The organism is Citrobacter sp. LUTT5, assembly GCF_009905315.1.
Lineage (GTDB): Bacteria > Pseudomonadota > Gammaproteobacteria > Enterobacterales > Enterobacteriaceae > Citrobacter > Citrobacter freundii.
In genome coordinates this window covers 4,419,765-4,477,435 of record NZ_CP047606.1, presented here as the reverse complement: position 1 = coordinate 4,477,435, position 57,671 = coordinate 4,419,765, and the positions used below count along the sequence as shown (strand labels likewise).

Annotated in this window: 51 protein-coding genes and 1 pseudogene (2 of these 52 cut by a window edge); 29 read left to right on the top strand and 23 right to left on the bottom strand. The window is 52.9% G+C overall.

Translation table 11 applies throughout. The features are described from left to right. On the bottom strand, positions 1 to 16 hold the start of the coding sequence (locus GUC46_RS21350; RefSeq protein ID WP_003839523.1) for an SDR family oxidoreductase. Its footprint begins 833 nt before the window's first position; 16 of the gene's 849 nt are visible here — the first part of the coding sequence; it begins with the start codon at positions 14 to 16; its stop codon lies off the left edge, out of view. A 90-nt stretch (positions 17 to 106) separates the two neighbouring features. On the opposite strand from GUC46_RS21350, the gene GUC46_RS21345 reads away from it, so the two are divergent. After that, on the top strand, positions 107 to 487 hold the full coding sequence (locus GUC46_RS21345) for a helix-turn-helix domain-containing protein (RefSeq protein ID WP_003839526.1): 381 nt from the start codon (positions 107 to 109) through the stop codon (positions 485 to 487). 97 nt (positions 488 to 584) lie between these two features. Here the strand turns inward: GUC46_RS21345 and cpdB are convergent, their stop codons facing one another. Next, on the bottom strand, positions 585 to 2,528 hold the full coding sequence (gene cpdB, locus GUC46_RS21340) for a 2',3'-cyclic-nucleotide 2'-phosphodiesterase (RefSeq protein WP_160180711.1): 1,944 nt from the start codon (positions 2,526 to 2,528) through the stop codon (positions 585 to 587). Between the two features lie 188 nt (positions 2,529 to 2,716). Between cpdB and cysQ the strand changes: the two genes are divergently transcribed. Continuing rightward, positions 2,717 to 3,457, top strand: coding sequence for a 3'(2'),5'-bisphosphate nucleotidase CysQ (cysQ, locus tag GUC46_RS21335; RefSeq protein WP_008786026.1), 741 nt, complete (start codon positions 2,717 to 2,719; stop codon positions 3,455 to 3,457). Here the strand turns inward: cysQ and GUC46_RS21330 are convergent. Then, positions 3,447 to 4,004, bottom strand: a complete 558-nt coding sequence (locus tag GUC46_RS21330; protein ID WP_003025707.1) for a YtfJ family protein — start codon at positions 4,002 to 4,004, stop codon at positions 3,447 to 3,449. The genes cysQ and GUC46_RS21330 overlap by 11 nt on opposite strands. Positions 4,005 to 4,332: 328 nt before the next feature. On the opposite strand from GUC46_RS21330, the gene GUC46_RS21325 reads away from it, so the two are divergent. After that, positions 4,333 to 4,539, top strand: a complete 207-nt coding sequence (locus GUC46_RS21325; RefSeq protein WP_003025710.1) for a DUF1107 domain-containing protein — start codon at positions 4,333 to 4,335, stop codon at positions 4,537 to 4,539. Positions 4,540 to 4,605: 66 nt separating this feature from the next. On the opposite strand, the gene GUC46_RS21320 is transcribed toward GUC46_RS21325, so the two are convergent. The 7 genes from GUC46_RS21320 to GUC46_RS21290 form a co-directional block, all read right to left on the bottom strand. Beyond that, on the bottom strand, positions 4,606 to 5,946 hold the full coding sequence (locus GUC46_RS21320; protein ID WP_160180709.1) for a hemolysin family protein: 1,341 nt from the start codon (positions 5,944 to 5,946) through the stop codon (positions 4,606 to 4,608). A 280-nt stretch (positions 5,947 to 6,226) separates the two neighbouring features. Then, complete coding sequence (locus tag GUC46_RS21315) at positions 6,227 to 7,297, bottom strand: 1,4-beta-xylanase (protein ID WP_049002366.1); 1,071 nt, start codon at positions 7,295 to 7,297, stop codon at positions 6,227 to 6,229. Between the two features lie 10 nt (positions 7,298 to 7,307). Then, positions 7,308 to 8,852 carry an MFS transporter gene (locus GUC46_RS21310; protein ID WP_003839533.1) on the bottom strand — a complete coding sequence of 515 codons (1,545 nt, stop codon included), beginning with the start codon at positions 8,850 to 8,852 and terminating at the stop codon, positions 7,308 to 7,310. A gap of 81 nt (positions 8,853 to 8,933) precedes the next feature. Then, on the bottom strand, positions 8,934 to 9,956 hold the full coding sequence (locus GUC46_RS21305) for a Gfo/Idh/MocA family protein (protein ID WP_003839535.1): 1,023 nt from the start codon (positions 9,954 to 9,956) through the stop codon (positions 8,934 to 8,936). A gap of 11 nt (positions 9,957 to 9,967) precedes the next feature. Then, the gene (locus tag GUC46_RS21300) at positions 9,968 to 11,035 is read right to left on the bottom strand and encodes a Gfo/Idh/MocA family protein (RefSeq protein WP_160180707.1); all 1,068 of its coding nucleotides are present in this window, start codon (positions 11,033 to 11,035) and stop codon (positions 9,968 to 9,970) included. After that, complete coding sequence (locus tag GUC46_RS21295) at positions 11,032 to 12,216, bottom strand: Gfo/Idh/MocA family protein (RefSeq protein ID WP_048234090.1); 1,185 nt, start codon at positions 12,214 to 12,216, stop codon at positions 11,032 to 11,034. The genes GUC46_RS21300 and GUC46_RS21295 overlap by 4 nt, the downstream gene beginning before the upstream one ends. 16 nt (positions 12,217 to 12,232) lie before the next feature. Next, positions 12,233 to 13,387, bottom strand: coding sequence for a Gfo/Idh/MocA family protein (locus tag GUC46_RS21290; protein ID WP_138828128.1), 1,155 nt, complete (start codon positions 13,385 to 13,387; stop codon positions 12,233 to 12,235). A 190-nt stretch (positions 13,388 to 13,577) separates the two neighbouring features. On the opposite strand from GUC46_RS21290, the gene GUC46_RS21285 reads away from it, so the two are divergent. Then, on the top strand, positions 13,578 to 14,633 hold the full coding sequence (locus GUC46_RS21285) for a LacI family DNA-binding transcriptional regulator (protein ID WP_049015044.1): 1,056 nt from the start codon (positions 13,578 to 13,580) through the stop codon (positions 14,631 to 14,633). A 7-nt stretch (positions 14,634 to 14,640) separates the two neighbouring features. Here the strand turns inward: GUC46_RS21285 and msrA are convergent, their stop codons facing one another. Then, positions 14,641 to 15,279 (bottom strand): peptide-methionine (S)-S-oxide reductase MsrA, encoded by a 639-nt coding sequence (msrA, locus tag GUC46_RS21280; protein WP_016149464.1) that lies wholly within the window; start codon positions 15,277 to 15,279, stop codon positions 14,641 to 14,643. A gap of 211 nt (positions 15,280 to 15,490) precedes the next feature. On the opposite strand from msrA, the gene tamA reads away from it, so the two are divergent. From tamA to GUC46_RS21255, 5 genes are all read left to right on the top strand, one after another. Then, positions 15,491 to 17,224, top strand: coding sequence for an autotransporter assembly complex protein TamA (gene tamA, locus GUC46_RS21275; RefSeq protein WP_003025718.1), 1,734 nt, complete (start codon positions 15,491 to 15,493; stop codon positions 17,222 to 17,224). Next, on the top strand, positions 17,221 to 20,997 hold the full coding sequence (gene tamB, locus GUC46_RS21270; RefSeq protein ID WP_016149465.1) for an autotransporter assembly complex protein TamB: 3,777 nt from the start codon (positions 17,221 to 17,223) through the stop codon (positions 20,995 to 20,997). The genes tamA and tamB overlap by 4 nt, the downstream gene beginning before the upstream one ends. 2 nt (positions 20,998 to 20,999) lie before the next feature. Then, entirely contained in the window at positions 21,000 to 21,344 is a 345-nt protein-coding gene (locus GUC46_RS21265; RefSeq protein WP_003025723.1) for a gamma-glutamylcyclotransferase, read from the top strand. Positions 21,345 to 21,794: 450 nt separating this feature from the next. Then, on the top strand, positions 21,795 to 23,006 hold the full coding sequence (tssD, locus tag GUC46_RS21260) for a type VI secretion system tube protein TssD (RefSeq protein ID WP_003839551.1): 1,212 nt from the start codon (positions 21,795 to 21,797) through the stop codon (positions 23,004 to 23,006). Then, positions 23,007 to 23,288 (top strand): hypothetical protein, encoded by a 282-nt coding sequence (locus tag GUC46_RS21255; RefSeq protein ID WP_003839553.1) that lies wholly within the window; start codon positions 23,007 to 23,009, stop codon positions 23,286 to 23,288. It abuts the gene before it with no gap. Positions 23,289 to 23,358: 70 nt separating this feature from the next. On the opposite strand, the gene ppa is transcribed toward GUC46_RS21255, so the two are convergent. After that, positions 23,359 to 23,886, bottom strand: a complete 528-nt coding sequence (gene ppa, locus GUC46_RS21250) for an inorganic diphosphatase (protein WP_003025726.1) — start codon at positions 23,884 to 23,886, stop codon at positions 23,359 to 23,361. 309 nt (positions 23,887 to 24,195) lie between these two features. Here ppa and ytfQ point away from each other — a divergent pair, with 309 nt between their 5' ends. The 5 genes from ytfQ to GUC46_RS21225 all read left to right on the top strand — a co-directional run bounded on the left by ytfQ (position 24,196) and on the right by GUC46_RS21225 (position 29,998). After that, on the top strand, positions 24,196 to 25,152 hold the full coding sequence (gene ytfQ, locus GUC46_RS21245) for a galactofuranose ABC transporter substrate-binding protein YtfQ (RefSeq protein ID WP_003025728.1): 957 nt from the start codon (positions 24,196 to 24,198) through the stop codon (positions 25,150 to 25,152). A 103-nt stretch (positions 25,153 to 25,255) separates the two neighbouring features. After that, entirely contained in the window at positions 25,256 to 26,758 is a 1,503-nt protein-coding gene (gene ytfR, locus GUC46_RS21240) for a galactofuranose ABC transporter, ATP-binding protein YtfR (RefSeq protein WP_160180704.1), read from the top strand. Between the two features lie 13 nt (positions 26,759 to 26,771). Then, positions 26,772 to 27,794 carry a galactofuranose ABC transporter, ATP-binding protein YtfT gene (gene ytfT, locus GUC46_RS21235; RefSeq protein ID WP_008323019.1) on the top strand — a complete coding sequence of 341 codons (1,023 nt, stop codon included), beginning with the start codon at positions 26,772 to 26,774 and terminating at the stop codon, positions 27,792 to 27,794. After that, positions 27,781 to 28,782 (top strand): galactofuranose ABC transporter, permease protein YjfF, encoded by a 1,002-nt coding sequence (gene yjfF, locus GUC46_RS21230; protein ID WP_003025736.1) that lies wholly within the window; start codon positions 27,781 to 27,783, stop codon positions 28,780 to 28,782. The genes ytfT and yjfF overlap by 14 nt, the downstream gene beginning before the upstream one ends. 103 nt (positions 28,783 to 28,885) lie before the next feature. After that, the gene (locus GUC46_RS21225; protein ID WP_088902795.1) at positions 28,886 to 29,998 is read left to right on the top strand and encodes a methyl-accepting chemotaxis protein; all 1,113 of its coding nucleotides are present in this window, start codon (positions 28,886 to 28,888) and stop codon (positions 29,996 to 29,998) included. A 114-nt stretch (positions 29,999 to 30,112) separates the two neighbouring features. On the opposite strand, the gene fbp is transcribed toward GUC46_RS21225, so the two are convergent. Beyond that, positions 30,113 to 31,111 (bottom strand): class 1 fructose-bisphosphatase, encoded by a 999-nt coding sequence (gene fbp / locus GUC46_RS21220; protein WP_003025742.1) that lies wholly within the window; start codon positions 31,109 to 31,111, stop codon positions 30,113 to 30,115. Positions 31,112 to 31,286: 175 nt separating this feature from the next. On the opposite strand from fbp, the gene mpl reads away from it, so the two are divergent. Next, positions 31,287 to 32,666 carry a UDP-N-acetylmuramate:L-alanyl-gamma-D-glutamyl-meso-diaminopimelate ligase gene (gene mpl, locus GUC46_RS21215; protein ID WP_003844936.1) on the top strand — a complete coding sequence of 460 codons (1,380 nt, stop codon included), beginning with the start codon at positions 31,287 to 31,289 and terminating at the stop codon, positions 32,664 to 32,666. A 107-nt stretch (positions 32,667 to 32,773) separates the two neighbouring features. Here mpl and yjgA read toward each other — a convergent pair whose 3' ends face one another. Further along, complete coding sequence (gene yjgA / locus GUC46_RS21210) at positions 32,774 to 33,325, bottom strand: ribosome biogenesis factor YjgA (protein WP_003025750.1); 552 nt, start codon at positions 33,323 to 33,325, stop codon at positions 32,774 to 32,776. Between the two features lie 95 nt (positions 33,326 to 33,420). Here yjgA and pmbA point away from each other — a divergent pair, with 95 nt between their 5' ends. The 13 genes from pmbA to GUC46_RS21145 all read left to right on the top strand — a co-directional run bounded on the left by pmbA (position 33,421) and on the right by GUC46_RS21145 (position 43,537). Further along, positions 33,421 to 34,773, top strand: coding sequence for a metalloprotease PmbA (pmbA, locus tag GUC46_RS21205; protein ID WP_003830385.1), 1,353 nt, complete (start codon positions 33,421 to 33,423; stop codon positions 34,771 to 34,773). A gap of 46 nt (positions 34,774 to 34,819) precedes the next feature. Continuing rightward, positions 34,820 to 35,206, top strand: a complete 387-nt coding sequence (cybC, locus tag GUC46_RS21200) for a cytochrome b562 (protein ID WP_003025756.1) — start codon at positions 34,820 to 34,822, stop codon at positions 35,204 to 35,206. 332 nt (positions 35,207 to 35,538) lie between these two features. Then, positions 35,539 to 35,847 carry a glycine dehydrogenase gene (locus GUC46_RS21195; RefSeq protein WP_003025758.1) on the top strand — a complete coding sequence of 103 codons (309 nt, stop codon included), beginning with the start codon at positions 35,539 to 35,541 and terminating at the stop codon, positions 35,845 to 35,847. A 10-nt stretch (positions 35,848 to 35,857) separates the two neighbouring features. After that, positions 35,858 to 36,220: an SFCGS family glycine-rich protein gene (locus GUC46_RS21190; RefSeq protein ID WP_003830384.1), complete on the top strand. Its 363-nt coding sequence runs from the start codon at positions 35,858 to 35,860 to the stop codon at positions 36,218 to 36,220. Between the two features lie 2 nt (positions 36,221 to 36,222). Beyond that, a complete protein-coding gene (locus GUC46_RS21185; RefSeq protein WP_003025762.1) occupies positions 36,223 to 36,522 on the top strand; it encodes a DUF4312 family protein in 300 nt (99 codons plus the stop codon). Between the two features lie 22 nt (positions 36,523 to 36,544). Further along, positions 36,545 to 37,321 (top strand): DUF4311 domain-containing protein, encoded by a 777-nt coding sequence (locus GUC46_RS21180; protein WP_003025764.1) that lies wholly within the window; start codon positions 36,545 to 36,547, stop codon positions 37,319 to 37,321. 11 nt (positions 37,322 to 37,332) lie between these two features. Next, entirely contained in the window at positions 37,333 to 37,977 is a 645-nt protein-coding gene (locus GUC46_RS21175; RefSeq protein ID WP_003830379.1) for a DUF4310 family protein, read from the top strand. A 58-nt stretch (positions 37,978 to 38,035) separates the two neighbouring features. After that, positions 38,036 to 39,169, top strand: coding sequence for an amidohydrolase/deacetylase family metallohydrolase (locus GUC46_RS21170; RefSeq protein ID WP_049002371.1), 1,134 nt, complete (start codon positions 38,036 to 38,038; stop codon positions 39,167 to 39,169). After that, positions 39,153 to 40,271, top strand: coding sequence for a DgaE family pyridoxal phosphate-dependent ammonia lyase (locus tag GUC46_RS21165; protein ID WP_130715212.1), 1,119 nt, complete (start codon positions 39,153 to 39,155; stop codon positions 40,269 to 40,271). The genes GUC46_RS21170 and GUC46_RS21165 overlap by 17 nt, the downstream gene beginning before the upstream one ends. Then, positions 40,268 to 41,008, top strand: coding sequence for a KDGP aldolase family protein (locus tag GUC46_RS21160; RefSeq protein ID WP_003025772.1), 741 nt, complete (start codon positions 40,268 to 40,270; stop codon positions 41,006 to 41,008). Before GUC46_RS21165 ends, GUC46_RS21160 begins: the two co-directional genes overlap by 4 nt. Positions 41,009 to 41,029: 21 nt before the next feature. Further along, the gene (locus tag GUC46_RS21155) at positions 41,030 to 42,943 is read left to right on the top strand and encodes a BglG family transcription antiterminator (RefSeq protein WP_061548941.1); all 1,914 of its coding nucleotides are present in this window, start codon (positions 41,030 to 41,032) and stop codon (positions 42,941 to 42,943) included. 77 nt (positions 42,944 to 43,020) lie between these two features. Further along, complete coding sequence (locus tag GUC46_RS21150) at positions 43,021 to 43,263, top strand: type II toxin-antitoxin system RelB/DinJ family antitoxin (protein ID WP_061548940.1); 243 nt, start codon at positions 43,021 to 43,023, stop codon at positions 43,261 to 43,263. After that, on the top strand, positions 43,253 to 43,537 hold the full coding sequence (locus GUC46_RS21145; RefSeq protein ID WP_003839578.1) for a type II toxin-antitoxin system RelE/ParE family toxin: 285 nt from the start codon (positions 43,253 to 43,255) through the stop codon (positions 43,535 to 43,537). The genes GUC46_RS21150 and GUC46_RS21145 overlap by 11 nt, the downstream gene beginning before the upstream one ends. Before the next feature lie 3 nt (positions 43,538 to 43,540). On the opposite strand, the gene nrdG is transcribed toward GUC46_RS21145, so the two are convergent. From nrdG to GUC46_RS21115, 6 genes and pseudogenes are all read right to left on the bottom strand, one after another. Next, complete coding sequence (nrdG, locus tag GUC46_RS21140; RefSeq protein WP_032937736.1) at positions 43,541 to 44,005, bottom strand: anaerobic ribonucleoside-triphosphate reductase-activating protein; 465 nt, start codon at positions 44,003 to 44,005, stop codon at positions 43,541 to 43,543. 106 nt (positions 44,006 to 44,111) lie between these two features. Continuing rightward, the gene (nrdD, locus tag GUC46_RS21135) at positions 44,112 to 46,250 is read right to left on the bottom strand and encodes an anaerobic ribonucleoside-triphosphate reductase (RefSeq protein WP_003844922.1); all 2,139 of its coding nucleotides are present in this window, start codon (positions 46,248 to 46,250) and stop codon (positions 44,112 to 44,114) included. A 377-nt stretch (positions 46,251 to 46,627) separates the two neighbouring features. Continuing rightward, complete coding sequence (locus GUC46_RS21130) at positions 46,628 to 47,212, bottom strand: fructose PTS transporter subunit IIA (protein WP_003844920.1); 585 nt, start codon at positions 47,210 to 47,212, stop codon at positions 46,628 to 46,630. 3 nt (positions 47,213 to 47,215) lie between these two features. Then, positions 47,216 to 48,925 carry a sugar phosphorylase gene (locus GUC46_RS21125; protein WP_130715211.1) on the bottom strand — a complete coding sequence of 570 codons (1,710 nt, stop codon included), beginning with the start codon at positions 48,923 to 48,925 and terminating at the stop codon, positions 47,216 to 47,218. Continuing rightward, on the bottom strand, positions 48,922 to 51,531 hold the full coding sequence (locus GUC46_RS21120; protein WP_130715210.1) for a glycoside hydrolase family 38 C-terminal domain-containing protein: 2,610 nt from the start codon (positions 51,529 to 51,531) through the stop codon (positions 48,922 to 48,924). Before GUC46_RS21120 ends, GUC46_RS21125 begins: the two co-directional genes overlap by 4 nt. 1 nt (position 51,532) lies before the next feature. Further along, positions 51,533 to 52,943, bottom strand: a pseudogene (locus GUC46_RS21115) (PTS fructose transporter subunit IIC). Between the two features lie 180 nt (positions 52,944 to 53,123). Here GUC46_RS21115 and GUC46_RS21110 point away from each other — a divergent pair. Continuing rightward, complete coding sequence (locus tag GUC46_RS21110) at positions 53,124 to 53,783, top strand: MurR/RpiR family transcriptional regulator (protein ID WP_003844915.1); 660 nt, start codon at positions 53,124 to 53,126, stop codon at positions 53,781 to 53,783. A gap of 4 nt (positions 53,784 to 53,787) precedes the next feature. On the opposite strand, the gene GUC46_RS21105 is transcribed toward GUC46_RS21110, so the two are convergent. The 3 genes from GUC46_RS21105 to treB form a co-directional block, all read right to left on the bottom strand. Beyond that, a complete protein-coding gene (locus GUC46_RS21105; protein ID WP_003839593.1) occupies positions 53,788 to 54,531 on the bottom strand; it encodes an oligogalacturonate-specific porin KdgM family protein in 744 nt (247 codons plus the stop codon). A 161-nt stretch (positions 54,532 to 54,692) separates the two neighbouring features. Continuing rightward, the gene (gene treC / locus GUC46_RS21100; RefSeq protein ID WP_130715208.1) at positions 54,693 to 56,345 is read right to left on the bottom strand and encodes an alpha,alpha-phosphotrehalase; all 1,653 of its coding nucleotides are present in this window, start codon (positions 56,343 to 56,345) and stop codon (positions 54,693 to 54,695) included. Between the two features lie 49 nt (positions 56,346 to 56,394). Further along, positions 56,395 to 57,671 carry the 3' portion of a PTS trehalose transporter subunit IIBC gene (treB, locus tag GUC46_RS21095; protein WP_049002378.1) on the bottom strand. The gene runs 142 nt beyond the window's last position, so 1,277 of the gene's 1,419 nt are visible here — the last part of the coding sequence; its start codon lies beyond the right edge, outside the window — the gene reads right to left on this strand; its stop codon occupies positions 56,395 to 56,397.

Here is a 57,671-nt window from a genome sequence, read left to right as displayed (position 1 = left end):
CGGTAATCGCGATCATGGGGTGACTCCTTGGTATTGGTCTTGTGTTTAATCACGCTAACACCTAAACTTACTTTTAGTAAGTACGTGCAAAAAGGTTAGTATGAAAATGACAGCTTCGACGCTCTCCCAGCAGTTACGCGATGGCAACTTGTTTGCCGAACAGTGTCCCTCCCGCGAGGTGTTAAAACACGTCACCAGCCGCTGGGGTGTATTGATTCTGGTGGCGCTGCGCGACGGTACGCACCGTTTCAGCGATTTGCGCCGTAAGATGGGCGGGGTCAGTGAAAAGATGCTGGCGCAATCTCTGCAGGCGCTGGAGCAGGACGGGTTTATCAATCGGGTGTCATATCCGGTGGTACCGCCGCACGTGGAATATAGTTTGACGCAGTTGGGTGAGCAGGTGAGCGATAAAGTCGCCGCGCTGGCGGACTGGATAGAACTGAATTTGCCGCAGGTTTTAGCGCAGCGGGAAGAGCGGGCGGCGTAAAGTATTGCCGGATGGCGGCTAACGCCTTATCCGGCCTACAGATTACTTCGACTCGTAGGCCGGATAAGACGCTATTGCGTCGCATCCGGCACGAAAATTACTTACTTAAATCCAGCTGGTAAATGGCGAAACCGATGTCATCGGTCGCGACTTTTTTCAGCGGATACTGGCCTTTCTCTTTAATAAACGCCGCGGCTTTATCAGACGGTGATGTTTCAAAGCGAATATCCAGTGGCGTATCGCTGTGAATTGGCGCCAGACGCCAGTTGTTATCTGCCGCCGGATGAATTTCACCGGCACGCTTCGTCTGTGCACCAATCCACGCGGCCAGCACCGAGCGGTTTTCATCCGGAGAAGCAAACGCGATGTGGTTGTCGCCGGTTCCGGCAAACTTACCGCCGTAGGCGCGGTAGTTGTTGGTCGCGACGAGGAAGGTGGCATTCGGATCGATTGGTTTGCCGTTAAAGGTCAGATTTTTAATACGTTCCGCTTTCGGATTAATGGTCTGACATTCCCCGTCGTAGCGGGCGGGTTGCGATACATCAATCTGATAATTCACGCCATCAATCACGTCGAAATTATAGGTACGGAAGCCGTCCCAGTTAATCAACGACTGTGGTTTGCTGCTGTGGATATCAATCTGATTGAACTGCCCGGCGGAACATTCCAGCCACTCTTTCACCTCTTTACCGCTGGCTTTCACCACCACCAGAGTGTTGGGATAGAGATACAAATCAGCGGCGTTACGGAAGGTTAACTGGCCTTTTTCGACTTCGACAAAGCTTGCCGGATCGTTCTTACGCCCACCGACCTTAAACGGCGCGGCGGCGGAAAGTACCGGTAGTTTTGCCAGATCCGGATCGCCCTGAATAAAGTGTTCCACATAGGCTTTCTGCGCGTTGTTCACCACCTGTACGGTCGGGTCATCCTGTACCAGCGCCAGATAGCTGTACATATTGTCGGCGGATTTACCGATCGGTTTGCTGACAAACTCACGCGTGGCGTCGTGATCGGCTTTCAGGATCTCAACGATTTTTTTGTCTTCTGCTGCCAGTGATTTTTTCGCTGCCGCGTCATAAATCGGACGTGCTTCGGCTTTCGCCTGGGTGACCTGCCATTTACCGCTGTCGTTATTCAGCACTAAATCCACCACCCCCAGATGATCGCCCCACATACCCGGCATTACCGCTGGAACCCCATTCAGCGTACCTTTTGCGATATCTGCACCTTTGATGTTGGCAAAGTCTTTACCAGGGAAAACGGCGTGAGCGTGGCCAAACATAATGGCATCCACGCCTGGGACTTCACTGAGGTAATAAACGGAGTTTTCCGCCATGGTTTGATACGGGTCGGCAGAAAGCCCGGAGTGAGCAACTACCACCACGACATCGGCTCCTTTTTCTCGCATTTCGGGTACGTATTTGCGTGCAGTTTCCGTAATGTCGTTCACCGTCACTTTACCGCTGAGGTTGGCTTTATCCCAGGTCATAATCTGCGGTGGCACAAAACCGATATAGCCAATCTTCAGCGTCTGCTTGTTCCCTTCTTTGTCGACAACCTCAGTGTCTTTGATCAGATAAGGCGTAAATAGCGGCTTTTTGGTCTTAACGTCGATGATATTGGCGTTAACGTAAGGGAACTTTGCCCCTGCCAGCGCGTTGTGCAGATACTCTAGACCGTAGTTGAATTCATGGTTGCCGAGGTTACCCACCGCGTAATCCAGGGTATTCAGCGCCTTATATACCGGGTGAGTTTCGCCCGCTTTCAGCCCCTTGGCCGCCATGTAATCCCCGAGCGGGCTGCCCTGAATCAGATCGCCATTATCAACCAGCACGCTGTTTTTGACTTCTCCACGCGCAGCGTTGATAAGACTTGCCGTACGTACCAGACCGAATTTTTCAGTCGGTGTATCTTTGAAATAATCGAAATCCATCATATTGCTATGCAAATCAGTGGTTTCCATTATACGCAGATCGACGGTCGCGGCATTGACGCTGGCTGCAATCAACGTTGCCAGAAGCGTTGCACTAAACTTAATCATCAGGGGCATCCTTTTAAGATCTAAGCCACAAAAGAAAATGTATATAAATCTTCTTGCTTACAGAACTGTGAATCATGACATGAATATAGCGTTTAAAACCGCAGACGCTATCACAGTTGGCGGATCCCCTGACGATCGGGTATAAGTAAAACAACGAGTTAACACCACTGACAGAAACGAGGTGGAGAATGCTAGAACATGTATGCCAGCTTGCACGGAACGCGGGCGATGCCATTATGCAGGTCTACGATGGAATCAAACCGATGGAGATTACCAGCAAGCAGGATGATTCTCCGGTCACGGCGGCGGATATCGCCGCGCATACGGTGATCCTCGAAGGATTACTGGCTCTGACGCCGGATATTCCGGTTCTGTCTGAAGAGGCGCCTCCTGGCTGGGATGTTCGCCAGCACTGGCAGCGCTACTGGCTGGTGGACCCGCTGGACGGGACCAAAGAGTTCATTAAGCGTAACGGTGAATTTACCGTCAATATTGCGCTGATCGAGAAAGGAAAGCCGGTTCTGGGCGTGGTTTACGCGCCGGTAATGAAAGTGATGTACAGCGCAGCAGAAGGTAAAGCGTGGAAAGAAGAGTGCGGCGTACGTAAACAAATTCAGGTTCGTGACGCGCGTCCGCCGCTGGTGGTCATTAGCCGCTCGCATGCCGATAATGAGTTAAAAGAGTATCTGCAACAGTTGGGCGAGCACCAGACCACGTCGATTGGCTCATCGTTGAAGTTCTGCCTGGTGGCGGAAGGGCACGCACAGCTGTACCCGCGTTTTGGGCCCACTAACGTATGGGACACCGCCGCGGGCCACGCTGTTGCCGCCGCAGCCGGAGCGCACGTTCACGACTGGCAGGGGAAACCTCTGGATTACACCCCACGTGAATCGTTCCTCAACCCCGGCTTCCGCGTTTCTATTTACTGAGCAATTTGTGCAGCAGGGCAATCACCTGCTGCACCTCTTCCTGCGTTAATGCGCCATCTTTTGCCCACTGCACGCGTCCGTCCTTGTCGAGTACGACGATAGCGGAGCTCTCTTCATCCAGTTGCCAGGCTTTACGCGCAATGCCATTGCTGTCGACAATGAATTGCGACCACGGGTAGAGCTTCTTATTGCTCTCCAGACTGCTGCGCACAAACATACCGGAGCCGGGAATGGCGTCATCTGTGTTGACGATTGTGGTGGTCTGGTATTTGTCGTGCGGCAGGTTGGCTGCTTTGATTGCCTCGATCAGTGTCGCATTTTTCTCTTTGGCGGAGGTGCGTCCGGCAATGTGTTGCACAATTCGCACTTTCCCAGGCAACTGCGCGCTATTCCAGCTTTTGTAGCTAAACTTATCGTTATCGAGAATCAGTTCGCCGCGATCGGCGATCCCCACCGGTGGTACGCGTTGGTCAGTCTCAAACTTATGTGCGGAGGCAATCATCGGCAGCAGCAGAAACGACAGCGCCAATAGTTTTCGTAAGGTCATAGGTTTTCCTTCTTTCTTTTATTTTGCAGGTGATCCGACCACTTGGGTCTGGAATTTAATCATATGTGCGATTGATGCTTTTTCCCGCAAGCGCGATGCCAGTTTGCGGACGGGCGCACAAATCCTGCAAAAAATGAAGGCTTATACTGAAGACAGCGAAGCGTTGAAAAGATAATTCTGAATAATTGTAACCTGAAGGTAAATAAACTTATACACGCTGGAAACATCAACGAGATAGTCTATAGTCATAGGGCATTAAAATTTGCGCCTGAGGATTGTCGGACCGATTGTGGTACCGCAAAGGCGTAATGCTCAGCAGGAGACAACAATGAAAATTTTCCAACGATACAACCCGCTGCAGGTGGCGAAGTACGTGAAGATCCTGTTTCGTGGACGGTTATATATCAAGGATGTAGGCGCTTTTGAATTTGATAAGGGTAAGATTCTTATCCCAAAAGTGAAGGACAAGCTGCATTTTTCCGTGATGTCCGAAGTTAACCGTCAGGTCTTGCGTCTGCAAACTGAGATGGCTTGATCAAGTGCTATGCAGTAGTTAAAAAAACGGCTCCTGGACAGGAGCCGTTGATGTTTCTGTAAGGCGTTACGACGCCTTTGCCTCTTCTTTTGCATCTGGCAGTTTTGGTACCAGAACAGTAGGTTTGCTGTCCAGACGCGTCACCAGCAGCTGATCGATCTTGTAGTTATCGATATCCACCACTTCAAATTTGTAGCCAGAATACTTCACCGAGTCGGTGCGTTTCGGGATTTTACGCAGCATGAACATCATAAAGCCGCCGATGGTTTCATAGTTGCCGGACTGCGGGAACTCGTCGATATCCAGCACGCGCATAACGTCATCAATCGGCGTACCGCCATCAACCAACCATGAGTTCTCATCACGCGCCACAATCTGCTCTTCCAGACCCTGGCCAACTAAATCACCCATCAGCGTGGTCATCACGTCGTTGAGCGTGATAATCCCTACCACCAGCGCGTACTCGTTCATGATGACGGCAAAGTCTTCGCCTGCGGTTTTGAAGCTTTCCAGTGCTTCAGAGAGCGTCAGCGTGTCCGGGACGATCAGCGTATTGCGGATCTGTACGCCGCTGTTCAGCGCCATGCTTTGGTTCGCCAGTACGCGGTTGAGGAGATCCTTTGAATCGACATAACCAATGATGTGGTCGATATCTTCGTTACATACCAGGAATTTGGAGTGCGGATGTTCCGCCACCTTGTTCTTCAGGCTTTGCTCATCTTCATGGAGATCGAACCAGATAATATTCTCGCGCGAGGTCATTGAAGATGGGACGGTACGCGATTCCAGTTCGAACACATTTTCAATCAGCTCATGCTCCTGTTTGCGCAGAACACCCGCCAGCGCACCGGCTTCGACCACGGCGTAAATGTCGTCTGAGGTGATGTCGTCTTTTCGCACCATTGGGATCTTAAACAGACGGAAAATGTTGTTTGCCAGACCGTTAAAGAACCACACCAGCGGGCGGAAGACCAGCAGGCAGAAGCGCATCGGGTTGATGATACGCAAAGCCACAGCTTCTGGCGCAATCATACCGATGCGTTTCGGGGTTAAATCCGCGAACAGGATGAACAGGCCAGTAACCAGCGAGAATGACAGAATAAAGCTTAAATGTTCGGACAGCTCTGGAGCGAAGTACTTCGAGAAAAGGCTGTAAAACGCCGGGGAGAATGCTGCATCACCGACGATACCGCCGAGAATGGCGACCGCGTTAAGGCCAATTTGCACGACGGTAAAAAACATGCCGGGGTTTTCCTGCATCTTCAAAACACGTTGTGCGTTTACGTTGCCTTCATCGGCAAGCAGTTTAAGTTTTATTTTGCGTGATGCAGCAAGCGAGATCTCAGATATCGAGAAAAACGCACTCACGGCGATCAGGCAGAGAATGACTAAAATACTGTTTAACATATCTTATCCGACCGTTAAGGTCAGATCCTCGGAAGGGAGAAGTTGATACTCGTCGTCTTTCAAGCTGCAGGTGCGTTAGCTGCACTCATTCACCCCAGTCACATAGTTATCTATGCTCCTGGGGATTCACGAGTTTGCCGCCTGCCTGCAACTCGAAATCCATAGAGTATAAATCCAATGGAATATTCAATGAAAACCGGTCCGAAGGGAGTGGACCGGTAATTTCAGAAGCTAGTATAGCGTAAGGTACTGTAAAGTCGCCAGAGGAGCTTTTTTGGCCTTATCCTGCGGCGTTAAGCCTGCGCACCATCTGCATCTCTTTTTCGCTATAAGGCGAACCATCCGACTTCAGCACATCGTGGAACCATAGCTGCGCCGTCGTCTCGTTCCGCGGGATATCCGGCCACGGCAACCAGGTTTGCGTTTTCCCCTGTACCAGCCCCCAGTGAAAGCTGGAAACGCGCTGGGCGCGAAATAGCGGCAGCTGTTCTTCTATTCGGCTATCGACATGGCGTGCCAGCCACTCGGTACAAAAGAGCGGCCTGCCAAATTCGGCCAACTGTGACAGAAGAGACAGCTGGCCAGGGGTGTCGACATAGGCATGGTAGCTAATCACATCGGAAAGTCGCAGAGCCGCTATATCAACAGGATGCGTAAACGCATTCCCGCACGCCGCGCGATCGTCAATATGCCAGGCTGCTACGGTCAACGGTTGAGAGGGTGACTCCTGTCGGGCCCAGCTAAACAGATGGGTCATCAGGGTTAAGGCGTAGATTTCCAGCCTGTCATCATAGCGGGCAAATTCGCCAGTATGACAAAAAATCCCGCCGTTGCCTGGCTCATTATATAAATCCCAGACGCTGATGCGCGAGTCATGGCGAAAGTAACGGATGATATCTCTGACGTAGGCTTCAATGTGCGGCCAACAGCGTCGATCCAGCACGCAGGCGCGCCCAGGGCTACCCGCTGCCTGGCTGTTGTGAATGCCGGGAACCGGCGGTTTTTGCTGACCGATAACGGGCTCATCACCGGAAAAAGCGCAGTCGTCGAGCAGCGTCAACATCACTTTCATACGGTGGCTATGGGCAATGCTCAGGAAGAGATTTATGCGCTCGAGAAGCCCGTCACGGTCATACTGCCAGACGGTAAACGGTAAATTTGTTCGCAGCTGGTTATAGCCATACTGGCTGGCCCAGCCGAGTTCCTGATCGATAGTACTGCTATCGAAACTTTCTGCCTGCCACATTTCGAGCCAGTTAACCGCGGTGCGCGGCAAGTAGTTAAATCCGCAGCCCCAGGGTTGCTGTTGATACCAGCTTTGAGCCCGTGCTTTGTTCCATGGGTTGTACATGATGCGCTCCTTATTCTGCATCTGAGAGACTGACGCGTCCCGTCGCACGCTGCGTGGCGCTGCCACCCCAAACTTCATCGTACTCGTAGCCAGTAAGTTGCTTGATCACCACCCGAGTTTCTTCATCGCAGTCGCGATAGTTGCCACCCAGCTTGCGGCGAGCGATCTCTTTAAGCAGAACTTTGTGGGTTTCGCGAGTGAGTTTGAATTTGTAGGTCGCGTAGAAACTCACCGCCAGCAGCGCCGCGGTAGCAAAGATCATCAATCCGATAATAGCGTGGAGCGCGCTTTCCGGCTGTGCGCCGCTGCCTTTTATAAAGCCAGACTCTTCCAGCACCATACCGATAAGCAAAATAGCGATTGCCACGGTACTTTTGCGGGTGAGTACCATAACGCCTGCAAAAATCCCTTCACGGCGCTGTTGGGTAACCATTTCGTCGATATCAGGAATAAAGCTGTAGATATTCCATGGGATATAGTAAAGACCGGAACGCGCCATACCGAGTAGAATAAATACCGCCGAGAACAGAATGTTGGATACCTGGGTTTCAGTGTAATAAATAATAAATAAAAAGAGTAATACACTAAATATACAGGTGTAAGAAAGACGTAGTGCCGCTGACGGGGTGATATTGAGTTTGTTCAGTAGTAGCATAAATCCATAGGTGCCAAATACTGAAGCAAAGGCGGCAATACTTAACCAGCCCGAAACGGAGGCGGCATCCTGGCTTAAACAATACACCACGTAATAGGTGAAAACCGAGCCGAATACATCCATGGCGGTAAATGAGAAAATATAAATAATGATATGCAAGCGAAATGCCCGGATACGGAATGACGAAAACAGATCAAGTATTAAATATTTAAGGTGATTCAGTAGCCCGCTATTTCGTTGTAAGTCAGCCTGAAATGTCTCTTCCTGAACGTCTTTGGCTTCCCATGTACAGCGCCAGGTTATAAATACGGCAAGACAGAACACGACGGAAAAAATCAGTCCGGTTAGCGTATAGGTAAAGGGATTATCTTTGCCGGTGAACTGCATCAGGATACCGGGTACCGAGACGGCAAGGAATCCGCCCAACTGCGAGCAGATCATGCGCACGCCGGAGAGGCGACTGCGTTCTTCGTAGCGATTGGTCATCTCTGCGGCGAGGGTTTCCCACGGCACCAGCACCATCGCTGACAGTAGCTCAATTGACAGATAGGTTCCCAGGTAATACCAGTAACCCATGTCGGTCAGCCACAGTAGAGCATAGAGAAACATTAAAGGAGAACTGAGTAATAAAAAGAAGCGACGGCGGCCAAATCGTCGACCCAGCCACGTGTTGCCAAAGTTATCAGTGATGTAACCCATAATTGGGCTGAGTACCGCATCAATCACGCGGGCAATAGCAAATATTGAGCCTGCTTCCAGTACGCTTAAACCGCAGTAGGTGGTATAAAAAAATAAAAGCCAGGTTCCGATAATGGCGAAAGCACCGCCGCCAAATAAATCAGTAATGCCATAGCCGATCGCTACACCATAACTGACTCTGCGTTCAGTTGGTTTGACCATAATATTTTCCAGTATGTAGGGTATTTGTACTCCGGTATTATCCGGCTGATGTTTATTAATTCTGTAGTTCTAGGTTAATTTTTAATTATTAATGGTTATCCATTGTCGGGTTTTAGACGAATGATAAATAGCATCGACCATCGCCAGTGATTTGCGGGCATCATTAATATTGATATATTCTGTTTGACCTCCATGAGTAATAGCATGATAAAACTGACGAATGGCCTGCTGGTGGCCCAGGCCCCAGTAACTTTTACTGTGGCCGTCCGGTGAACCGTCGCAATCCAGCTTCAGGCGCCGATCCGTTGTAACGCGCCACAGGGTGTTATCCGTGAGCTGCAGCATGCCGTGTTCGCAATGGATCTCCAGCAGCAGCGGTGAATCGAGGGTATTGCAGTTGCTGGCATAAAACAGACCGCGGGCACCGTTGGTAAAGTGCAGGGTCGCCATCGCGCAGTCTTCGGCTTCGGTAACGTCTGCCAGTTCGCCGCTGTCCACCACGCCTTTCAAACGCGTTACACCGCCGGCGAACCACTGCATCAGATCGAGAGTGTGAATGGCCTGGTTGATCAGTAAACTGCCGCCTTCGCTGGCAAAACGCCCACGCCACGGGCTTTCGCTGTAATACGCTTTAGAGCGTGACCAGGTCAAAACCGCTTTAATACTCAACATTCTACCCAGCGTATTTTTCGCCAGTTCGTCGCGGATACGTAAGCTGGTTGGATTAAGCCGGTTTTGATAACACACGCCCAGCAAGCCCTGGGCGGACGCTGCTGCGTTAGCGATGTCTGCGACTTCTGTGCAATTCAACCCCACCGGCTTTTCACAAAACACATGTTTCCCGGCGGCAAGCGCGGCGGTAATCATGTTTTTGTGCTCGAAATGAGGTGTACAGATATGGACGACGTCGATGTCATTATCCAGCAGCATTTCACGGTAATTCTGGTAAAAGCGGCAGTTATACGCCATGGCCTGTTGCAAACCGTTGGCGCTATCAATATCGACCAGCGCGCGCAGCGTGACCCCCGGCAAAAGCCGGAGGGCGTTAACGTGGCTGCGGTGAATCGCCCCCGCGCCGATGATGGCGGCATTGAGTGTTGTCATGTCACCTCCGGTTATGTGCGGGCATTCGCCAGCATTTGCGCTTTCACGCATAGCTCTGCGGCTTTAAAGGCGTGGGCCTGAGTCATGGCGTTTTCCGTGCGATTCAGACAATCGAGAATGAATTCACCGAAGAACGGGAAACCGACTTTTCCTGCGACCGGGAAACGAAACTCTCCTTCTTTATTCACCAGATACACCACGTCCTGTTCGCCTCGGGTGATATCCACATACTTGCGGATCTCAATGTAACCTTCGGTACCCAGCAACGTCAGGCGTCCATCCCCCCAGCTACTGAGCCCCTGCGGCGTGAACCAGTCACAGCGGAAATAACCCGTTGCGCCGTTGTCGCCCGCCAGCATGGCATCGCCAAAGTCTTCGAACTGCGGGTACTGCGGATGATTGACGTTACGTACCTGGCTGGCGACGACGTGTGCCTCGCGGTTGCCGGTATAAAACAGGAATTGTTCGATTTGATGGCTACCGATGTCGCACAGAATGCCGCCAAAGTAGCGTTTGTCATAAAACCAGTCCGGGCGCCCATTGCCTTCACGGTGCGGCCCTGTGCCCAGGGTTTGCATCACGCGCCCAATCGCCCCTTGCTGAATGAGCTGACCAGCAAAGACAGCGCTTTCAACGTGCATACGCTCGCTGTAATAGACTGCGTATTTGCGTCCGGTTTTCGCCACCATCGCTTTGGCGTCTTCCAGTTGTGCAAGGGTGGTTAACGGAGCCTTGTCGGTGAAGTAGTCTTTCCCTGCCGCCATTACCTTTAGCCCCAGCGGGCAGCGTTCAGACGGAATAGCCGCCCCGGCAACCAGTTGTACCTCACGATCGTTGAGGATGGTTTCGAGCGAATCTGCCACCTGCGCCTGCGGATACTGCTGCAAAAATTGATCTATTTTGTGCGGATCGGGATCGTAAACCCATTTCAGCGTGGCGCCTGCCTCAATCAACCCGTTGCACATGCCGTAGATATGGCCGTGGTCGAGCGTGGCGGCGGCAATGACAAACTCGCCAGGCTTCACGACCGGCTGAGGCTTCCCGGTAGGGGCGTAGTTCATTCCGTCTTGCTTGTTCATGATTTAACTCCTGAATCTAAGTCTTTACCCAGAGGGATGGCGCCCACTTCCGCAAAATTGCTCACGGAGGCGGATTTCTCATAGAAATGCGGGGCGATTTCAATCAGGCCGCCGGTGCGATAAAACGCATCGCTGTGGTGGATGGGCAGCGTCACCACCGTGCGGGTGATGGCGGATTTATAGATAGCGGTGATCAGCTCCAGCGAGCGTTTGCCCTGTTCGCCATCGACCAGCGGACGGGTTTGTCGTTCGATGGCGCTAAGCAGGTTGTCGATTTGCCCGGTATGCAGCGTCCATTGCAGCGCTGGCGTAGCGTGAAAAAGTGCGTCCAGACCTTGTTCCAGCTCACCGTTATTTTCCGTTTGCGGAAAGCCGTTGTCCGCCGACTGGCTGGCATGGACTTGCCACGGCGCAGAAATTCGCGCTTTTTCGCCCTGAATAACAATTTTCTGGTCTTCACCGTGATGCACCACCGAGGCGGTCAGTTGCGTCAGCGCCCCGTGTGAGTATTTGAAAATAGCCGCGCTAAGATCTTCGACTTCGGCGTTGTCGTGGGCGACGTTGGTCATCATCGCCACCACTTCCGTTGGGAAGCCGAGCATCCACTGAATGGCGTCGATGTGGTGCACCGCGTGATTCAGCGTGCAGCCGCCGCCTTCCTTCTGCCACGTGCCGCGCCACCACAAATCGTAATAACAGTGTCCGCGCCACCAGAACGAATCCACCTGCGCATGGCAAATCTTGCCCGCCAGCCCGGAATCAACCACGGTTTTCAAACGCCAGAAGGCATCGGTAAAGCGGTTTTGGGCGATGACCGATAAGATTTTCCCGCTGGCCTTTTGCGCGGCGATCATCGCATCGCACTCTTCGAGCGAGGCGGCCATCGGCTTTTCGCACAGCACATGTTTTCCGGCGTGCAGCGCTTCAATGCTGATGCCTGCGTGTACGTACGGCGGCGTGCAGACATCGACCACATCGACCTCAATGCCTGCGTTAAGCATCGCCTGATGGCTGCGGAAGACTTGCGCTTCGCTCAGGCCATAGCGTGATTTCTTCTCCTCTGCTTTCTCCGGGTAGATATCGACCAGCGCAACAATCCGACAACGATCCGCGAACTGTAAATAGCCCTGAATGTGGTTGTGGGAGATATTCCCGGTACCGACAATCGCAATGTTCAGCATGATTTTCTCCTGCGCGTTACCAGCTACCGGAAGCGTCCAGCGTGCGGCTGGCCGTATTTTTTTCCACTGAAGAGGCGATACGTTCCTGTAACAGCTGGAAGTAGCGTTGCTCGTCAAGCGGCAGCTCTACCCAGTCATCCGTCCAGGTAGAGAGGTGCATCGCATTGGAAAGCGTCAGGCCGCGAATGCCTTCCAGGCCAGGGGCGATCAGCGGCTCGCCGTGCAGGATCGCGGCGGTAAAATTGCGGGTAATGACATAGTGCTCGCTGCATTCCGGTGCGGTAGGGATGGTCACTTCCCAGCATTCCGGCTCACCAAAACCGTTTTGCCAGCGGGCGTTGAACTCGGTTTCGGATTCACGCAGTCGCCAGAAGCGCAGGCGACCTTCTTCTACCACCACTTTTCCCCTGCTGCCGACAATTTCGAGGCGGTTGGTGCCTGGCGTTTCGGCGACGGTGGTGATGAACACCCCGGTTGCGCCGTTGGCGTATTCTGCGTAGGCCGTGACGTCATCTTCGACCTCAATCTGACGATGCTTGCCAAACTGGCAAAAAGCACGCAAGCGTACCGGCATGCCGACCAGCCATTGCCATAAATCGAGTTGGTGCGGATCCTGATTCAGCAGCACGCCGCCGCCTTCACCTTTCCAGGTCGCGCGCCAGCCGCCGGAGTTGTAATAGCTTTGCGAACGATACCAGTTGGTAATGATCCAGTTAGATCGACGCAGCTCGCCGAGTTCGCCGCTGTCGATCAGATCTTTTACTTTCTGATACAGCGGATTGGGGCGCTGGTTGTACATCATGCTGAACACCACATCGCATTCACGCGCGCAGGCGTTCATCTCTTGTACCTGCGCTGTGTAGACCCCTGCAGGCTTCTCACATAGCGTATGAATACCAAGACGCATGGCCATCATCGATAAGCCCGGATGGTCATAATGCGGCGTGGCGACGATGACGGCATCGATCAGCCCACTTTCCAGCATCTCTCGCGCATCGCTGAACAATCTCACCTCTTCGCCGACCAGCCGGCGGATCGCCGGATGTTTATCCGGATTGTTATCGCACACTGCGGCGAGCACTGCTTCTTGTACCGTTCCGGCCAGCAGGTAGCGTGCGTGGACGGTACCGATGTTGCCAACCCCAATAATGCCAAAGCGTATTTTTTTCATGTCGTGCCTTTTTCGTCAGAAATAAGGGATATGCGGAACATAAGAAACGCCTGGAATATCGACAATGTGATTTTGTGAGAACGGTTGCAGGATGAAAAAGAAGTTTGTTCAGTCATTGAAAAAGTGTTTTAGAGTCAATGAACTACGTTTGCAAAAAATTGCAAAGATTGATTGCGAGTGAGGTCACAGAATGTCTGGCAAGCTAAAAATGGACGAAATTGCTGCTCTGACGGGCTACTCGGTGAGTACGGTGTCGAGGGTGCTTAGCGGAAAGTCATACACCAGCGATAAAGCACGTGAGGCGATTGTCAGTTGCGCGCGCAGGCTGGGGGTTCTGGACTCGTTGTCCAGCGGGCGGTTGTTGATCAACGGCATTGCTGTTTTCGCCCCGTTGCGCACCTTTACCGCCCGTGGCGATGCATTTTACCTCGAAGTGACACGCGGCATTGCCGAGGCGATAGCGCCACATGATGTCTATCTGAGTTACTGCGGACTGGATGAGCAACGTGCGGATATCAAGGTCTTTCAGGAAAAGGCCAACAATAAGAATATTAATGCGATTATTCTTATCGGCATTGATGACCCGACCGTGCATAAACTGGCGCAACTGTTGGATAAACCCTGCGTGTTGATTAATTCGCAGGACCAGGAAGGGTTGCTGGATGCGGTATCCCCCGATCATCGGGCGATTGGCAACCGTGCTGTGCAATATCTTTTTGATCAGGGGCACCGGCGTATTCTCCATGTCACCAGCCTGCGTCGGGAAACGATGTACTGGCGTCTGGAGGGCATCAAGGAGGTCTACCGACAGTATCAAATACCGTTTGATACCGGGCGCGATCTGCTGGTAACGGAGGGCTTTTCTGAGGACGAATCAGAGCGGGCGATAGGCAACTGGCTACATGAGACGCCACGTGAAGCGTGGCCGGAAGTTATTTTCTGCGCCGGGGCGTCAATGTCGACGGGCATCCGGCGGGTGCTGGAAAAGATTGGCGTGGAGATACCCGGTGAGTTGTCGCTGATGACGACGGATGTTCAGGAACTGGACGCGCATATCGTTGCTGCGGTGACCAGTATCACGATTCCTTGTCGGGCGTTGGGCGTGGAAGCGGTGCATTTGCTGCAGAACCGTCTTAATCGCCCCTCTGCGCCGGTTTTTAACCTGTTGCTGAAAGGAAAGGTGACGGATCGAGGCACCGTTACCCACGCAACGCGCCATGCCGCGCGGGTGACGGTAGCGCGTTAATCGCGGATTAACGCTCTGGCGGCAGGCAAACGCCAATCCCGCCAATGCCACAATATCCATAAGGATTTTTATGCAGATATTGCTGGTGATCGTCCTCGGCATAGTAGAAAGGCGTTGCCGTAGTGATTTCCGTGGTAATGGTGCGCTCGTCGCCTGCGGCGGTCATTGCTGCCTGAAAACGCTCAAGGCTGGCCTGTGCGGCGGCGGTTTGTTCCGGCGTTAACGGGTAAATGGCGGAGCGATACTGCGTACCCTGGTCGTTCCCCTGACGCATGCCCTGCGCCGGATCGTGATTTTCCCAGAACACCTGCAGCAGTTGTTCGTAGCTGATAACATGCGGGTCATAGACGATGCGTACCGCTTCGGCATGTCCAGTGTCGCCAGAACACACTTCCCGATAGGTTGGGTTTGGGGTGTAGCCGCCGGTGTATCCGGCTGCCGTGCTGTATACACCGGGTAATGACCAGAATAAACGCTCAACGCCCCAGAAACATCCCATGGCGAAATAAGCGGTCTCCATACCGTCGGGCACGTTGGTCATCGAATGTTGGTTAACCGCATGCAGCGTTGCCACTGGCATCGGGGTGTTGCGTCCAGGTAGCGCATCTGCTTGAGTAACAAGATGCTTTCTATCAAATAAACTCATGGCCGTTCTCCCGAAATCAGTCATTTGGGTTAAGGTTGTAACGAGACGCGTCTTTGCCCACAATAAACGGCGTGAATACGTCTAGAGTTAAACATAAGAAATATTTGGGTTGCCGTCTGTTTTTCAACTCTTATTGTTGATTTTTTGTTAAGCCGAGGAACGGCATAGTATTTTTTCCAGGGGTGGGAAAAAAGGATATTCAGGAGAAAATGTGCCACATATCCGTCAGTTATGTTGGGTGGGATTACTGTGCTTAAGTGGCTCCGCCGCCGCCGCGAATGTTCGCTTACAGGTCGAAGGATTATCAGGACCGCTGGAGAAAAACGTCCGTGCGCAGCTGTCCACGATTCAAAGTGATGAAGTCACTCCAGACCGACGCTTTCGTGCGCGCGTTGATGATGCCATCCGCGAAGGGCTAAAAGCGCTGGGCTACTTTGAGCCGACCATTGATTTTGAACTACGTCCACCGCCGGCGAAAGGCCGCCAGGTGCTGATCGCCAAAGTGACCCCCGGCGAGCCGGTGCTGATTGGTGGCACCGAGGTGATTTTGCGTGGTGGCGCGCGTACGGATAAAGATTATCTGGATCTGTTGAAAACGCGCCCGGCAATCGGCACCGTGCTGAATCAGGGGGACTATGACAACTTCAAAAAGTCACTCACCAGCGTGGCGCTGCGCAAAGGTTATTTCGACAGTGAATTTAATAAAAGCCAGCTTGGAATAGCGCTTGAGCGCCGCCAGGCGTTCTGGGATATCGATTACAACAGCGGTGAACGCTATCGCTTTGGGCATGTCACCTTTGAAGGCTCGCAAATTCGCGATGAGTATCTGCAAAATCTGGTGCCCTTTAAAGAAGGTGAAGAGTACGAGTCGAAAGATCTGGGCGAACTGAACCGTCGTCTGTCGGCGACCGGATGGTTTAACTCCGTGGTCGTCGCGCCGGAGTTTGATAAAGCCCGCAAAACCAAAGTGCTGCCGCTGAAAGGCGTGGTCTCACCGCGCACCGAAAACACCATCGAAACCGGGGTTGGTTATTCAACTGATGTTGGACCACGGGTGAAGACCTCGTGGAAAAAGCCGTGGATGAACTCCTACGGCCACAGCCTGACAACCAGCGCCAGTATCTCGGCGCCAGAGCAGGTGCTTGATTTCAGCTATAAAATGCCGCTGTTAAAGAACCCGCTGGAACAGTATTACCTGGTACAGGGCGGCTTTAAGCGAACCGATTTAAACGATACCGAGCAGGATTCCACAACGCTTGCGGTTTCCCGCTACTGGGACCTCTCCAGCGGCTGGCAGCGCGCGATTAACCTGCGCTGGAGCCTCGACCACTTTACCCAGGGTAACGTCACCAACACCACTATGCTGCTCTATCCGGGCGTGATGATCAGCCGGACGCGTTCACGCGGCGGCTTGATGCCTGTCTGGGGCGACTCTCAGCGTTATTCTATTGATTACTCCAACACCGCCTGGGGGTCAGATGTTGATTTCTCCGTTTTCCAGGCGCAAAACGTCTGGATCCGCACGCTGTACGATCGCCATCGTTTTGTGATGCGCGGTAATCTCGGCTGGATTGAGACCGGAGACTTCGACAAAGTACCGCCGGACCTGCGTTTCTTCGCCGGGGGCGATCGCAGTATTCGCGGCTATAAATACAAATCTATTTCGCCGGAAGGTAGCGACGGCAAGCTGAAAGGGGCCTCCAAGCTGGCAACTGGCTCGCTGGAATACCAGTACAACGTGACCGGTAAATGGTGGGGCGCGATGTTTGTCGATAGCGGTGAAGCGGTCAGCGATATTCGCCGAAGCGATTTCAAAACCGGTGCCGGGGTCGGCGTACGCTGGCAATCACCAGTGGGCCCTATCAAGCTCGACTTTGCCGTCCCGGTCGGCGACAAAGATGAACATGGTTTACAGTTTTACATCGGTCTGGGGCCTGAATTATGAGTTTATGGAAGAAGATAAGCCTCGGTGTGCTGATTTTTATCCTGCTGTTGTTAGGCACGGTGGCGTTCCTCGTCGGTACCACCTCGGGCCTGCATCTGATCTTCAAAGCAGCTAATCGTTGGGTTCCGGGGCTGGAGATTGGTCAGGTCACCGGCGGCTGGCGGGATTTATCACTGAAAAATATTCGTTATGACCAGCCTGGCGTGGCGGTGAATGCCGGCGAAGTGCATCTGGCTGTGGGGCTTAACTGCCTGTGGGACAGCAGTCTGTGCGTCAACGATCTGGCACTGAAAAACATCAATGTGGCGATCGACAGCAAAAAGATGCCGCCATCCGCGCCGGTTGAGGAAGAAGAGAGCGGTCCGCTTAACCTTTCCACGCCTTACCCCATCACGCTTTCACGCGTGGCGCTTAACAACATCAATATCAAAATCGATGACACCACGGTTTCGGTGCTGGATTTTACCTCTGGCCTGAACTGGCAGGAAAAAACGCTGACGTTGAAGCCAACGTCATTACAGGGGCTGCTGATTGCTCTGCCCAAAGTGGCGGAAGTGGCGCAGGAAGAGGTTGTCGAACCGAAGATTCAAAACCCGCAGCCGGATGAAAAGCCGCTCGGCGAAACGCTAAAAGATCTGTTCTCACAGCCGGTGCTGCCGGAAATGACCGATGTCCATCTGCCGCTCAATCTCAATATTGAAGAGTTTCGCGGCGAGCAGCTGCGCGTGACCGGAGATACGGATTTAACGGTCCATAGCATGCTGCTAAAAGTGAGCAGCATTGACGGCAACATGAAGCTCGACGCGCTGGACATCGACTCGAATCAGGGAACGGTAAAAGCCAGCGGCACGGCGCAACTGACCGACACGTGGCCGGTTGATATTACGTTAAACAGCACGCTAAACATCGACCCGTTAAAAGGCGAAAAGGTGAAGCTGAAGGTCGGCGGCGCGCTGCGCGAGCAGCTGGAAGTCGGCGTCAATCTGTCTGGTCCGGTGGATATGGACCTGCGTGCACAGACGCGTCTGGCTGAAGCCGGATTACCGCTCAACATTGAGGTGGTGAGTAAGCAGGTTTACTGGCCGTTTACCGGTGAGAAACAGTTCCAGGCCGATGACATCAAACTCAAACTGACCGGTAAGATGACCGACTATACGCTGTCGATGCGTACCGCCGTGAAAGGCCAGGATATTCCACCGGCTACCATCACGCTGGACGCCAAAGGCAACGAGCAGCAGATCAATCTCGACAAACTCAGCGTTGCGGCGCTGGAAGGGAAAACCGAGCTGAAAGCACTGGTGGACTGGCAGCAGGCGATCAGCTGGCGCGGGGAGCTAACGCTGGATGGTATCAACACCGCAAAAGCGATCCCGGACTGGCCGTCAAAACTGAATGGCCTGGTGAAAACTCGCGGCAGTCTGTACGGCGGAAGCTGGCAGATGGAGGTTCCCGAGCTGAAGCTGACCGGCAACGTGAAGCAGAATAAGGTCAATGTGAACGGTTCGCTGAAGGGGAACAGCTACCTGCAGTGGACGATCCCGGGCCTGCATCTGGAACTGGGACGCAACAGTGCGGACGTAAAAGGTGAACTGGGGGTTAAAGACCTCAACCTCGACGCGACGATTGATGCCCCAAGCCTGGATAACGCGCTGCCGGGGCTGGGTGGTACGGCGAAAGGGCTGGTAAAAGTTCGCGGTACGGTTGAAGCACCACAGCTGCTGGCGGATATTACCGCCCGTGGTCTGCGCTGGCAGGAACTTTCCGTTGCTCAGGTACGTGTTGAAGGGGATGTTAAATCGGCCGAGCAAATCGCCGGTAATCTTAATGTTCGCGTAGAGCGGATTGTACAACCTGACGTGAATATTGGCCTGGTGACGCTCAACGCCAAAGGCAGTGAAAAGCAGCACGAGCTGCAGTTGCGCATTCAGGGGGAACCGGTTTCCGGGCAACTGGATCTTGCCGGGAGCTTTGATCGCAAAGAACAGCGCTGGAAAGGAGAGTTAAGCAATACCCGCTTCCAGACGCCGGTCGGTCCGTGGTCGCTCAACCGGGCTATCGCGCTGGATTACCGTAATCAGGAACAAAAAATTAGTATCGGACCGCACTGCTGGAACAACCCAAATGCGGAGCTGTGCGTACCACAGACGATTGATGCGGGCGCGGAAGGGCGCGCGGTGGTGAATCTAAACCGCTTCGACCTGGCGATGCTAAAACCGTTTATGCCGGAGACAACCCAGGCCAGCGGCGTGTTCACCGGTAAAGCCGATGTGAGTTGGGACACCACCAAAGAGGGGCTGCCACAGGGGCAGGTCACCCTAAGCGGACGTAACGTGAAGGTCACGCAAAGCGTGAATGATGCACCGCTCCCCGTGGCGTTTGAGACGTTGAATCTGACCGCCGACCTGCACAATAACCGTGCCGAGCTGGGCTGGCTGATTCGTCTGACCAACAACGGACAGTTTGACGGACAGGTGCAGGTAACAGATCCGCAAGGGCGCCGTAATCTGGGCGGTAACGTCAATATTCGCAACTTCAATCTGGCGATGGTGAACCCCATCTTCTCGCGCGGTGAAAAAGCTGCAGGGATGATCAACGCCAACCTGCGCCTCGGCGGCGATGTGCAAAGCCCGCAGTTGCTCGGACAGCTGCAACTGAGCGGTCTTGATATAGACGGTAACTTTATGCCGTTTGACATGCAGCCAAGCCAGTTAGCCGTTAACTTCACAGGAACACGCTCAACGCTGGCGGGCGTGGTGCGTACGCAGCAGGGAGAAATTAACCTGAGCGGCGATGCCGACTGGAGTCAGATAGACAACTGGCGGGCGCGCGTCGCGGCTAAAGGCAGTAGGGTGCGTATTACCGTACCGCCAATGGTCCGCCTGGATGTCTCGCCGGACGTGGTCTTTGAAGCCACGCCAAGCCTGTTCACCCTCGATGGCAACGTGGATGTGCCGTGGGCGCGTATCGTGGTACATGACCTGCCGGAAAGCGCGGTTGGGGTTTCCAGCGATATGGTCATGCTTAACAACAATCTGCAGCCCGAGAAACCGCAGACCGCCGGCATTCCGATCAACAGCAACCTGAACATCCACGTCGGTAACAACGTGCGTCTTGACGCCTTTGGTCTGAAAGCGCGTCTGACGGGCGATCTGAAAGTGGTGCAGGATAAGCAGGGGCTGGGGCTGAACGGACAAATTAATATTCCGAGCGGTCGCTTCCATGCCTATGGTCAGGATCTGATTGTGCGTAAGGGCGAGCTGTTGTTCTCCGGTCCGCCGGATCAGCCGTTGCTTAACATCGAAGCGATTCGTAACCCTGATGCCACCGAAGACGACGTGATCGCTGGCGTTCGCGTCACTGGTACCGCCGATGAACCGAAGGCGGAGATCTTCTCTGACCCGGCAATGTCGCAGCAAATGGCGCTTTCCTATCTGCTACGCGGACAAGGGCTGGATAGCGAGCAGAGCGATAGCGCAGCGATGACCTCAATGCTTATTGGTCTGGGGGTTGCACAAAGTGGTCAGGTTGTGGGTAAAATCGGGGAGACATTTGGCGTAAGCAATCTGGCACTGGACACGCAAGGGGTGGGCGACTCATCTCAGGTGGTTGTCAGCGGATACGTACTGCCAGGTCTGCAGGTGAAATATGGTGTGGGTATATTTGACTCCTTAGCGACACTCACGCTACGTTATCGTCTGATGCCTAAGCTATATCTGGAAGCAGTGTCTGGCGTAGATCAGGCACTTGATTTGCTCTATCAGTTCGAGTTTTAGCAATGCGAATATTTGTCTACGGCAGTTTACGAACCAAACAAGGCAACAGCCACTGGATGACCAATGCCCTGTTGCTGGGAAATTTCAGTATCGATAACTACCAGTTGTACAGCCTGGGCCACTATCCAGGCGCGGTTCCGGGAAATGGAACAGTACACGGGGAAGTTTATCGTATTGATAACGCCACGCTGGCAGAGCTTGACGCTCTGCGTACCCGTGGCGGTGAATACGCACGCCAGTTAATTCAAACGCCGTACGGAAGTGCATGGATGTACGTGTACCAACGTCCGGTTGATGGCTTAACGCTGATTGAAAGCGGTAACTGGTTAGACAGAGACCAGTACTAACATATACCTGATGGATTTCGAGTTGCATCAAGGCGGCGACGCAGAGAATCCCCAGGAGCGTACTTCAGTACGTGACTGGGGTGAGCGAGGACAAACTGGCACAGCCAGTTTGAACAGCGCTTACGCTGGCCCCGAAGGGGCGAGGCCAAAGGCCGAGTAAAGCCAACGCAGAGGCAGTTTGAAAGACGACAGGTATAACACGCCACCCTCGGGTGGCGTTGTTTTATACGATGGTCGCTGTAATCCTGGGCTATCAGGAAGCATTTCTCTTTTTTTTCATCACATAAAAATACCTGTTCAATAAAGCGTTAATTAATATAATTTATTATTTTACTCAAAACATCACCGTGGATTATTGTAAGGCAATATGATCACGTTAGCAGAAATAATTTTATTTTAGTTGCACTCTCATTCTGTAAAAATAATTATCCAGGTAAGGATAGTAATGGAATGAGTAATATTGTTTATCTCAAGCTCATTGGTGAACAACAAGGCGATATTTCTGATGGATGTGGCACAATTGATTCAGTTGGTAATCGGTGGCAACAGAATCATGTGAATGAAATATTTGTTTTTTCTCTGGTTGCAGGAGTAGCGAGTACAGGTAAAGGTACGAATCTAAAGAACTTAACATTCAGTAAGCAAATAGATAAAAGCTCACCACTATTAATGAATGCGATTAATAACAATGAAAACCTGTTTCTAGAGTTTTGGTTTTATCACATAAATAGATATGGTCAATGGGAGAAGTATTATTATATTCAGCTCAGAGGTGCATCGATATCAAGTATTCAGATGAGGGTTATAAAAGACCAGATAGATACAGAAATAATATCAGTAAATTATGATTATATCCTTTGTAAGCACCTGATAAGCAATACCGAGTGTAGCTATCTGGCTTTACCTGCAGACTACAATAAGCTTTTTGTTCCGATTCCGAAACCCCAGACTCAAACTCTTAACAGTGCAGGTGTGGGCCGATTGCTGGCGGCTGGAGGGATTTATAACGGTAACATCGAAGGGTTCAGGGACACTGCAGAAAAACTGGGTGGTGATGCCGTCAAAGGCTACGATCAGATTCTTAATGAGAAAACGGTCGGCGTCGCCATTACGGCTGCCTCTATTGCCGCTGGTTATGGGCTTGGGAGGATGGAGTTAAGTTCGACGATAAGAAGTCTTGAAAAGCTGGGGCGGATTGAAACCAAGAGCATATCATTAGGGCGTAGTAACACCACTGAAAATTTATATCGTCGGACTAGCAATACTGAAGTGTTTTCAGATCTAAAAGTGCCTATGCAGATGCGCTATGTTGAACAGGCTGCACGTGAAGGTGGGATAGGCTTGGGGGGAGTTAAAGTGAGAATTATCAGGGATTCTGACCTGAAAGGTAAGAATATCTATGGTTATACTCACCCTAGTGGTGATATTGATTTGTACCCGGATGCTTTTGCGGATATTGAGCAATTAATAAAAACGTTAGGACATGAAAGAACACATACTATGCAAATCTATCTTTTTAAGCATCCAAATACATATGCTGATGATGCAATCAAGATGAATAAAGAATTGATATTGAATGAAAAAGCCGCCCATAGTATTGAAGATAGCTTTTGGCAATTTTACCTGAATAATAAGACCGGAAAGCTAGAGGAGTACAAATAGATGAACTCTTTGACCTATCTTGAATGGATGAAGCACTTACCAAAAGATGATGGTAGTTACAGTTCATGTGAATGCCCAGCATGTGGTAAAAAAGGACTTTCTTATCAATACTTTGGTTTCGATAATGGTGATATTGGCTGGAAGGTTATTTGGTGCGAAACCTGTAAATCTGGAGTGAAAATTTCGAGAACCAAAATACCTGAAGGGGCTAGTAGGTTAATAGATTTTCAAGAACAAGAACGTTTCTTTGAAACGAAGCCTGAACTGAAACTAATTGTTTAGATTGATCTCAATAAAAGCCCCTCATAAAGTGAGGGGCTTCAATAAGTTATGCTGATCTTAGAAAGCCAACTTACTTCTTCGCGCGCTCGAAGGAAGCAACGATTTCAGCTTTAGCAGCTTCAGCGTTGTCCCAACCGTCAACTTTTACCCATTTGCCAGCTTCGAGGTCTTTGTAGTGCTCGAAGAAGTGGGTGATCTGCGCTTTCAGCAGTTCCGGCAGGTCGGTCACATCTTTGATGTGATCGTATTCTTTGCTCAGCTTGGTGTGCGGTACCGCAACCAGTTTCGCATCTTCACCGGATTCGTCGGTCATTTTCAGTACGCCAACCGGGCGGCAACGAATCACTGAACCTGGCTCCAGCGGGTACGGAGTCGGGACCAGAACGTCTACCGGGTCACCGTCCAGAGACAGGGTGTGGTTGATGTAACCGTAGTTGCACGGATAGAACATCGCGGTGGACATGAAGCGGTCAACGAACAGGGCGCCGCTCTCTTTGTCAACTTCGTATTTGATCGGATCTGCGTTAGCAGGGATCTCGATAACAACGTAGATATCTTCCGGCAGGTCTTTACCGGCAGGGACGTTGAGTAAGCTCATGTCTGTTTCCTTTAAATAAGCTATGGCAAACAAGTGGCGGGTATTATAGCCAACTCGCGCGGAATGTCTCCGCTTGTTTTCGCTTTCTCTGCGTGCATTTTCTTCTTTTTACCTCTCTCTCGTGACAGAAAAGTCCATATCTTCAGCCGCATTTTTCATAGCGAGATGAAAGCGATTACAAAGTTGTGATTAACGTTTTATTTACTTTTTTGAAGTGTGATGTAACGCAATCCGTTACATGCTCAATTGTCTATAGTTTTTTCGCAACGGTTAATTAACCAACAATAATCACCCTACGAGGACGCACTTATGTGGAAGCGCTTACTTTTAGTCACAGCAGTTTCGGCAGCCATGTCGTCTATGGCAATGGCAGCCCCTTTAACCGTAGGATTTTCGCAGGTTGGCTCTGAATCCGGCTGGCGCGCAGCAGAAACCAACGTCGCGAAAAGCGAGGCCGAAAAGCGGGGAATTACGCTGAAAATCGCTGATGGCCAACAAAAGCAGGAAAACCAGATTAAAGCAGTTCGCTCATTTGTTGCGCAGGGCGTCGACGCCATCTTTATTGCGCCGGTCGTGGCAACAGGTTGGGAGCCGGTTTTAAAAGAAGCGAAAGATGCCGACATTCCGGTCTTTTTGCTTGATCGTTCCATCGATGTAAAAGACAAATCTCTCTATATGACCACCGTCACCGCCGACAACGTGCTGGAAGGCAAATTGATTGGCGACTGGCTGATTAAACAAGTGGACGGCAAGCCGTGTAACGTCGTTGAGCTGCAAGGGACCGTCGGGGCCAGCGTGGCGATCGATCGTAAAAAAGGCTTTGCTGAAGCCATCGCCAGTGCGCCAAACATCAAAATTATCCGCTCTCAGTCCGGTGACTTCACCCGCAGTAAAGGGAAAGAAGTGATGGAGAGCTTTATCAAAGCAGAAAACAACGGCAAGAACATCTGCATGGTTTACGCCCACAACGATGACATGGTGATCGGTGCTATCCAGGCGATCAAAGAAGCGGGTCTGAAACCCGGCAAAGATATTCTCACCGGTTCTATCGACGGCGTACCGGATATCTACAAAGCGATGATTGACGGTGAAGCCAACGCCAGTGTCGAACTGACGCCGAATATGGCGGGGCCGGCATTCGACGCGCTGGAGAAATTCAAAAAAGACGGCACGATGCCTGAGAAGCTGACCATTACCAAGTCGATCCTCTATCTGCCGGATACGGCGAAAGAAGAGTTAGAGAAGAAGAAAAACATGGGCTACTAAGCCTTCATGAAAATGCCGGGGGGGCTGCGCTTGCCCGGCCTACATTACGCTCTTTTGTAGGCCGGATAAGCGTAGCGCCATCCGGCGTGATGCAGGGGGAATCATGACCACCGACCAACATCAGGAAATCCTCCGCACCGAAGGATTAAGCAAATTCTTTCCCGGCGTCAAAGCGTTGGATAACGTGGATTTCAGCTTGCGTCGCGGTGAAATTATGGCGCTGCTGGGGGAAAACGGAGCCGGCAAATCGACGCTCATCAAAGCGCTGACCGGCGTTTACCATGCAGATCGCGGCACTATCTGGCTCGAAGGCCAACCGATCTCCCCCAAAAACACCGCCCATGCCCAGCAACTGGGGATTGGCACCGTGTACCAGGAAGTGAACCTGCTGCCCAATATGTCGGTTGCCGATAACTTATTTATTGGTCGTGAGCCGCGGCGTTTTGGCCTGCTTCAGCGCAAGCAGATGGAAAAACGCGCGACGGAGCTGATGGCGTCATACGGTTTTTCCCTTGACGTGCGTGAGCCGCTGAACCGCTTTTCCGTGGCGATGCAACAAATCGTCGCCATCTGTCGGGCGATCGATCTCTCCGCGAAAGTGCTGATCCTCGATGAGCCGACCGCCAGCCTCGATACCCAGGAAGTTGAAATGCTGTTCGGCCTGATGCGTCATCTGCGCGATCGGGGCGTCAGCCTGATCTTCGTCACTCATTTCCTCGATCAGGTTTATCAGGTCAGCGATCGCATCACCGTTCTGCGTAACGGCGGCTTCGTTGGCTGCCGTGAAACCCGGGAATTACCGCAAATTGAACTGGTCAAAATGATGCTGGGTCGCGAACTGGATACCCATGCGCTACAGCGTGCGGGACGCACATTGCTTAGCGATAAGCCGGTGGCGACCTTTAGCGACTTTGGCAAAAAAGGCACCATCGCGCCGTTTGATCTACAGGTGCGTCCCGGTGAGATCGTTGGTCTCGCAGGGCTGCTGGGATCCGGGCGAACGGAAACGGCAGAGGTGATCTTCGGTATTAAACCCGCCGACAGCGGAAGAGCGCTGATCAAAGGCAAACCGCAGACCTTGCGATCGCCGCATCAGGCTTCGTGTCTGGGGATCGGTTTCTGTCCGGAGGATCGCAAAACGGATGGCATTATTGCCGCCGCTTCGGTGCGGGAAAACATCATTTTGGCATTGCAGGCGCAGCGCGGCTGGCTGCGGCCTATCCCACGGAAAGAACAAAACGAGATTGCCGAGCGTTTTATCCGCCAGCTCGGAATTCGCACCCCCAACGCTGAACAGCCGATCGAGTTTCTCTCCGGCGGCAATCAGCAAAAAGTATTGCTCTCGCGCTGGTTACTGACCAAACCGCAGTTCCTGATCCTCGATGAACCCACGCGTGGGATCGACGTCGGCGCACATGCCGAGATCATCCGCCTGATCGAAACGCTGTGCGCGGATGGTCTGGCGCTGCTGGTCATTTCATCCGAACTGGAAGAGTTAGTGGGCTATGCCGATCGGGTCATTATTATGCGCGATCGCAAACAAGTGGCCGAGATCCCACTGGCTGAACTGTCCGTACCGGCGATCATGAACGCCATTGCGGCCTAAGGAGACTATGGTGATGCCTCAATCCCTCCCTCAATCCAATCCGCCTAAACGGCGGTTCCGTTGGCCAAAGGGGATGCCACAACTGGTGGCGCTACTGCTGGTGCTGCTGGTGGATAGCCTGGTCGCCCCGCACTTCTACCAGGTGATTTTGCAGGATGGTCGGCTGTTTGGTAGCCCGATTGATATTCTCAACCGCGCCGCTCCCGTGGCGCTGTTGGCGATTGGTATGACGCTGGTGATTGCCACCGGCGGCATCGACCTTTCCGTGGGGGCCGTCATGGCTATTGCTGGCGCCACTACTGCGGCGATGACGGTGGCCGGGCACAGTCTACCGGTGGTGCTGCTTGCCGCCTTAGGCTCCGGCATTCTGGCTGGGCTGTGGAATGGGATTCTGGTGGCCATACTCAAGATCCAACCGTTTGTCGCCACGCTAATCCTGATGGTGGCCGGGCGTGGAGTGGCGCAGCTTATCACTTCCGGGCAAATCGTCACTTTCAACTCGCCCGAGCTGTCGTGGTTTGGTAGCGGCTCGCTCTTACTGTTCCCTACGCCGGTAATTATTGCACTGCTCACGCTGGTGGTGTTCTGGCTGCTGACGCGGAAAACGGCGCTGGGTATGTTTATCGAAGCGGTGGGTATCAACATTCGTGCGGCAAAAAACGCTGGGGTGAACACCCGCATTATCGTGATGCTCACCTATGTGCTGAGCGGCCTGTGCGCGGCTATCGCTGGCATTATCGTCACGGCGGATATTCGTGGGGCAGACGCCAATAACGCCGGATTATGGCTGGAGTTAGATGCCATTCTGGCGGTGGTTATCGGCGGCGGTTCGCTAATGGGCGGGCGCTTTAACCTGCTGCTGTCGGTGGTAGGCGCGTTGATTATTCAGGGCATGAACACCGGGATTTTGCTGTCGGGCTTCCAGCCGGAACTGAATCAGGTGGTCAAAGCCGTGGTGGTGTTGTGTGTGCTGGTCGTGCAATCACAACGCTTTATCAGCCTGATAAAAGGAGTGCGTGGTCATGATAAAACGTAATTTACCGCTGATGATCACCCTCGGCGTGTTTGTGCTGGGCTACCTTTACTGCCTGACGCAGTTTCCAGCTTTTGCTTCCACCCGGGTGATTTGCAATATCCTGACCGATAACGCTTTTTTAGGGATTATTGCCGTGGGCATGACCTTCGTGATCCTCTCTGGCGGGATCGACCTTTCCGTTGGCTCGGTGATCGCGTTTACCGGCGTATTTTTGGCGAAGGCCATTGGCTATTGGGGTATTTCCCCGCTGCTGGCGTTCCCCCTGATTTTGCTGATGGGCTGCGCGTTTGGCGCATTTATGGGGTTACTGATTGATGCGCTGAAGATCCCGGCATTTATTATCACTCTGGCGGGAATGTTCTTCCTGCGCGGCGTCAGCTATCTGGTCTCTGAAGAGTCGATCCCAATTAACCATCCGATTTATGACACGCTCTCAAGTCTGGCATGGAAAATTCCTGGCGGCGGTCGCCTGAGCGCGATGGGGTTGTTAATGCTGGGCGTGGTGGTGATTGGCATCTTCCTTGCGCACCGTACGCGCTTCGGTAATCAGGTTTACGCCATTGGCGGCAACGCCACCTCTGCTAACCTGATGGGCATTTCTACTCGCAGCACAACGATCCGCATTTATATGCTGTCTACCGGGCTGGCGACGCTTGCCGGCATTGTGTTTTCCATTTACACCCAGGCGGGTTATGCGCTGGCGGGCGTTGGCGTTGAGCTGGATGCGATTGCCTCAGTGGTGATTGGCGGAACGCTGCTAAGCGGCGGCGTGGGAACGGTGTTGGGTACGCTATTTGGCGTGGCGATCCAAGGGCTGATCCAGACCTACATTAATTTTGATGGCACATTAAGTTCCTGGTGGACGAAGATCGCGATTGGCATTTTATTGTTTATTTTTATAGCGTTACAACGCGGTCTGACGGTGCTTTGGGAAAATCGTCAAAGCTCGCCGGTTACCCGAGTGGGCACGGCGGCAACACCAAAGTAACATCCTGATTTTGCACAAAACATTTAAATACCTAAACTTTTTCCGGTTGTAGTCGATAGGTTCTGTACAGGTCTGTTTTAACCCTACAACCGGAAATATAACGATGCCAAAATCCCTTTCAATTCGATCAAGTTTGTTGGTGTTATTGTCTTTGCTGACTTTCCTTCTGTTACTGACCGGTGGTATGGGGCTATATGCCTCTACGCGTGTCATTACCTCATTGATTTATCACAGTATTATGAGCACTGCGATGTTGACTGCTATCGTATTGCTGGCGGTTATTTGGTTTATGCTGCGAAATAAGTTTCTCAAACCGCTGGATAATATGGTTGAGCAACTGGAACGTCTGGCGACGGGGGATTTATCACCGGTTACCACGCTGTCGGCCAGCGCTGAATTCAACCGCCTGAACGCGGCAATGGATGACATGCGCCATGCGCTGGGCGACTCGGTACAACGCGTACGCGATGCCAGTTCGCAAATTGATATTGGCAGTCGTGAACTGACGGCCGGGAACCAGCATCTGGCGCAACGCACTGAATCGACAGCCACTTCACTGGAGCAGACCGCCGCCAGCATGGAAGAACTCACGGCGACGGTGAAACAGAATGCGCAGAACGCGGAACAGGCTCACCAACTGGCAAAATCGGTGTCGGATACCGCCGATCGCGGTAGTGAAATGGTGTGCTATGTGATCGAGAAAATGCGCGATATTTCCGGCAGCTCCAGCCGAATCGCCGACATCCTCAGCGTAATCGACGGTATTGCTTTCCAGACCAATATCCTGGCGCTCAACGCTTCCGTTGAAGCGGCGCGCGCCGGTGAGCAGGGGCGGGGCTTTGCGGTTGTTGCAGGTGAAGTACGTAATCTGGCCAGCCGCAGCGCCGAGGCGGCCAAAGAGATCCGCACGTTAATCAGTGATTCACACACCCACGTAGGGGAAGGTAGTGAGCTGGCGCAGCAGGCGGGCGAAACCATGGATGAGATTGCCAATGAAGTCATGCGCATGACCAAACTGATGCGTGAAATTGCCAGTGCGTCCCAGGAACAGAGTCGCGGCATAGAGCAGGTGAATATTGCGGTGATTCAGATGGATGAAACGGCGCAGCAAAATGCGGCGCTGGTACAGCAGTCGTCAGCGGCTACCCGCTCGCTGGAAGAACAGTCTTCAGCGCTAATCGAAGCAATGGCCGTATTTAAGCTACAGACAGCGTAACTGTGCGTAGGCCGGATAAAGGCGTTTACGCCGCCATCCGGCAATATCACCGTATTGTGCCGGATGGCACTTCGCTTATCCGGCCTGCAACGTGCTGTAGGCCGGATGTTGCGCTTACGCGTCCGGGAACTCGCGGATAAAGCGTTCTACATCTTCAACCATATGGTCGTTACCCACGAAGAAGGAGCGGCGCTGGTGCAGGCTTTCCGGGATGATATCCAGAATACGATTTTTACCGTCGCTCGCCTTGCCGCCCGCTTGCTCGGCCAGCAGGGCCATTGGGTTGCATTCATACAGCAGACGCAGTTTCCCTTCCGGGTGGCTGGCGGTGCTTGGGTACAGGTAGATCCCGCCTTTCAGCAGATTGCGATGGAAGTCCGCAACCAGAGAGCCAATGTAGCGCGAGGTGTACGGGCGCTGGGTTGACTTATCTTCTTCCTGGCAGAATTTAATGTACTTCTTCACGCCGTTCGGGAATTTGATGTAGTTACCTTCGTTAATGGAGTACGTGCTGCCTTTCGCCGGGAAGCGCATACGTTCCTGGCTGAGGCAGAATACGCCCAGAGAAGGATCGTAGGTGAAGGCGTGCACGCCACAGCCGGTGGTGTACACCAGCATGGTGGAAGAACCATAAACCACGTAACCTGCAGCAACCTGCTTGTTGCCCGGTTGCAGGAAATCCTCTTCCGTGACCGGAGTACCGACTGGGGTTACGCGGCGGTAAATAGAGAAAATCGTACCGACAGAGACGTTAACATCGATGTTGGATGAGCCATCCAGCGGATCCATTAGCACAACGTATTTAGCGTGTTCACAGCCTTCAAAGACGACGATTTCATCTTCTTCTTCCGAGGCAATGCCCGCCACAATGTCGCGCGCCTTCAGTGCAGCTTTCAGTTTTTCGTTCGCGAACAGATCGAGTTTTTGCTGAACCTCTCCCTGCACGTTCTCAGCACCGCTGGCACCCAGGATATCGACCAGACCGGCCTTGTTGATATCGCGGTGGATGATCTTGGCGCCCAGCTTTATTGCCGACAACAAAGCAGTGAGTTCACCGGTAGCATGAGAAAACTCGTGCTGCTTTTCGACAATAAATTCACCTAACGTTTTCATAACACTTTCCCTGCAATTTATGTGGAGTAAAGCGACCGCAACAATATTAACAAATATTTCCATTGTTGCGCTTAGGTGAATCGCGCCAGCAAACTGCGGAATATCCTGAAATGCGTTTCTCACTTGCCGGACATGTGCGTAAAATGGCCCCCAGATTAAAAAAGGATAGTGACGTATGCGCATTCATATTTTGGGAATTTGTGGCACTTTCATGGGCGGTCTGGCGATGCTGGCGCGCTCGCTCGGTCATGAAGTAACCGGTTCGGACGCCAATGTGTATCCGCCGATGAGTACCTTACTTGAGAAGCAAGGCATTGATCTGATTCAGGGTTACGATGCCAGCCAGCTCGACCCGCAGCCGGACTTAGTGATCATCGGCAATGCCATGACCCGTGGTAATCCGTGCGTGGAAGCGGTTCTCGAGAAGAACATTCCGTTCATGTCTGGCCCGCAGTGGCTGCATGACTTTGTATTGCGCGACCGCTGGGTACTGGCGGTTGCGGGTACGCACGGCAAAACCACCACCGCCGGAATGGCGACCTGGATCCTCGAAGCCTGCGGCTATAAGCCTGGCTTTGTGATCGGCGGCGTACCGGGTAACTTCGAGGTTTCTGCGCGTCTGGGCGAAAGCGACTTCTTCGTGATTGAAGCGGATGAGTACGACTGCGCGTTCTTCGACAAGCGTTCTAAATTCGTGCATTACTGCCCGCGTACGCTGATCCTCAACAACCTTGAGTTCGATCACGCGGACATCTTTGACGATTTGAAAGCGATCCAGAAACAGTTCCACCATCTGGTGCGTATCGTGCCGGGCCAGGGACGCATCATCTACCCGGAAAACGACATCAATCTGAAACAAACGATGGCGATGGGCTGCTGGAGCGAACAAGAGCTGGTGGGCGAACAAGGTCACTGGCAGGCGAAAAAACTGACCACCGATGCTTCTGAGTGGGAAGTGTGGCTGGACGGTGAAAAAGTCGGTGAAGTGAAGTGGGGCCTGGTGGGCGAGCACAATATGCATAACGGTCTGATGGCGATTGCGGCCGCGCGCCATGTGGGCGTCGTGCCTGCAGATGCAGCTAATGCGCTCGGTTCATTCATTAACGCCCGTCGTCGTCTTGAGCTGCGCGGTGAAGCCAATGGCGTGACGGTGTATGACGATTTTGCCCATCACCCGACGGCCATTCTGGCAACGCTTGCGGCGTTGCGCGGTAAAGTGGGCGGTACGGCGCGCATCATCGCAGTGCTGGAGCCTCGCTCGAACACCATGAAAATGGGCCTGTGCAAAGACGATCTGGCGCCGTCGTTAGGCCGTGCGGACGAAGTGTTCCTGCTGCAACCCCCGCATATTCCGTGGCAGGTAGCCGAAGTCGCTGAAGCCTGCGTTCAGCCGGCACACTGGAGTGGCGATGTGGATGCCCTGGCAGATATGGTGGTCAAAACCGCGCAGCCAGGCGATCACATTCTGGTGATGAGCAACGGCGGATTTGGTGGTATTCATCAAAAACTGCTGGATGGCCTGGCGAAGAAAGCTCAGGCAGAAGCGGAAGAGTAAAAAAATGCCCGGTGGCGCTACGCTTACCGGGCCTACAACGTGTTAACGGATTGTAGGCCGGATAAGGTGATTGCACCGCCATCCGGCACTTTCGGCAGACGAAGAGGTTAGGCCTCGTTTTCCGCCAGTTCACGCAGATACTGGAAGATCTGGCGGGAAGATTTTGGCGGCTTGTTGCCCGCTTTTTCTTTCCTGGCGTTACGCACCAGCGAACGCAGTTGCTGGCGGTCGGCGTCAGGCCACAGATTCATCACTTCTTCGATGGCTTCATCGCTACCGTCAACCATACGGTCACGCAGTTGCTCCAGCTTATGGAAGACAACGACCTGCTGGTTGTGACGATTTTTCAGCTTGTCCAGCGCCTGACGGATAGGATCAACATCGCGCTGGCGCAACATTTTGCCAATCAACTGCAACTGGCGGCGACGTCCTTCCATCTTAATACGCTGGGCCAGCTCAATGGCGGCACGTAAATCCGCATCAAGCGGGATCTTATCCAGCGCGTTTTTCCCCAGATCAACCAGTTCCGCACCCAGGCGTTTTAACTCCTCGGCATCGCGTTTAATTTCACTTTTACTGACCCAGATAATTTCATCGTCTTCGTCTTCGATGTCATCACCGGGAACGTCGTCGAGCCAGTCTTCGGGCTGCTTTGTCATTTCAGGCTCCTTAAAAAAAGAGGCTAATGTTACCAGTTAAGATGCGCACTGAAAAACGGTTCTCTGTTAGACTTCAGAGAAACTCTCTCTACATTATGGCATTTGCGATGAAAGTAATCTCACAAGTTGAAGCGCAGCGTAAGATTCTGGAAGAAGCAGTCTCGACGGCACTGGAATTAGCGTCAGGTAAGTCGGATGGCGCGGAAGTCGCTGTGAGCAAGACCACGGGTATTAGCGTCAGCACCCGTTATGGTGAAGTGGAGAACGTCGAATTCAATAGCGATGGTGCACTGGGGATTACGGTTTATCACCAGAACCGTAAGGGCAGCGCATCGTCCACCGATTTAAGCCCGCAGGCGATTGCACGCACCGTGCAGGCTGCGCTGGACATTGCACGTTACACTTCGCCGGATCCGTGCGCAGGCGTGGCAGATAAAGAACTGCTGGCTTTTGATGCGCCCGATCTGGACCTGTTCCACCCGGCGGAAGTTTCCCCTGATGAAGCCATCGAACTGGCTGCTCGTGCTGAACAGGCGGCGCTGCAGGCTGATAAGCGTATCACCAATACCGAAGGCGGCAGCTTTAACAGCCACTATGGCATCAAAGTGTTTGGTAACAGCCACGGCATGCTGCAGGGCTACTGCTCCACGCGTCATTCCCTTTCCAGCTGTGTGATCGCGGAAGAAAATGGTGATATGGAGCGTGATTACGCCTACACCATTGGCCGGGCGATGGGCGATCTGCAAACGCCGGAGTGGGTGGGGGCTGACTGTGCTCGCCGTACCTTATCACGCCTGTCTCCGCGTAAGCTGTCCACCATGAAAGCGCCGGTGATTTTCGCCAACGAAGTGGCGACCGGACTGTTCGGACACCTGGTCGGCGCGATCGCCGGCGGTTCTGTGTACCGCAAATCCACCTTCCTGCTGGATTCGCTGGGCAAACAAATTCTGCCGGAATGGCTGACTATTGAAGAACATCCGCACCTGCTGAAGGGACTGGCGTCGTCGCCGTTCGACAGCGAAGGGGTACGGACCGAACGCCGCGACATTATTAAAGACGGCGTGCTGACTCAGTGGCTGCTGACCAACTATTCCGCACGTAAGCTGGGGCTGAAGAGCACTGGTCATGCAGGCGGGATCCACAACTGGCGAATTCCGGGACAAGGTCTAAGCTTCGAGCAGTTGCTCAAAGAGATGGGCACAGGTCTTGTGGTTACTGAGCTGATGGGACAGGGCGTAAGCGGCATTACCGGCGATTACTCGCGCGGCGCGGCGGGCTTCTGGGTCGAAAATGGTGAAATTCAGTATCCGGTGAGTGAAATTACCATCGCCGGTAACTTAAAAGAGATGTGGCGCAATATTGTGACCGTGGGGAACGATATTGAAACGCGCAGTAATATCCAATGTGGTTCGGTATTGTTACCGGAGATGAAAATCGCCGGGCAGTAATACTCGTTAAGGCGTTAATTTTTAATAATAAAAAAGGAAGTGAGCAATGCGTAAACACCTGTTAGCGATCGTCGCGGCTTCAACGCTGGTTCTTGGTTCTTCTGCGTTTGCAGCCGATCTCGAAGATGACATGGGGATCCTCAACGACAACCTGAAAATTGTCGAAAAAACGGATAATGCGACTGAACTGAAAGACGCGTTAACCAAAATGCGTGCAGCCGCGCTGGACGCGCAAAAAGGTACGCCACCGAAGCTGGAAAACAAATCCCCGGACAGCCCGGAGATGAAGGATTTCCGCCACGGCTTTGACACGCTGATCGGCCAGATTGACGGCGCGCTGAAGCTGGCGAACGAAGGTAAAGTTAAAGAGGCGAAAGCCGTTGCGGAAGAGCTGAAAACCACGCGCAACGAAAACCACAAGAAGTTCCGCTAATCTGCGCTATCCGGCCTACATACCTGTAGGCCGGATGAAATCCCCCGCTACTGCACGCCCCATAAGTAAACGCTATCCCCATCACATTTTTTCATTTTTATCGTCCATTCATTGTTCGCACTTCCTTCCATTTTGCAGCCCACTCTTGCGATCTCAATCACATTCTTCCGGTGATAAATCGTGGTTCCAGCCCTTTTTGCGGCACAGATCACTATCGCTGCACACCTTTCCACTTCGAAGTGGAAAACAACTCGCTACAAACTTATAACCTCCGTCGCTAATTTACCCTCAGAGACATTAACGGGGTAAGACGAGTGAATAACGGAGCTGTAATGAATGACATGGGGGAATCGGTGGAACTGGCCGACCGCATGCTGGCGCAGGTGTATGCCTTGCTGCGTGAACGCAACATTATTCCCAACGCCGTACAGGAACAGATGCTGACGTCGCATGTTCGCGCCATGGCGCACCGCTCGGTAACGGGTGAACCCTTACCAGAAGTCGATGCCAGCTTGTTTGATGAAATATCTGCCGAGTCAATGGCGCTTGCCCGCGACGTGGTTGCCGAGTTTGGCAATCTTCCTGAGGAAGAGGCCTGGCTGCTGTCGGTGCACTTTGAAGTCGCGAAAGACAACCTTTAAGGAGAAAAAGATGGAACAGATTACCGTAGTGATTGGCGATCGTCTGGGTAAAGGCCAGAAAGTGGCGGCAGGCGTAGAGAAAGCGGGTGGCCGTGCCGTTGTGGTGCCGGGCGTTGCAGCAGATATGAAGCTGGGTGACGTGATGAAGGCGGAAAACGCCACCTTTGGTATCTCGTTTTGCGGCAGCGGTGGTGCGGGTGCGATTACTGCGCAGACCAAATACGGCTACAAGGCGAAATACGGCATGCGTTCGGTCGATGAAGGGGTAACCGCCATCAACGAAGGGTGCAACGTACTGGGATTCGGATTTATGGACAAAGAAGAGCTCGGCGAGCGCCTGGTGCAGGCCTGGCAAAAGAAACACGGCGCTTAAGCATGAAAGAGCAATTCACCACCACGGTGAGAGTCACGGGTAAGGGCGAGACCAAAGCTCGCGCCTTTGCCGATGCCCTGAACCACGTTCAGGCTGCGGTGATGAAAGCGTCGCCGCATATCTTACTGCGTATTGAGCCACAGGATGTGCAGGTTGTTCAAGCGCGTGAATCGGTGCGTAAAGAGGCGTTTTTATTCCTCTTTTTGCGCCGGGAAAGACGCACTTTCAGCGTGGAGCTGGACGTGACCGTCAACGTGACTGCCATCAATCTCGACAAGGTGGATTTCGTTACGCAACGCTGATTTTCTATTAAAAGGCATAATTATGTTCCTGATAATATTAATAAAATCGCTCATCATCGGCGCGTTGGTTGGCGTTGGTGTCGGCGCTGGGGCTGCACGCATGTTTCATGCGCCTACCACTCAAGGGATGGGCGCGTTTCGTACTCTTGGAGAACTGAATTCCTGCGAAGGGGATCCGGCTTCTCACTTCTCGTTCGGTCTGGGCTTCTTCTTTAACGCCTGGGCTTCCTCCGTTGCGGCGGGGGCGTTCACTCAGGACGTCGACCATCGCATCATCCCCAACTGGGGCGCCGCCGCGCTGATGATTAAAAATCGCAACGTCGGTGAAACGCTGCACGATCCTAAGCGCATGGCAATTGCCTGCGGCGTTATCGGGATGATCGTGGTGACCTTCCTGAACCTCACTGCGTCATCCGTACCGGAAGCGCTGCAGGTTACCGCCGTCAAGGTGCTGGTGCCAGCGGCTAACCTGCTGGTTAACACCGTGATGCCGGTGATCTTCTGGCTGGCGGCGATCGACGCCGGTAAGAAATCCGGCTTCTGGGCCACCGTTTTTGGCGGCGCGGCGCAGCTGATCATGGGCAACGCCGTTCCGGGGCTGGTGCTCGGTATTCTGATCGGCAAAGGTGTTGAAGAAAGCGGCTGGAACCACGTCACGAAAGTGATGATGGTAGCTATCGTCGCGCTGTTTGTCCTGAGCGGCTTCTTCCGCGGTTTCGATATGAAGATGATCGAATCCTTCCATCTGACCGTGCCTAACTGGCTCGAACTTATCCACAACTCGCTCAGCGGCAAATAACGGAGGTCATCATGGAACAGAATAAAGGTTTTTGGTTCGCTGACTGGTCGTTCCCGATCTTCGTGGGCCTGCTCTCATCCGGCGTATTTGCCGGAACGCACATGTACTACCTGTACGGTATTGGCGCATTTAACGAAGTGGCTTTTGTGGCGATGCTGAAGGCGGGAATGGATACCGGCTCCTACGGGGCGGTGGCGGCATTTGGCGCAAGTTTCCTGTTTGCCCGCATCATTGAAGGTTCGCTGGTGGGTATTCTGGATATCGGCGGGGCGATTCAGACCGGGGTTGGGTTAGGTGTTCCGGCGCTGCTGCTGGGCGCGGGCATTATCTTCCCGGTCGCCAACTTTGCCGCCTCGCTGGTCACTGGTCTGGTGATTGGTCTGGCGATTGGCTACATCATCATTCTGGCGCGTAAGTTCACCATCAACCAGAGCGATTCAACCTACGGTGCGGACGTCATGATGGGGGCCGGTAACGCCTCCGGCCGCTTCCTCGGACCGTTGATTATCCTCAGCGCGATGACGGCTTCTATTCCTATCGGAATCGGTTCTCTGGCGGGGGCGCTGCTGTTTTATCTGTGGCAAAAACCGATTACCGGCGGGGCGATTCTTGGGGCAATGATCCTCGGGTCCATCTTCCCGATTGCCATTAGCTAACTGTTGATTTGCAGGCCGGATAAGGCGGTTACGCCGCCATCCGGCATAGGAGAGAGCGATGTTTGATTTACTCCTGCGCCGTGCGCGCCTCGTTGACGATACGGTGAGCGATATTGCGCTCAAAGACGGCAAGATCGCGGCGTTGGGCGACGTTGATGGTCCGGCGCTGAAAACCATTGAGCTGGGCGGCGAGTGCTACGTCAGCGCAGGCTGGATTGACTCCCACGTTCATTGCTACCCGAAATCCCCGATTTACCACGACCAGCCGGATAGCGTCGGTATTGCGACCGGCGTCACTACCGTGGTGGATGCGGGCAGTACCGGGGCGGATGACATCGACGATTTTTACACCCTGACCCGGGAAGCTGCCACCGAGGTGTATGCGTTGCTGAATATCTCCCGCGTTGGACTTATCGCCCAGAACGAGCTGGCCAACATGGCCAATATTGACGCTGATGCGGTGCGAGAGGCGGTGAAACGCCACCCTGATTTTATCGTCGGTCTGAAGGCACGTATGAGTAGCAGCGTAGTCGGTGAAAATGGCATCACGCCGCTGGATCGCGCCAAAGCGATGCAAAAAGAGAACGGCGACCTGCCGCTGATGGTGCACATCGGCAACAACCCGCCGAATCTCGATGAGATCGCCGAACGCTTGAGTGCGGGCGACATTATTACCCACTGCTACAACGGTAAGCCGAACCGCATTCTGACGCCGCAAGGCGAGCTGCGGGCGTCGGTGACGCGGGCGATTTCACGCGGCGTGCGTCTGGACGTTGGGCATGGCACCGCCAGCCTGAGCTTTGCGGTGGCAAAACGCGCTATTGAACTGGGGATTTTGCCACACACTATCAGTTCCGATATTTACTGTCGCAACCGTATCAGCGGCCCGGTGCATTCTCTGGCGAATGTGATGTCGAAATTTCTCGCCATTGGGATGTCGCTTCCGCAGGTTATTGAGTGCGTTACCGCCAATGCTGCCGACGGCCTGCGCCTGAAACAGAAGGGGCGACTGCAGGTCGGTCTGGATGCTGATTTAACCCTCTTTACGCTTAAGCGCCAGCCAACCGTGCTGGTAGATGCAGAAAACGACAGCCTGCAGGCTGAACAACTGCTGGTGCCGCTTGCCGCAATACGTGCGGGCAAGGGCTATATGACCGAACAAGGGAGCGCGGAACATGCCTTCGATTTTTGAGAAATACGATTTAAAACAGGTGATTAATACCTCCGGCCGCATGACGGCGCTTGGCGTTTCCACGCCGCGACCAGAAGTGGTTGAAGCGGCGATGGCGGGGATGAACCACTATTTCGAGATGAAAGATCTGGTCAATAAAACCGGCGACTACATCGCGAAATTGCTGGAAGTGGAAGGGGCAACCGTTGTCTCTTGCGCCTCGGCTGGGATCGCCCTGTCGGTGGCTGGCGTATTGGTTAAAGACAGCGACTGGCTGCTGGAGAACCTGCACGTCACGCCCATCGAGAACAACGAAATCGTGCTGCCCAGAGGCCACAACGTCAACTTTGGTGCTCCGGTGGGTACCATGGTGGCGCTTGGCGGCGGTAAGTTAGTGGAAGCCGGTTATGCCAACGAATGTTCCGCGGCGCAGCTGGCTGCGGCCATTACACCGCGTACGGCGGCCATTCTGTATATCAAATCTCACCACTGCGTCCAGAAAAGTATGCTCAGCGTGGAGCAGGCTGCGGTGGTGGCGCGTACGCATAACCTGCCGCTGATCGTGGACGCGGCGGCGGAAGAAGATTTGCAATGCTACTACCGGGTTGGCGCAGATCTGGTTATTTATAGCGGCGCGAAGGCGATTGAAGGACCAACCAGCGGTCTGGTGATAGGTAAAACCCAGTACGTTGAGTGGGTGAAACGCCAGACGGCGGGAATTGGCCGGGCGATGAAGGTGGGGAAAGAGGGAATTCTTGGCCTAACCTGCGCCATCGAACTGTATCTGAACGCGCAGAAAGAGTGTGGCGCGGAGATGGTCGAGAAAATGACGCCGTTCATTAATGCGTTGAACCAGCTTAACGGCGTGAGCGCCCGCGTGGTGTGGGATAGCGCAGGGCGCGACATCGCACGCACGGAAATTAAGTTTGATGAAGCGGTAACCGGGATCGCCACGGGCGAACTGGTTGAAGCCCTGAAACAAGGCGAGTACGCGATTTACTTCCGTGGTTACAAAGCTAACGAAGGCATTATCGAAGCCGATGTGCGCAGCGTCGATCGTGCGCAGCTGGAGATTGTGGCCCGTCGAATTGGTGAAGTGATTTCGCAGGAGAAAGAAGTATGAAACTGACCCCTAACTTTTATCGCGACCGCGTCTGCCTGAACGTGCTGGCAGGCTCCAAAGAAAATGCGCGGGATATTTACGCGGCGGCGGAAGGACACGTGCTGGTTGGTGTGTTGTCAAAAAATTACCCGGATGTCGCAAGCGCAGTAGCGGATATGCGTGAATACGCAGCGCTTATCGACAATGCGCTCTCCGTGGGATTGGGGGCAGGCGACCCAAACCAGTCGGCGATGGTCAGTGAAATTTCCCGTCAGGTACAGCCGCAGCATGTTAATCAGGTCTTTACCGGCGTGGCCACCAGTCGCGCGCTGCTGGGCCAGCAGGATACAGTAGTCAACGGTCTGGTCTCGCCAACCGGCATGCCGGGCAGGGTGAAAATCTCCACCGGTCCGCTGAGCAGCCAGACGCCGGACGGTATTGTGCCGGTAGAAACCGCGATTGCGCTGCTCAAAGATATGGGCGGTAGCTCGATTAAATACTTCCCGATGGGCGGCCTGAAATGCCGTGAAGAGTACATTGCCGTAGCGCAGGCCTGCGCCCGTCATGACTTCTGGCTGGAGCCAACCGGCGGTATCGATCTGGATAATTTCACTGAAATCCTGCAGATTGCCCTCGATGCCGGAGTGAGTAAAATCATTCCTCACATCTATAGTTCGATTATTGATAAGGTGAGTGGTAACACTCGTCCGGATGACGTACGCCAGCTGATGGCGATGACCCGGGCCTGCGTAGGCTAACTGACTGATGAGGAAACTGACGTGCGATTCCCCAACCAACGTTTAGCACAGCTGTTTGACATGTTGCAAAACGAAGCGCTTCCACAGGACGAGCTGGCGCAGCGGTTGTCGGTTTCCACACGCACCGTACGGGCGGATATCACCGCGCTAAACGCGCTGCTCACCCAGTACGGCGCACAGTTTGTCCTCAGCCGGGGTAACGGTTATCAGCTCAAAATTGACGACCCGGCAAGTTATAACACCCTGCAAACGCAGCAGCCCAACGCGTTGCTACGCATCCCTCGAACCAGCCAGGAACGGATACACTGGCTGGTGGTGCGTTTTCTGACATCGGCTTTCTCGCTAAAGCTGGAAGATTTAGCTGATGAATGGTTTATCAGCCGCGCGACGCTGCAAAACGATATGGCTGAGGTGCGCGAGCATCTGCAACGTTATCATCTGACGCTGGAAACGCGTCCCCGTCACGGCATGAAGCTGTTCGGCAGCGAAATGGCGATCCGCGCCTGTTTGACCGATTTGCTGTGGACGCTGGCGCAGCAGGATCCGCAGCACCCGTTAGTGACGCAAGAAGCGCTGAATGCCGGGATCCCTGAGCAGCTACAGCCCGTTTTGCAGGACATTTTTGCCCGTTTCCATATTCGTCTGACCGATGAGGGCGAGCTGTTTTTACGCTTGTACTGCGCGGTGGCGGTACGGCGGATTAGCGAAGGGTATCCACTCCCGGATTTTGCCGCAGAAGAGGCCGATCAATCGGTGTGCCTGGCCACGCGGGAAATCGCGGCGGTATTGCACCGCCTGGCAGACAAACCGCTTTCCGTTTCCGAAGAAAACTGGCTACAGGTGCATATTGCTGCTCGCCAAGTACAAGAGATCGCGCCCAGTGCTATCAATGCGGATGATGACGAAGCGTTGGTCAATTACATTCTGCGTTTTATCAACACCCAGTACAACTACAACCTGTTGAATGACAAACAGTTACATGCTGATCTGCTGACGCATATTAAGACGATGATCACCCGCGTGCGTTACCAGATAATGATCCCCAATCCGCTGCTGGAAAATATTAAACAGCACTACCCCATGGCGTGGGACATGACGCTGGCCGCCGTCTCGGGATGGGGAAAATATACGCCGTACACCATCAGTGAAAATGAGATCGGCTTCCTCGTGCTGCATATTGGCGTCGGGCTGGAGCGTAGTTACAACATCGGTTACCAGAGACAGCCGAAGGTTCTGCTGGTATGCGATGCCGGAAATGCGATGGCGCGGATGATTGAAGCGGTGCTGGCGCGTAAGTATCCGCAGATAGAGATCGTCGATACCGTCACGCTGCGTGACTACGAACAGCGGGAAAGCATCAGCGAAGATTTTGTCATCTCTACCGCGCGGATCGGTGAAAAAGATAAGCCTGTAGCGATGATTGCGCCGTTCCCGACCGATTATCAACTGGAACAAATTGGCAAACTGGTGCTGGTGGACAGAACCCGCCCGTGGATGTTGAACAAATTCTTCGATGCCGCCCATTTTCGTGTAATTGACGAGCCAATGGATCAACAAACGTTGTTCAAAACCTTATGCCGTCAGTTGCAGGATGAAGGTTTTGTCGACGCAGAGTTCCTTGATTCAGTGGTTGAGCGTGAGGCCATCGTCAGCACCATGCTGGGTGACAGCATTGCCTTGCCGCACGCCCTCGGTCTGCTGGCCAAGAAAACGGTGGTTTACACTATCCTCGCCCCGCAGGGCATTGCCTGGGGCGATGAAACCGCGCACGTGATCTTCTTGCTCGCCATCAGTAAAAGCGAGTACGAAGAAGCGATGGCGATCTACGATATTTTCGTCACCTTCCTGCGTGAACGCGCCATGACGCGGCTCTGCGCATGCCGGAATTTCACCGAGTTCAAAACGGTCGCCATGGAGTGCGTCAGTCGTTTTTGAGAGGCGTTATCCAGAATTCGATGTAATGCGTATGTAATGCTAAACTGCATTACACATTCGATTCTACTGGAGGCATAATGGCCACGCTGAACGTCCGTCTGGATGACAAACTCAAAAATGAGGCTTATGCCGTGCTGGAAAAACTGAACATTACTCCAACGGAAGCTGTGCGATTACTGTTTCAGTACGTCGCGGAAACGGGGCGCATGCCAGTGAAAACCGTCACCGTTAGCGACAGCGAAGATACACTGATTCAGACAGTCCGGGAGAGGCTGGCCGGCCCGCAAAAAGGAATCAAGGTTAGTCTGGATGACTTATGAACTGGAATTCGACCCGAGAGCCTTAAAAGAGTGGCATAAACTGGGTGATACGGTGAAGGCTCAGTTTAAGAAGAAGTTGGCCGACGTGTTGTTGAACCCCAGAATTGACTCTGCCCGTTTAAACGGTCTTCCAGATTGCTATAAAATTAAGCTTAAATCGTCCGGCTATCGTCTGGTGTACCAGGTTCGGGATGAGGTTGTGACCGTGTTTGTTGTCGCGGTCGGCAAGCGAGAACATTCGGCCGTTTATCTCGATGCAAACAAACGGCTTTAGCGATCAACGCAAATGATGTACAACCTGGTTGCTGCTGCCGCGCCAGATTAGCGCCGGGTCTTTAAGATCCTGCACGTATTTGCCATCGACCAGTACGTTGATGAGATCGACCACCTGCATTTGCGCGGCGTTGAGTTCATCGAGCTTGTAGCCGGTCCACACCCAGATATCTTTGCCGGGGCACTCAGCGCGAACGCGCTGCACTAGTTGCAGGATTTCCGGCACGTTTTGCGGATGTAGCGGATCGCCACCGGAGAGCGAGATCCCCTGACGCTTGATTCGCGTATCGTTCAGATCGGCAATGATCTTGTCTTCCATCTCTTTGGTAAATGGCTTGCCGGAATTGAGCCGCCAGGTGCTTTTGTTATAGCAACCGGGACATTCATGCACGCACCCGGACACAAACAGCGTGCAGCGGGTGCCGGGGCCGTTAACGATGTCGACGGGATAGTATTGGTGAAAGTTCATAGCTTGTAACCATGCCGGGTGGCGCTGCGCTTACCCGGCCTACAATAAGAGTGCGGTCCGTAGGCCCGGTAAGCGCAGCGCCACCGGGCATTAACGTAACAGCGGATTAACCTATCTGCCCGTTACCCAAATGCTTAACGCGGCGCTTCACTTCTTCCTGCTTACCGGCGTTAAACGGACGGGCGTCCGGGCTGCCTAAATAACCGCAGACGCGGCGGGTGACCGACACGCGCGCGGCGTCGTGGTTACCACATTTCGGGCAGGTAAAGCCTTTGCTGGTGCACTCGAACTCACCGGTAAAGCCGCACTCGTAGCATTCATCAATTGGCGTGTTGGTCCCGTAATACGGCACGTGCTGATAGCTGTAATCCCAGACGTCTTCCAGTGCTTTCAGGTTGTGCTGAATATTCGGGTATTCGCCGTAGCAAATGAAGCCTCCACTCGCCAGCGGCGGGTATGGCGCTTCGAAATCGATCTTGTCGTACGGGTTAACCTTTTTCTCCACGTCGAGGTGGAAGCTGTTGGTGTAGTAACCTTTATCGGTCACGCCTGGCACCACACCAAACTCGGCGGTATCCAGACGACAGAAACGATCGCACAGGTTTTCGCTTGGCGTGCTGTACAGGCTGAAGCCGTAGCCGGTCTCGTCTTTCCACTGATCGACTGCCTGACGCAGGCGTTCGACAATGGCGATAGCTTTGGCGCGAAGCTGCTCGCTGTCGTACAGATGTTTGTCACCAAACAGTGCGTTAATGGTTTCGTGAATGCCGATGTAACCCAGCGAGATAGACGCGCGGCCATTTTTAAAGATTTCTGACACGTCATCGTCCGCTTTCAGACGCACGCCGCAGGCACCTTCCATATACAGGATTGGCGCCACGCGGGCTTTCACGCCTTCCAGACGCGCAATGCGGGTCATCAGCGCTTTACGTGCCAGCACCAGTCGATCGTCGAGCAGTTTCCAGAAGGTGGCTTCATCGCCGTGGGCTTCCAGCGCGATACGCGGCAGGTTGAGGCTGATAACGCCGAGGTTGTTACGCCCGTCGTGAATCTGTTCGCCGTTCTCGTTTTCCCACACGCCGAGGAAGCTGCGACAGCCCATCGGCGTTTTGAACGAACCGGTCACTTTCACTACCTGATCGTAGTTCAGGATGTCCGGATACATACGCTTGCTTGCGCACTCCAACGCCAGCTGTTTGATGTCGTAGTTCGGATCGCCAAACTTGTGGTTCAGGCCGTCGCGAATGGCGAACACCAGTTTCGGGAACACGGCGGTTTTACGATTTTTACCGAGACCCGCAATGCGGTTACGCAGAATGGACTGCTGGATCAAACGCGATTCCCAACTGGTTCCCAGGCCAAAACCGAAGGTGACGAACGGCGTCTGGCCGTTAGCGGTATGCAGGGTATTCACTTCATACTCGAGGGACTGGAATGCGTCGTAGCACTCTTTCTCGGTACGGGAATGCGCATAACCGTCGGCATCCGGGATCTGCCACTCTTCAGCGGTTTTGCGATGCTTGTTAAAGCTCTCGGTCACGAATGGTGCGAGAACTTCGTCAATACGGTTAATGGTGGTACCGCCATAAATATGGCTGGCAACCTGCGCGATAATTTGCGCGGTGACGGCCGTCGCGGTGGAGATGGATTTTGGCGGCTCAATCTCCGCGTTACCCATCTTAAAGCCCTGCGTCAGCATGCCTTTCAGGTCGATCAGCATGCAGTTAAACATTGGGAAGAACGGAGAGTAGTCGAGATCGTGATAGTGAATATCACCGCGCTCGTGCGCCTGGACGACATCACGCGGCAGCAGGTGCTGACGCGCATAGTGTTTGGCGACGATACCGGCCAGCAGGTCACGCTGGGTCGGGATCACTTTGCTGTCTTTGTTGGCGTTTTCGTTCAGCAGAGCAGAGTTGGTTTGCTCAACCAGACCACGAATTTCCTGGTTCAGACGGCCACGCTTTTCACGCTGTATATCACGGTCGTGGCGATATTCGATGTACGCACGGGCGAGTTGTTTGTACGGACCAGACATCAGCTGGTTTTCTACCGCTGTCTGGATCTCGTTGATATCGACCTGGCTGCGCTCATTCATCTGGCTACTAACGACTTCTGCGACGGTGGCACAGTAATCTGCGTCATCGACTCCCGCTGCTTTAGCTGCACGCAGAATGGCTTCTTTGATGCGCTCTGATTTAAACGGCACTTTACAGCCATCTCGTTTCATCACATGCGGTGTCATGATCACTCCATATTTATAAGAACAGGTTATCCACAGAGGTTGGGGAAGCGGCCATGGCTTTATTCATCTCTATTGCCAATGACTTCCCGCAATCCTGACCCACTTTATCCACAATTTCACCGTAAAGCGGTGCACTGTAGTTGTAGCAATTGTAGTCGATTAATACAACATATTGGGTCGGCGTGCATTTTAAGTTCTATATGTAGTGATTTGCATCAAGGATGTTTACGGTTTATTTGATGTAGCGCAAAGTAAAAATCGGAGCGTACAGATGACGGGCAGTACAGCGATTGTAAATTATGGGCAGAAAATTCTGATTAATTATTCAACAAAAACAGGAAGGTAAAGCCGGGCAGGCATCTGCTGCCCGGAACACACTATGACGACAGCGACTTCATCCAGTGGATACCGGCATTAATGAAGGCTGCCGAGGCGACGAGACCCAGAATGAGTGGTACAAGGTAACTGCTCTTCACGCGGTTTTCTGGCACTTCCTGAGCTGGTGTCGTTCCAGTCGAGAGCAGCGCCAGTACTTCTTCGGCAGACGTAGCGTTAAGCATGGCGTTTCGCATCTCATCCTCAACCAGCGACGAGGTGAGCTGGGTGAGCAGTTGCATATGCGTTGTACCCGCTTCATTTGGCGGGATCGCCAGCAGGAACACTAACCGTACTGGTTCAGGCCCTTCAAGACCCGGCCACAGTATTGGCTCGGGAAAAAGGGCGACGCAGAACGACGCCTGCACGACGGAATCACATTTTCCGTGAGGGACGGCCAGCTCTTCTCCCAGCGCGGTTGGTCCTTCATTTTCACGGCGCAGAACGCTGTCAATAAAAGCGTCTTTATTGGTAATGAGTCCGCATTCAGACAATGCTGAAGACATATACCGGATGATCGCATCGGGAGACGATTGCGGCGGATCGATAAAAATTAGCGTCTGACGAGTCAGTGTAGACAATTCCATGTTTTATGCCTCCGGTTGTGCCTTGACGTGGATCCAGATCGTTTGCCAGCCCGCCAGTTCGCAAACGCCATTAAAGGGGGTTCCTGTCAGGAGATCTGTCCCCGTCACGGGTAAGAAAAGTGTTTGTGATGCGCCAGTGACATTCACAATACCGTAGACAGTTTCTTCCTCTGTCTGGTGGTGGCGTTTGACGCCAAATAGCGCATCCGGCAGTGTAAGGACTTGCTGAGCTGCTGCCGGTGAGAACGCGGGATGTTGTTGGCGAATGCGCAGTAATGTCGTTAGTGCGGCATAGATCTTCGCTTGTCGGGATTCTGGCGTGACTAATGCCTGATGCGTGGTGGCGAAATCCAGTTTTTCACGGTTAATACGGCGATTGATCCCTGACGCGTTCAACCCTGCGATATCATTTTCGCTACCGAGAAGGCTGTGGTAGTAAATTGCAGGAACGCCCTGCAACATAAAGAGGATGGCGTGAGCGGCGGCAAATCTGGCAACCTGCGTGTCGGGAGCTTCTCCCGGTTCGCTTAACGCGCTCAGAAAGTTAATGTTCATCTCGTACGGCGACTGGCTGCCGTCTGGATTGGTGCGCCAGGAAATTCGTCCTTGCTTACGTTCTACTTCACTGACCAGGAACGCTTTTTCTTCCGTCGAGAGGATGTTTTCGACAGGTCGCAGGCCAATGCCGTCATGGCTAGCGAGGAAATTGAAAAATGTGGTGTTGGCAGGAAAGGTTTCTTGCTCCAGGCTTTGCGCCCACTGGCGTAGCCAGCGTGCGTTGCCGCGCAGGCAGGCATGCAGTGTCAGCGGTGGTAGCGGGAATTGATACACCATATGAGCCTCATCCCCGGCACCCAGATAGCTGATGTTTTCCTGATGTGGCACATTGGTTTCGGTAATCAGCAGGCAGTCAGGCCAGATCTCTTCCAGGATCGCCCGCCAGAGTTTGATTACCTGATGGGTTTGCGGCAGATGAATGCAGCGGCTGTTTTTCTCTTTCCACAAGAAACCGACGGCATCGAGTCGAATTGCCTGGGCACCGCGTGAAGCATATTCCAAAAGAATATCAATACTTTCCAGTAAAACCTCGGGTTCACGGAAGTTAAGATCGATTTGATCGGCGCTGAATGTGGTCCATATATGCGCCGTTTCCCCTGTTTTAAGCGTGAATGGCGTTAATAAAGGAGATGTACGCGGACGTGTGATTCGGCTGTAATTTTCATCCGGATCGGCGTTGATAAAGTAGTTCTGGTAGCGATGCTCACCATGCAAATAGCCCTGGAACCAACGGCTTTGCTGTGAAATATGGTTAATCACAAAATCGAACATTAAATTGAAATCGCCCGCCAGCGCGGCAATATCTGACCACTGCCCAAGATGTGGATCAACCTGTCGGTAATCCACCACGCTAAAACCGTCATCGGAGGTCCAGGGGAACATCGGCAGCAGGTGAATGTCACTGATCGTCCCCTTCAACCACAGTTTTGCAAACTGGTGGAGAATCGATAGGGGATTTTCCCCTTGCGCGCAGATGCTATCACCATAGGCGATCATCCAGATACGGCTTTGATCTAACGGAATCGTCGTTTGCGTTTTGGGTTTCCAGCGTTGGATAAGCTGTTCAATCTTCGCTGCGATTGCCTGATGATCCGCTTGCGGATAGAGCTGTGCCAGCGTGTCGCGGATAAATGCTTTATGTGGGGAGATATTCATACTTTTGCGTCACGCTCCGGCAGTGAGAAAAGGAAATCGCATGTGGCGAAAGGCGCAATTTCGCGGCAGTGCTTAACGGGTTCTTCCAGATAGTTAATCTGCGGCATTTCTTGCAGCAATGGTGGGAGTTCAACAGGATGCTCCCCGGCATTGAAAATACGTAATATTGTTCCATTTATCGTCTGGGCGTGTGGCAGCGCCGAGAGCATGAGCGGCTCAGGCAACGCCAGCAGACTGAAAGTTTCTGGCAGTGAACGCGGTGTGAAATTGAGCGTGAAGCGCTCCAGACGGTTGTCCAGCGTATTCAATTTCTGGTTCTGCCAGCTGAAAGGCTGACGTAAAGCTCTTGCCTCAAGGCGGCGTAATGTCAGATGGTCGGCACGCTCGCTAAGTGTCAGGGTCAGGTTAAAGATCAGGGGCTTGTGGAGCTGGGCCTCGGGCGTGTAAACGACGGTATTATTGATGCCGGAAGCGCGTCCGGGGCGCCAGACCAGATCGTCGCGTCCCAGAACGCCTGTCGATTTGAAGAGCGTCAGCGCCACCTGCGATGTTGTGTTTTGCAGGATCTGATACTCTTTCATGCCCAGGCTGTTTATGACCAGAGCGTTGTCGTTTTCCGCAATGGCGATAATTCCCTCGCTGGTTTCGATATCGACAGGTTTCTCACGATAGTTTTGCTGCCAGTTCGCAGGGGCGTCGGCAATGGGGCGGTGAATAATGCCGAAAGGCTGAGAGGCTATTGATTCCTGAGTATGAATATCGCTGTTGATCAGCAGGCGCAGGCGGTGGTCGCAAACGTTGTTTTCTAAACGGGCATCAATAAAAAGATGGGCTTCGCCCTGACGGAGTTCGCAAACAACCTGTACCGGGCATTCTTGTGTTGCGCGTTGGCTTAATGAATAGGGCAGGTTGAGCGTGATGCCCAGCGTTAAGCGCTCGACGTGCTGGCTCTTTTCGCAGGCGAGAAGTGTGAAGTGATTGAACTTTTGGGGGATATCACCTTGCAGCGGTGAAAAATCATAACTGTCACCTGCATCCGCACAATCTTCGAAGGTCAGCAGGTCGGAGAGAGTTCTGCCGGTACGTTTATCCCGTAGTGTCAGTGTTCCGTCATCAAGGCTGAGTCGATAATGGTCATTTTCAATATGGTTTTCGGCATAAGGGTGCAGCGTAGAAACCGTGTGCGTGCCCTCGCGAACGGCAATATTGATATAACCCAGTGCGGGCAGTTCCTGCGTGTCGATAGCGACCTGCGAGCGATAATAAGGCGGAAGCTCAACCTCTTTTTCTCCCTGCGGCGTAACCTGAATCACGCGTCCACCGGAAAGCTCTGTTTGTTCAATAATGCTAAATGAGAGAGTCTGCTCGCCAGCGCAGAGTTCAAGGGATGGTGTGCTGGTATATAGCGTGGCGTTGACAACCCCGGACCAGGGCGTCGCGCCAGGGTTCACCACAAAGAGGTCGTTCTCCTGGCTGCTGGCAATGGCCAGCTCTTTAATCACCAGATTCCACAGGCTATGGCTGAGCTGTTCCGTCTGTTCCAGGCGATGCAGAATATCCCGGTTGGTGGCATCACTGTTACACCCGCCTATGGAGTCATGGGCATGGTTGCGTAACAGGTTTTTCCAGATTTGATCAACCCACTGGAGGTTGACGTGAATATCATGATGGCGGGCCAGCGCAATAGTCGGTTCCAGCTTGTCCAACAAAAATTGTTCGATATCGTAATTTTTCTTTTTAATGTCGTAACGAACGGAGCCGATGGTTTTGTGGATCCGGGTATAGCGCGGGGATTTCAGTTCGCCTTGCCAGCAGGTAAATCCATCGGCTTGCTGACGAAGCGTATCAACAAACGCTTCCAGCGATGATATCTGGAACCGATCGCCTGTAGGGGAGCGTTCGCTGACCGTCTGCAGAATCTCGGGTAACAGAGGATCAATATTGACCTGATCGCCGCCGCAGGGCAGGAGTAAGTCATGCAGACCGGCGCGTTGGCGGATGAGATTCACCATTGGAAAGATTTTTTCCTGCAGGTGGGCATCGTCCGGTTGAATATTTTTGGCTGCCCCGTAGCCAAACAGCATTGCGCAGGCAATGACTTGCGAACCTGACGGTGCACGCCAGATAAACTGGCTCTGTGCAACCTGCGTGTCATGATCAATGCCGCGCCAGAACACGATGTTGTCCAGGTTGCATCCGCGAAGCAGCGTCGGGAGCTGGCTGTTATGACCAAAGGTATCGGGCAGATATCCCACCATCATGGCGTGGCCCAGTTTACGCGCGGAAAGTATGCCGTACTTCAGGTTGCGGATAATCGATTCGCCGTGAACGTTGAACGTATCCGTCTGGGTGTACCACGGGCCGATGTAAAGCCGCTTGTTTTTGACCAGCAGCTTCAGGCGGTCAGCGTATTGCGGATTGACGGCCAGAAAATCCTCAACCACGGCGGTTTGTCCGTCGAAATGGTAACAGGTGTAATCGGCGTAACGTTCTAATGTATCAATAACATCGGCAAAGTTTCGCGATGCCAGGATATTGCTGTCCTGCAACGTGAAATACCACTCTTGATCCCAGTGCGTGTGGGCGATGACATGGATATGACTCATTTTACTTTCCTGAATTTGTTGCCAGTTTCGGGCTGAAGAAAAGTACGCCCAACGCGCACACCAGAGAGCCTGCGAAAACGCTTACCAGATAGCCGGTGACGTTGGTGGCGAGCGGCCATCCCCAAACGGCAGGTAGCGGTAAGGATTGTTTGACACCTAACGTTGTGGCGATGAATGCGCCAGACATTGCGCCGACCATAAAGACGGGGATCAGACGCGGGTTTTTCAGAATAAAGGGGATCGCGCCTTCGGAAATGCCAATGAATCCCAGCAGTAGTGAGGTACTACCGATAGTTTTTTCTTCATTATTGAACACATCAGGAAGACCGAAGCGATTATTGAGCAATGCAGCAATGCCGACGCCGATTGAAGGGATGACGATAGCCAGTTCTCTGGCTGTTAAATCGAAGGTATCGCTCACGCCGTTAAGTCCCAGCGCCACCGACCCCGCAGCTTTGTTAATTGGCCCGCCGAGGTCGAAAGCGGTACCTGCTGCGATCATCAGTGAGTAAAAGCTGCGCCCGGATTCTCCGGCGGAAGTAAAAAAGGCCACCATCGCCTGATTCAGCGCGCCAAAAATGGGGTTAATCAGATACTGCATCACAATAACCAGTGTAATACCGGTACACAGCGGCACGATCAGCATGGTTTTTATGGTGGTGATTTGCTGACGTACTTTTATTGTATCGTTGAGCCATTGCACCAGATGACCGACAAAAAAGCCGATGGCGATTGCGCCAAAGAATCCCGAGGGCATAAAACCTTCGAGATTAAAAAAGCGCTTGTAGACTTCGTCAGACATAATTCCGCCGATAAGACCAGGTATCAGTGCGGGTTTCCCGGCAATTGAAAAGGCGAGGTACATGGCAAATACCGGGTACATAAACTTGATGACCATAAAGCCCAGTTTATCCAGCACCTCGAACGGCGTTCCGGCGATGGGAATTAATTGCCCGGTTATTTTCGCCACCGCCATAAGTAATCCACCGAGAACGACAACAGGCAGCATATAGCTGATTGCTGCCATAATATGGCCAATAAATATCTGCCATGCGGAACGATGCTCTTCGGGTTCGTCAGTTATTTGGGTGGAGCCTTTGCTCAAGGCTAGCGCCTGGCGAATATAGCGCTCGGTATTCTTAATCAGTTCTTGGGTACGAATTTTAAGATGTAGCGTGTTTGCGAATCGTTCAGCATCCTGTATAGGAACGTCCGTTGCCAGTATGACAGCGTCAGCGCTGGCGATATCTTGCCGGGAAAGCTTATTTTTGACCCCATCGCTTCCTTGTGTTTCTACCTTAACGTCAAAAGCCATTTTCTTTCGCCCAGGTGACAATTTTGTTGGCCGCCATAAATGTATGGGCGATACCTGTAGGGCACGCCGTTACTGCAACAATTTTTAGTTTTGTCATTGTAAAATCTCTAAAAATAGGACTGCGGAAATTATAAAGAGAAATAAAAGAACCATTAAACGTTTGGTGATACTAATTGCGTATGGGCATACCTGTATCCTGATAGTGTGATTCGCATTGCAGTGTCAGGTATAAGATACGAGTATGATTATTCTATCTTTAGTTAAAGAGTGCTGTTTTATGAATTCTTTTCAAGGTAGTGAAAGATTAATATTCGAATATATACAGTGCCATGCACATGAAATTTCTGATATTTCCGCTAAAGTGATTGCGACCGAGACCTTCACGACGACGACGTCGGTGAATCGGGTGTGTAAGAAAATGGGGTATCAGAGTTATACCGAACTGCGTTATAAATTTTCACGAGACAGACGTGTTGCCGAACCGGTAAAATATAGTGTTGGCAACGAAAAAACAGAAGTAATTATACAATTATGTAACCTGCTGAGTAATTCAAGTCATATATTTTTATATTCACGTGGTGCATCGCTGACCAGTTTGAATTACCTTTCTCGCTTTCTTTCACTGGCGAGTTTACCCCATTTAATTCTCAATGATATTCATCAGCTTACCCGGGTCTCGCGAGGAACGCTGGTGCTGATCAGTAAATCGGGAGAAACCGCTTCTTTAGTTGAGATGGCAAGAAATGCTTTGCGAAAAGGGCTAAAAATAATTGCGATTACCAGGAGAGAATCGTCGTTAGCGGCGCTGGCTACGCTGTGTTGGCCCCTGGACATTGATATCGATGCGATTTCCTTGTACCAACGGGAAGGTCAACTGGAGTTGTTGACCGTTGTTGACCGCATCGGCTGCTATTTGTTGCAACACGATGCGGCGTAAAACATCAGAGTTGCTTAACGATACCCAGACGCACGGCGTAATCATTTTCATGATTTCCGTGGTCATTGATGTAGGTTTTATCAAGAGACACTAGCTCAACATACGGGGTCCAGCCATCGTCCAGTTTATAATTGAACGCCACGGTATGCTCCCAATACGTATCATCACCCGTTCCCTGGTCGACACCATCCTGCCAGCGGAAGCGGGGATTATAAGACATGCCAAACTTGCCGATATTATAGGCAAACCAGATATCGAACTGGTGAGATTGACGGCGAGTGTAACCGCTGCCGTCTAATTCTCTGTCACTGTGTGAGTCATTTACGGTGTTATAGCGATAACGTGCGGAGAGATTAAGTCCATTATCAAAAGACTTCCACCCCTGAATAAAGGGACGGTAATGCGTGTTGCTGGTGGTAAATACAGTAACCATCCCCGGCGCAATTGCATAACCATCGCCTAAATCAAAACGCCAGCGTGTTTCTATTTCTTGAGCGGCTTCAGTGACACCTTTATCATCGGGGTCGTTACGATCGGTATCGCCAAAAAATGTGTCATTGTGATTTTGTGCAGCCTCAACGGAAAAATAAAATCCATTATCGGCCTGGTGCATGACTTTAATACGTGAGTCATTAACGTCAGAGTTGGTGTTATGACCAAAGCGTAAATCAACAGCAGTATTTCCACACCATCCCTGGCTGCTAATCAGTAATGCTGAAAGAGAACATGTTCTAATAAGATTTTTCATAATATCCTGCCGGGTTATATAATAAGAGGCAGGGGTATTTTTGTTTTATTCTCCAGCGCTTGTAAATTTTATCATGGTACATTTCAGGTATCGCTATACGTCACTCCTGAATTGAATAATAAAAGATACGGATAAAGATGCTTATCCGTATCTTTGCGGCGTTACTTCTGCAACCACCAGACGGCCTCAAAAGGACGTAGTGTCATGTCCCCAGGTTGGCTGGCGACCTCGGCATAGTTGTGCATCAGCACCTGCCAGTTTCCATCGGCCTGGGCTGGTTGCCAGTTCTGGAAGGTATCGCTCAGATTAGCAATGACCAGCAGCCGCTGCCCTTGCCACTCGCGTTGGTAACACCACAGATGTGGGCTGTCCGGTAACAGATCCTGATAGTCGCCCCAGGTAATAACTGGCTCCGCTTTGCGCAATGCGATCAGTTTCTGATAGGTGTAGAACACCGAGTCGGCATCGCTCAGCGCTGCCGCCACGTTGATCTCCGCTGCGTTGTCACACAGATTGATCCATGGTTCGCCCTCGGTAAAGCCCGCGTGTTGGCTGGCATCCCACTGCATCGGCGTGCGGCTGTTATCGCGGGATTTACTGGCGAGGATCGCCAGCAGTTCGTCGGCATCTCGCCCCTGACCGTTCAGTTCGGCAAACATGTTATGGCTTTCCACATCGCGATAATCGGTAATCTGGCTGAAGTGCGGATTGGTCATGCCGATCTCTTCACCCTGGTAGATATAGGGCGTGCCCTGCATGCCATGCAGCACCATCGCCAGCATTTTGGCCGACGGAATGCGGTATTTACCTTCATCGCCAAAACGCGACACGATGCGCGGCTGATCGTGGTTACACCAGAACAGCGCGTTCCAGGCCTGATTGTGCATGCCCTGCTGCCAGTGACGGAACAGGGTTTTCAGCGCGACATAATCGGGTTTGGCTAACGTCCACTTCTCACCGTTGGGGTAATCCACTTTCAGGTGGTGAAAGTTAAAGGTCATCGACAGTTCGCTGCCATCGAGCGCGGCGTACTGCTGGCAGTTTTCCAGTGTGGTGGAAGACATCTCGCCCACCGTCATCAGGCCGCGTGGCGTGAAGACGTCGCGGTTCATCTCGCGTAAAAACGCATGCGCGCGCGGACCATCGGTATAAAAACGCCGCCCATCGCCGTCGGGATCGTTCGGGAAGTCCTGATCTTTAGAGATAAGATTCACCACGTCGAGGCGCAATCCGTCCACGCCGCGATCGGCCCAGAACTCACAGACTTTTTTTAGCTCGGCGCGTACCGCCGGATTTTCCCAGTTCAGATCGGCCTGCTCCGGAGCAAAGAGGTGCAGATAGTACTGCTCGCTTTCGGCGTGCCAGCCCCAGGCGTTACCGCCAAATTTGGAACGCCAGTTATTCGGCGGGCTGTCTGGCGTGCCGTCGCGCCAGAGATAAAACTGACGATACGGGCTGTCTTTATCCAGCGCTTCACGAAACCAGGCGTGCTGGGTTGAGGTGTGGTTAAACACCATATCGAGAATAATACGGATGCCGCGCGCTTTCGCCTGCGCCACCAGTTCGTCAAAATCTTCCAGCGTACCGTAGGCTGGATCGACAGACAGGTAATCCGCGACGTCGTAACCGTTATCAACCTGCGGCGAAATATAGAACGGCGTCAGCCAGATGGCATCAACGCCCAGTTTTTGCAGATAGTCGAGGCGCTGCGTCACGCCGCGTAAATCGCCGGTGCCGCTGCCGGTAGTGTCCTGAAAACTCTTGGGGTAAACCTGATAGATAACGCCGTTTTGCCACCAGTGGGGAATATTCATGGTTGTTTCCTGGAAATACGCTGGGGCGCAACTGCGCCCCGAAGAAAAGTTAGATAATTTGTAATGTGCCCAGACGGTATTTACGCTGGTAAACAAATGAGGTCAGTATCATTGGGATAACAATCGCAATGACCATCGCCATGCCAAATACCTGCCAATAAGTCGGCTGGATGGAGAGGATGCCCGGCAAACCGCCGACGCCAATCCCGTTTGCCAGCACACCGTTCAGGCCGCACAGCAGTCCGGCGAGACCGGAGCCGATCATCGCGCACAGCATCGGGAAGCGGTATTTCAGGTTGATCCCGTACATTGCTGGTTCAGTTACTCCAAGATAAGCAGAGATCGCGGCAGGAACGGAGATTTCACGTTCGTTGTGCTTGCGACTGGAGATAATGATCCCGACCACCGCAGAAGCCTGAGCGATATTCGACAGTGCGATCAGTGGCCATACCGGCGTGCCGCCCATGCTCTGAATCATCTGCATGTCGATAGCCAGCGTGGTCTGATGCACACCGGTGATCACTAGCGGGGCGTACAGGAAGCCGAACAGAGCCGCGCCAATCGGAGCAAAACTGCCGGTCAGCAGATGGCGGACCGCAAACGCGACACCGTCGCCGATCATGCGGCCAAACGGACCGATAAAGGCGTGGGCGAGGAACACTGCGAGGATCAGCGAACACACCGGGACGATCACCAGATACAGGTAATCCGGCACGATGCGCTTCATGCGTGTTTCAATAAACCCGAGCGCCAGCCCGGCCAACAATGCCGGAATGACCTGCGCCTGGTAGCCCACTTTCTCAATGCTGAACAGGCCGAAGTTCCACACTTCCGGTACCTGCTGACCGAGCAAATAAGCGTTCATTAACTGCGGTGAAACCAGGGTTACGCCCAGCACAATACCGAGGATCGGCGTACCGCCCATTTTCTTCACCGCCGACCAGCAGATTCCGACCGGCAAATAGAAGAAGATCGCCTCGCCAATCAGCCACAGGAAGTCGTAAAGGGTTTTCAGCGAAGGATGCATCTGCGCCAGCGTCTGACCATTGCTCATCGGCAGATCGCCGATCACGTTACGGAAACCTAAGATCAAGCCGCCGCTAATCAGCGCGGGCAGCAGCGGGAAGAAGATCTCCGCAAAATGAGAAATCAGCTGTTCATGCCATTTCATATTCTGCCGCGCCGCTTTTTTCGCCTGCTCTTTGTCGGCGCTGGCTTGTCCGGTCGTCGCCAGCAGCGCTTTGTAGTAATCACCTACCTCGGTGCCAATCACCACCTGAAATTGCCCGGCGTTGGTGAAGCAGCCTTTGACCATCGGCAACTGTT

Bases quoted from the DNA above. Each gene is read 5' to 3' on its own strand.
- GUC46_RS21345 (WP_003839526.1), top strand. From the start codon at position 107: ATGACAGCTTCGACGCTCTCCCAGCAGTTACGCGATGGCAACTTGTTT.
- cpdB (WP_160180711.1), bottom strand. From the start codon at position 2,528: ATGATTAAGTTTAGTGCAACGCTTCTGGCAACGTTGATTGCAGCCAGC.
- cysQ (WP_008786026.1), top strand. From the start codon at position 2,717: ATGCTAGAACATGTATGCCAGCTTGCACGGAACGCGGGCGATGCCATT.
- GUC46_RS21330 (WP_003025707.1), bottom strand. From the start codon at position 4,004: ATGACCTTACGAAAACTATTGGCGCTGTCGTTTCTGCTGCTGCCGATG.
- GUC46_RS21325 (WP_003025710.1), top strand. From the start codon at position 4,333: ATGAAAATTTTCCAACGATACAACCCGCTGCAGGTGGCGAAGTACGTG.
- GUC46_RS21320 (WP_160180709.1), bottom strand. From the start codon at position 5,946: ATGTTAAACAGTATTTTAGTCATTCTCTGCCTGATCGCCGTGAGTGCG.
- GUC46_RS21315 (WP_049002366.1), bottom strand. From the start codon at position 7,297: ATGTACAACCCATGGAACAAAGCACGGGCTCAAAGCTGGTATCAACAG.
- GUC46_RS21310 (WP_003839533.1), bottom strand. From the start codon at position 8,852: ATGGTCAAACCAACTGAACGCAGAGTCAGTTATGGTGTAGCGATCGGC.
- GUC46_RS21305 (WP_003839535.1), bottom strand. From the start codon at position 9,956: ATGACAACACTCAATGCCGCCATCATCGGCGCGGGGGCGATTCACCGC.
- GUC46_RS21300 (WP_160180707.1), bottom strand. From the start codon at position 11,035: ATGAACAAGCAAGACGGAATGAACTACGCCCCTACCGGGAAGCCTCAG.
- GUC46_RS21295 (WP_048234090.1), bottom strand. From the start codon at position 12,216: ATGCTGAACATTGCGATTGTCGGTACCGGGAATATCTCCCACAACCAC.
- GUC46_RS21290 (WP_138828128.1), bottom strand. From the start codon at position 13,387: ATGAAAAAAATACGCTTTGGCATTATTGGGGTTGGCAACATCGGTACC.
- GUC46_RS21285 (WP_049015044.1), top strand. From the start codon at position 13,578: ATGTCTGGCAAGCTAAAAATGGACGAAATTGCTGCTCTGACGGGCTAC.
- msrA (WP_016149464.1), bottom strand. From the start codon at position 15,279: ATGAGTTTATTTGATAGAAAGCATCTTGTTACTCAAGCAGATGCGCTA.
- tamB (WP_016149465.1), top strand. From the start codon at position 17,221: ATGAGTTTATGGAAGAAGATAAGCCTCGGTGTGCTGATTTTTATCCTG.
- GUC46_RS21265 (WP_003025723.1), top strand. From the start codon at position 21,000: ATGCGAATATTTGTCTACGGCAGTTTACGAACCAAACAAGGCAACAGC.
- tssD (WP_003839551.1), top strand. From the start codon at position 21,795: ATGAGTAATATTGTTTATCTCAAGCTCATTGGTGAACAACAAGGCGAT.
- GUC46_RS21255 (WP_003839553.1), top strand. From the start codon at position 23,007: ATGAACTCTTTGACCTATCTTGAATGGATGAAGCACTTACCAAAAGAT.
- ppa (WP_003025726.1), bottom strand. From the start codon at position 23,886: ATGAGCTTACTCAACGTCCCTGCCGGTAAAGACCTGCCGGAAGATATC.
- ytfQ (WP_003025728.1), top strand. From the start codon at position 24,196: ATGTGGAAGCGCTTACTTTTAGTCACAGCAGTTTCGGCAGCCATGTCG.
- ytfR (WP_160180704.1), top strand. From the start codon at position 25,256: ATGACCACCGACCAACATCAGGAAATCCTCCGCACCGAAGGATTAAGC.
- ytfT (WP_008323019.1), top strand. From the start codon at position 26,772: ATGCCTCAATCCCTCCCTCAATCCAATCCGCCTAAACGGCGGTTCCGT.
- yjfF (WP_003025736.1), top strand. From the start codon at position 27,781: ATGATAAAACGTAATTTACCGCTGATGATCACCCTCGGCGTGTTTGTG.
- GUC46_RS21225 (WP_088902795.1), top strand. From the start codon at position 28,886: ATGCCAAAATCCCTTTCAATTCGATCAAGTTTGTTGGTGTTATTGTCT.
- fbp (WP_003025742.1), bottom strand. From the start codon at position 31,111: ATGAAAACGTTAGGTGAATTTATTGTCGAAAAGCAGCACGAGTTTTCT.
- mpl (WP_003844936.1), top strand. From the start codon at position 31,287: ATGCGCATTCATATTTTGGGAATTTGTGGCACTTTCATGGGCGGTCTG.
- yjgA (WP_003025750.1), bottom strand. From the start codon at position 33,325: ATGACAAAGCAGCCCGAAGACTGGCTCGACGACGTTCCCGGTGATGAC.
- pmbA (WP_003830385.1), top strand. From the start codon at position 33,421: ATGGCATTTGCGATGAAAGTAATCTCACAAGTTGAAGCGCAGCGTAAG.
- cybC (WP_003025756.1), top strand. From the start codon at position 34,820: ATGCGTAAACACCTGTTAGCGATCGTCGCGGCTTCAACGCTGGTTCTT.
- GUC46_RS21195 (WP_003025758.1), top strand. From the start codon at position 35,539: ATGAATGACATGGGGGAATCGGTGGAACTGGCCGACCGCATGCTGGCG.
- GUC46_RS21190 (WP_003830384.1), top strand. From the start codon at position 35,858: ATGGAACAGATTACCGTAGTGATTGGCGATCGTCTGGGTAAAGGCCAG.
- GUC46_RS21185 (WP_003025762.1), top strand. From the start codon at position 36,223: ATGAAAGAGCAATTCACCACCACGGTGAGAGTCACGGGTAAGGGCGAG.
- GUC46_RS21180 (WP_003025764.1), top strand. From the start codon at position 36,545: ATGTTCCTGATAATATTAATAAAATCGCTCATCATCGGCGCGTTGGTT.
- GUC46_RS21175 (WP_003830379.1), top strand. From the start codon at position 37,333: ATGGAACAGAATAAAGGTTTTTGGTTCGCTGACTGGTCGTTCCCGATC.
- GUC46_RS21170 (WP_049002371.1), top strand. From the start codon at position 38,036: ATGTTTGATTTACTCCTGCGCCGTGCGCGCCTCGTTGACGATACGGTG.
- GUC46_RS21165 (WP_130715212.1), top strand. From the start codon at position 39,153: ATGCCTTCGATTTTTGAGAAATACGATTTAAAACAGGTGATTAATACC.
- GUC46_RS21160 (WP_003025772.1), top strand. From the start codon at position 40,268: ATGAAACTGACCCCTAACTTTTATCGCGACCGCGTCTGCCTGAACGTG.
- GUC46_RS21150 (WP_061548940.1), top strand. From the start codon at position 43,021: ATGGCCACGCTGAACGTCCGTCTGGATGACAAACTCAAAAATGAGGCT.
- GUC46_RS21145 (WP_003839578.1), top strand. From the start codon at position 43,253: ATGACTTATGAACTGGAATTCGACCCGAGAGCCTTAAAAGAGTGGCAT.
- nrdG (WP_032937736.1), bottom strand. From the start codon at position 44,005: ATGAACTTTCACCAATACTATCCCGTCGACATCGTTAACGGCCCCGGC.
- nrdD (WP_003844922.1), bottom strand. From the start codon at position 46,250: ATGACACCGCATGTGATGAAACGAGATGGCTGTAAAGTGCCGTTTAAA.
- GUC46_RS21130 (WP_003844920.1), bottom strand. From the start codon at position 47,212: ATGGAATTGTCTACACTGACTCGTCAGACGCTAATTTTTATCGATCCG.
- GUC46_RS21125 (WP_130715211.1), bottom strand. From the start codon at position 48,925: ATGAATATCTCCCCACATAAAGCATTTATCCGCGACACGCTGGCACAG.
- GUC46_RS21120 (WP_130715210.1), bottom strand. From the start codon at position 51,531: ATGAGTCATATCCATGTCATCGCCCACACGCACTGGGATCAAGAGTGG.
- GUC46_RS21110 (WP_003844915.1), top strand. From the start codon at position 53,124: ATGAATTCTTTTCAAGGTAGTGAAAGATTAATATTCGAATATATACAG.
- GUC46_RS21105 (WP_003839593.1), bottom strand. From the start codon at position 54,531: ATGAAAAATCTTATTAGAACATGTTCTCTTTCAGCATTACTGATTAGC.
- treC (WP_130715208.1), bottom strand. From the start codon at position 56,345: ATGAATATTCCCCACTGGTGGCAAAACGGCGTTATCTATCAGGTTTAC.